The sequence below is a fragment of the Bradyrhizobium sp. Ghvi genome (assembly GCF_900115265.1).
Lineage (GTDB): Bacteria > Pseudomonadota > Alphaproteobacteria > Rhizobiales > Xanthobacteraceae > Bradyrhizobium.
In genome coordinates, this window is the sequence record NZ_FOVU01000005.1 from 172,537 (window position 1) to 230,207 (window position 57,671).

General features: G+C 63.4%; 46 protein-coding genes and 1 pseudogene (2 of these 47 only partly in view). 33 read left to right on the forward strand and 14 right to left on the reverse strand.

What is annotated here, in order from left to right; translation table 11 throughout:
* Both BM374_RS20170 and BM374_RS20175 read left to right on the forward strand, forming a co-directional pair.
* Window positions 1-84 carry the final stretch of a cupin domain-containing protein gene (locus BM374_RS20170; protein WP_092295375.1) on the forward strand. 273 nt of this gene lie to the left of the window's left edge, so only the last 84 of its 357 coding nucleotides appear in the window; its start codon lies off the left edge, out of view; its stop codon occupies window positions 82-84.
* A gap of 53 nt (window positions 85-137) precedes the next feature.
* Complete coding sequence (locus tag BM374_RS20175; protein WP_177248424.1) at window positions 138-1,595, forward strand: NAD-dependent succinate-semialdehyde dehydrogenase; 1,458 nt, start codon at window positions 138-140, stop codon at window positions 1,593-1,595.
* A gap of 117 nt (window positions 1,596-1,712) precedes the next feature.
* Here BM374_RS20175 and BM374_RS20180 read toward each other — a convergent pair whose 3' ends face one another.
* Window positions 1,713-2,402 carry a haloacid dehalogenase type II gene (locus BM374_RS20180; RefSeq protein ID WP_092295378.1) on the reverse strand — a complete coding sequence of 230 codons (690 nt, stop codon included), beginning with the start codon at window positions 2,400-2,402 and terminating at the stop codon, window positions 1,713-1,715.
* A 339-nt stretch (window positions 2,403-2,741) separates the two neighbouring features.
* On the opposite strand from BM374_RS20180, the pseudogene BM374_RS20185 reads away from it, so the two are divergent.
* Window positions 2,742-4,117: pseudogene (locus BM374_RS20185) on the forward strand (aspartate aminotransferase family protein).
* Window positions 4,118-4,147: 30 nt separating this feature from the next.
* Here the strand turns inward: BM374_RS20185 and BM374_RS20190 are convergent.
* On the reverse strand, window positions 4,148-4,624 hold the full coding sequence (locus tag BM374_RS20190; protein ID WP_092295381.1) for an Lrp/AsnC family transcriptional regulator: 477 nt from the start codon (window positions 4,622-4,624) through the stop codon (window positions 4,148-4,150).
* 113 nt (window positions 4,625-4,737) lie between these two features.
* On the reverse strand, window positions 4,738-6,063 hold the full coding sequence (locus BM374_RS20195; RefSeq protein WP_092295384.1) for an NAD(P)/FAD-dependent oxidoreductase: 1,326 nt from the start codon (window positions 6,061-6,063) through the stop codon (window positions 4,738-4,740).
* Between the two features lie 653 nt (window positions 6,064-6,716).
* Between BM374_RS20195 and BM374_RS20200 the strand changes: the two genes are divergently transcribed.
* The 9 genes from BM374_RS20200 (at window position 6,717) to BM374_RS20240 (ending at window position 18,644) form a co-directional block, all read left to right on the forward strand.
* Complete coding sequence (locus BM374_RS20200; RefSeq protein WP_092295387.1) at window positions 6,717-8,408, forward strand: ABC transporter ATP-binding protein; 1,692 nt, start codon at window positions 6,717-6,719, stop codon at window positions 8,406-8,408.
* A complete protein-coding gene (locus BM374_RS20205) occupies window positions 8,405-10,075 on the forward strand; it encodes a peptide ABC transporter substrate-binding protein (protein ID WP_092295390.1) in 1,671 nt (556 codons plus the stop codon). The genes BM374_RS20200 and BM374_RS20205 overlap by 4 nt, the downstream gene beginning before the upstream one ends.
* A 55-nt stretch (window positions 10,076-10,130) precedes the next feature.
* Window positions 10,131-11,081 (forward strand): ABC transporter permease, encoded by a 951-nt coding sequence (locus BM374_RS20210; protein ID WP_092295393.1) that lies wholly within the window; start codon window positions 10,131-10,133, stop codon window positions 11,079-11,081.
* Between the two features lie 38 nt (window positions 11,082-11,119).
* Window positions 11,120-11,998 (forward strand): ABC transporter permease, encoded by an 879-nt coding sequence (locus tag BM374_RS20215; RefSeq protein ID WP_092295396.1) that lies wholly within the window; start codon window positions 11,120-11,122, stop codon window positions 11,996-11,998.
* Between the two features lie 48 nt (window positions 11,999-12,046).
* Window positions 12,047-13,357 (forward strand): NAD(P)/FAD-dependent oxidoreductase, encoded by a 1,311-nt coding sequence (locus BM374_RS20220; protein WP_092295399.1) that lies wholly within the window; start codon window positions 12,047-12,049, stop codon window positions 13,355-13,357.
* Window positions 13,358-13,421: 64 nt separating this feature from the next.
* Window positions 13,422-14,417 carry a GNAT family N-acetyltransferase gene (locus BM374_RS20225; RefSeq protein WP_244552650.1) on the forward strand — a complete coding sequence of 332 codons (996 nt, stop codon included), beginning with the start codon at window positions 13,422-13,424 and terminating at the stop codon, window positions 14,415-14,417.
* Window positions 14,418-14,428: 11 nt separating this feature from the next.
* Complete coding sequence (locus BM374_RS20230; protein WP_092295404.1) at window positions 14,429-15,613, forward strand: alanine racemase; 1,185 nt, start codon at window positions 14,429-14,431, stop codon at window positions 15,611-15,613.
* A gap of 22 nt (window positions 15,614-15,635) precedes the next feature.
* Entirely contained in the window at window positions 15,636-17,135 is a 1,500-nt protein-coding gene (locus BM374_RS20235; RefSeq protein WP_092295407.1) for an aldehyde dehydrogenase family protein, read from the forward strand.
* A 186-nt stretch (window positions 17,136-17,321) separates the two neighbouring features.
* The gene (locus BM374_RS20240; protein WP_092295410.1) at window positions 17,322-18,644 is read left to right on the forward strand and encodes an NAD(P)/FAD-dependent oxidoreductase; all 1,323 of its coding nucleotides are present in this window, start codon (window positions 17,322-17,324) and stop codon (window positions 18,642-18,644) included.
* 245 nt (window positions 18,645-18,889) lie between these two features.
* Here BM374_RS20240 and BM374_RS20245 read toward each other — a convergent pair whose 3' ends face one another.
* Window positions 18,890-19,846, reverse strand: coding sequence for a LysR family transcriptional regulator (locus BM374_RS20245; RefSeq protein WP_092295413.1), 957 nt, complete (start codon window positions 19,844-19,846; stop codon window positions 18,890-18,892).
* A gap of 211 nt (window positions 19,847-20,057) precedes the next feature.
* On the opposite strand from BM374_RS20245, the gene BM374_RS20250 reads away from it, so the two are divergent.
* The 6 genes from BM374_RS20250 (at window position 20,058) to BM374_RS20275 (ending at window position 25,993) form a co-directional block, all read left to right on the forward strand.
* Entirely contained in the window at window positions 20,058-21,137 is a 1,080-nt protein-coding gene (locus tag BM374_RS20250) for an ABC transporter ATP-binding protein (protein ID WP_092295416.1), read from the forward strand.
* A 30-nt stretch (window positions 21,138-21,167) separates the two neighbouring features.
* The gene (locus tag BM374_RS20255) at window positions 21,168-21,881 is read left to right on the forward strand and encodes an HAD family hydrolase (RefSeq protein ID WP_092295419.1); all 714 of its coding nucleotides are present in this window, start codon (window positions 21,168-21,170) and stop codon (window positions 21,879-21,881) included.
* Window positions 21,882-21,896: 15 nt separating this feature from the next.
* The gene (locus BM374_RS20260) at window positions 21,897-23,204 is read left to right on the forward strand and encodes an NAD(P)/FAD-dependent oxidoreductase (protein WP_502689453.1); all 1,308 of its coding nucleotides are present in this window, start codon (window positions 21,897-21,899) and stop codon (window positions 23,202-23,204) included.
* Window positions 23,205-23,226: 22 nt separating this feature from the next.
* Window positions 23,227-24,273 (forward strand): ABC transporter substrate-binding protein, encoded by a 1,047-nt coding sequence (locus tag BM374_RS20265; RefSeq protein ID WP_177248425.1) that lies wholly within the window; start codon window positions 23,227-23,229, stop codon window positions 24,271-24,273.
* Window positions 24,274-24,383: 110 nt separating this feature from the next.
* Complete coding sequence (locus tag BM374_RS20270; RefSeq protein WP_177248474.1) at window positions 24,384-25,196, forward strand: ABC transporter permease; 813 nt, start codon at window positions 24,384-24,386, stop codon at window positions 25,194-25,196.
* Window positions 25,193-25,993 carry an ABC transporter permease gene (locus BM374_RS20275; protein ID WP_092295433.1) on the forward strand — a complete coding sequence of 267 codons (801 nt, stop codon included), beginning with the start codon at window positions 25,193-25,195 and terminating at the stop codon, window positions 25,991-25,993. Before BM374_RS20270 ends, BM374_RS20275 begins: the two co-directional genes overlap by 4 nt.
* A 32-nt stretch (window positions 25,994-26,025) precedes the next feature.
* On the opposite strand, the gene edd is transcribed toward BM374_RS20275, so the two are convergent.
* The 4 genes from edd to BM374_RS20295 all read right to left on the reverse strand — a co-directional run bounded on the left by edd (window position 26,026) and on the right by BM374_RS20295 (window position 31,773).
* Entirely contained in the window at window positions 26,026-27,870 is a 1,845-nt protein-coding gene (gene edd / locus BM374_RS20280; protein ID WP_092295436.1) for a phosphogluconate dehydratase, read from the reverse strand.
* 49 nt (window positions 27,871-27,919) lie between these two features.
* The gene (zwf, locus tag BM374_RS20285) at window positions 27,920-29,398 is read right to left on the reverse strand and encodes a glucose-6-phosphate dehydrogenase (protein WP_092295439.1); all 1,479 of its coding nucleotides are present in this window, start codon (window positions 29,396-29,398) and stop codon (window positions 27,920-27,922) included.
* A gap of 58 nt (window positions 29,399-29,456) precedes the next feature.
* Entirely contained in the window at window positions 29,457-30,413 is a 957-nt protein-coding gene (locus BM374_RS20290; RefSeq protein ID WP_092295442.1) for a carbohydrate kinase family protein, read from the reverse strand.
* 118 nt (window positions 30,414-30,531) lie between these two features.
* Window positions 30,532-31,773 (reverse strand): ROK family transcriptional regulator, encoded by a 1,242-nt coding sequence (locus tag BM374_RS20295; RefSeq protein WP_092295445.1) that lies wholly within the window; start codon window positions 31,771-31,773, stop codon window positions 30,532-30,534.
* Window positions 31,774-31,985: 212 nt separating this feature from the next.
* Here BM374_RS20295 and BM374_RS20300 point away from each other — a divergent pair, with 212 nt between their 5' ends.
* The 4 genes from BM374_RS20300 (at window position 31,986) to BM374_RS20315 (ending at window position 37,385) form a co-directional block, all read left to right on the forward strand.
* On the forward strand, window positions 31,986-33,005 hold the full coding sequence (locus BM374_RS20300) for a sugar ABC transporter substrate-binding protein (RefSeq protein WP_092295448.1): 1,020 nt from the start codon (window positions 31,986-31,988) through the stop codon (window positions 33,003-33,005).
* Between the two features lie 122 nt (window positions 33,006-33,127).
* Entirely contained in the window at window positions 33,128-34,210 is a 1,083-nt protein-coding gene (locus tag BM374_RS20305; RefSeq protein ID WP_092295451.1) for an ABC transporter permease, read from the forward strand.
* Window positions 34,207-35,004 (forward strand): ATP-binding cassette domain-containing protein, encoded by a 798-nt coding sequence (locus BM374_RS20310; RefSeq protein WP_092295454.1) that lies wholly within the window; start codon window positions 34,207-34,209, stop codon window positions 35,002-35,004. The genes BM374_RS20305 and BM374_RS20310 overlap by 4 nt, the downstream gene beginning before the upstream one ends.
* 221 nt (window positions 35,005-35,225) lie before the next feature.
* A complete protein-coding gene (locus BM374_RS20315; protein ID WP_092296903.1) occupies window positions 35,226-37,385 on the forward strand; it encodes an exonuclease domain-containing protein in 2,160 nt (719 codons plus the stop codon).
* Between the two features lie 21 nt (window positions 37,386-37,406).
* Here BM374_RS20315 and dinB read toward each other — a convergent pair whose 3' ends face one another.
* Window positions 37,407-38,507, reverse strand: a complete 1,101-nt coding sequence (gene dinB / locus BM374_RS20320) for a DNA polymerase IV (protein WP_092295457.1) — start codon at window positions 38,505-38,507, stop codon at window positions 37,407-37,409.
* 37 nt (window positions 38,508-38,544) lie between these two features.
* Entirely contained in the window at window positions 38,545-39,339 is a 795-nt protein-coding gene (locus BM374_RS20325) for an IclR family transcriptional regulator domain-containing protein (protein ID WP_092295460.1), read from the reverse strand.
* 143 nt (window positions 39,340-39,482) lie between these two features.
* Here BM374_RS20325 and BM374_RS20330 point away from each other — a divergent pair, with 143 nt between their 5' ends.
* The 3 genes from BM374_RS20330 to BM374_RS20340 all read left to right on the forward strand — a co-directional run bounded on the left by BM374_RS20330 (window position 39,483) and on the right by BM374_RS20340 (window position 41,373).
* A complete protein-coding gene (locus tag BM374_RS20330; protein ID WP_092295463.1) occupies window positions 39,483-40,391 on the forward strand; it encodes a DMT family transporter in 909 nt (302 codons plus the stop codon).
* Window positions 40,392-40,423: 32 nt separating this feature from the next.
* Window positions 40,424-40,852, forward strand: coding sequence for a hypothetical protein (locus BM374_RS20335; RefSeq protein ID WP_143270224.1), 429 nt, complete (start codon window positions 40,424-40,426; stop codon window positions 40,850-40,852).
* 62 nt (window positions 40,853-40,914) lie between these two features.
* On the forward strand, window positions 40,915-41,373 hold the full coding sequence (locus BM374_RS20340) for a pyridoxamine 5'-phosphate oxidase family protein (protein ID WP_092295468.1): 459 nt from the start codon (window positions 40,915-40,917) through the stop codon (window positions 41,371-41,373).
* 327 nt (window positions 41,374-41,700) lie between these two features.
* Here BM374_RS20340 and BM374_RS20345 read toward each other — a convergent pair whose 3' ends face one another.
* The gene (locus tag BM374_RS20345) at window positions 41,701-42,228 is read right to left on the reverse strand and encodes a hypothetical protein (RefSeq protein WP_092295471.1); all 528 of its coding nucleotides are present in this window, start codon (window positions 42,226-42,228) and stop codon (window positions 41,701-41,703) included.
* Window positions 42,229-42,368: 140 nt separating this feature from the next.
* On the opposite strand from BM374_RS20345, the gene BM374_RS20350 reads away from it, so the two are divergent.
* From BM374_RS20350 to BM374_RS20360, 3 genes are read left to right on the forward strand one after another with little or no spacing between them, the layout of a single operon-like run.
* Window positions 42,369-43,634: an NHLP bacteriocin system secretion protein gene (locus BM374_RS20350; protein WP_092295474.1), complete on the forward strand. Its 1,266-nt coding sequence runs from the start codon at window positions 42,369-42,371 to the stop codon at window positions 43,632-43,634.
* The gene (locus tag BM374_RS20355; protein WP_092295477.1) at window positions 43,627-45,786 is read left to right on the forward strand and encodes an NHLP family bacteriocin export ABC transporter peptidase/permease/ATPase subunit; all 2,160 of its coding nucleotides are present in this window, start codon (window positions 43,627-43,629) and stop codon (window positions 45,784-45,786) included. The genes BM374_RS20350 and BM374_RS20355 overlap by 8 nt, the downstream gene beginning before the upstream one ends.
* The gene (locus BM374_RS20360) at window positions 45,783-48,665 is read left to right on the forward strand and encodes an NHLP bacteriocin export ABC transporter permease/ATPase subunit (protein ID WP_092295480.1); all 2,883 of its coding nucleotides are present in this window, start codon (window positions 45,783-45,785) and stop codon (window positions 48,663-48,665) included. Before BM374_RS20355 ends, BM374_RS20360 begins: the two co-directional genes overlap by 4 nt.
* A 90-nt stretch (window positions 48,666-48,755) precedes the next feature.
* Here the strand turns inward: BM374_RS20360 and BM374_RS20365 are convergent, their stop codons facing one another.
* Together BM374_RS20365 and BM374_RS20370 are read right to left on the reverse strand one after the other, a co-directional pair.
* The gene (locus BM374_RS20365) at window positions 48,756-48,992 is read right to left on the reverse strand and encodes a hypothetical protein (protein WP_092295483.1); all 237 of its coding nucleotides are present in this window, start codon (window positions 48,990-48,992) and stop codon (window positions 48,756-48,758) included.
* Window positions 48,993-49,120: 128 nt separating this feature from the next.
* Entirely contained in the window at window positions 49,121-50,008 is an 888-nt protein-coding gene (locus BM374_RS20370; RefSeq protein ID WP_092295486.1) for a VOC family protein, read from the reverse strand.
* 171 nt (window positions 50,009-50,179) lie between these two features.
* On the opposite strand from BM374_RS20370, the gene BM374_RS20375 reads away from it, so the two are divergent.
* Both BM374_RS20375 and BM374_RS20380 read left to right on the forward strand, forming a co-directional pair.
* Window positions 50,180-51,367 (forward strand): CaiB/BaiF CoA transferase family protein, encoded by a 1,188-nt coding sequence (locus BM374_RS20375; protein WP_092295489.1) that lies wholly within the window; start codon window positions 50,180-50,182, stop codon window positions 51,365-51,367.
* 401 nt (window positions 51,368-51,768) lie between these two features.
* Window positions 51,769-54,876 carry a DEAD/DEAH box helicase gene (locus tag BM374_RS20380; RefSeq protein ID WP_177248475.1) on the forward strand — a complete coding sequence of 1,036 codons (3,108 nt, stop codon included), beginning with the start codon at window positions 51,769-51,771 and terminating at the stop codon, window positions 54,874-54,876.
* Window positions 54,877-55,212: 336 nt separating this feature from the next.
* Here BM374_RS20380 and BM374_RS20385 read toward each other — a convergent pair whose 3' ends face one another.
* Window positions 55,213-55,617 (reverse strand): response regulator, encoded by a 405-nt coding sequence (locus BM374_RS20385; protein ID WP_092295492.1) that lies wholly within the window; start codon window positions 55,615-55,617, stop codon window positions 55,213-55,215.
* Window positions 55,618-55,702: 85 nt separating this feature from the next.
* On the opposite strand from BM374_RS20385, the gene BM374_RS20390 reads away from it, so the two are divergent.
* The 3 genes from BM374_RS20390 to BM374_RS20400 form a co-directional block, all read left to right on the forward strand.
* Window positions 55,703-56,710, forward strand: coding sequence for a chemotaxis protein CheB (locus BM374_RS20390; RefSeq protein ID WP_092295495.1), 1,008 nt, complete (start codon window positions 55,703-55,705; stop codon window positions 56,708-56,710).
* A gap of 10 nt (window positions 56,711-56,720) precedes the next feature.
* Window positions 56,721-57,002, forward strand: a complete 282-nt coding sequence (locus tag BM374_RS20395) for a hypothetical protein (RefSeq protein WP_092295498.1) — start codon at window positions 56,721-56,723, stop codon at window positions 57,000-57,002.
* A 169-nt stretch (window positions 57,003-57,171) separates the two neighbouring features.
* Window positions 57,172-57,671 carry the start of a CheR family methyltransferase gene (locus BM374_RS20400; RefSeq protein WP_092295501.1) on the forward strand. It continues 2,668 nt past the right edge of the window, so the window shows 500 of its 3,168 coding nt (coding positions 1-500); the start codon lies at window positions 57,172-57,174; the stop codon falls past the right edge of the window.

A 57,671-nucleotide genomic window follows, 5' to 3' on the forward strand; every position in this document is an offset into this window, starting at 1 on the left:
AGCTTTGTGATGAAGCCTGGCTTTGTCGGGATCTGGCGCACGATCGAGACGGTGCGAAAGATCTACGTCTGTCATTACGACTGAGACGAGCTGAGGGTTGCACTGAGCGCACGAGGACAAGGACAAGGAGGAATCCCATGATTGCGTTGAAGGACAAGGATCTGTTTCGCCAGCAGGCGCTGATCTGCGGCAACTGGCGCGATGCGAGCACGAAAGCCACCGTTGATGTCATCGATCCTGCGAGCCAGAACGTGCTCGGCACCATTCCGGACATGGGACGAGACGAAACCAGGGCGGCGATCGCCGCCGCGGCGGCTGCGTTCAGGGATTGGAAGACGAAGGCCCATGCAGAACGCGCCTTGCTGCTGGAGCGCTGGTATGAACTGATGCGGCGCCACGAACAGGATCTGGCTCTTCTGCTGACGCTGGAGCAGGGCAAGCCGCTTGCTGAATCGCTCGGGGAGATCCGCTACGGGGCCTCCTTCGTCAAATGGTTCGCCGAGGAGGCGCGGCGGATCAATGGATCAACGATCCCTTCGCCCACGCTGGATCGCCGGATTCTGGTGCTGAAAGAGCCGGTCGGCGTCTGCGGCATCATCACGCCCTGGAATTTCCCGAACGCGATGATTACCCGCAAGGTGGCACCTGCGCTTGCCGCGGGCTGCACGGTCGTCATCAAGCCTTCTGAATTCACGCCGTTCTCGGCCCTCGCCATCGCTGTCCTGGCCGAGCGGGCGGGGATTCCGGCGGGCGTGATCAATATCGTGACCGGCATGCCGGCGGAGATCGGCCAGGAGCTGATGGCCAACGAAACCGTCCGCAAGATCTCCTTTACCGGATCGACGCGCGTCGGCGCGCTGCTGATGAAGGGCGCGGCCGACAACATCAAGCGGCTGAGCCTCGAGCTTGGCGGAAACGCGCCGTTCATCGTGTTTGACGATGCCGACATCGAGCGCGCTGTCGAAGGTGCGATTGTGTCAAAGTTCCGCAATGGCGGCCAGACCTGCGTCTGCTGCAACCGCATTCTCGTGCAATCGGGCGTCTACGATGCCTTTGCGGAGAAGCTCGCTCGCCGGGTCGCGAACATGAAGGTCGGCGCCGGCATCGAAGACGGGGTCGTAATCGGGCCGATGATCAATGGCGCGGCAATCGAGAAGATCAAGCGGCACGTTGCGGATGCCCTGGACAAGGGCGCGAAGATCGTCGCGGAGAGTAAAACGGTGCCGGAAGGCCGGCAATATGCCCGTCCGCTCGTGCTCGGTGGCGCGACGACCGAGATGCTGCTCGCTTCAGAAGAGACCTTCGGACCCGTCGCACCGCTCTTCCGCTTCGAGACGGAGGAGGAGGCGATAACGATCGCAAATGGTACGCCCTTCGGTCTCGCGGCGTATTTCTATACTGAAAGCCTGAAGCGTTCCTGGCGTGTTGCTGAAGCGCTGGAGTTCGGCATGGTCGGCCTGAACACCGGCCTGATCTCGACCGAGGTTGCGCCGTTCGGCGGCGTCAAACAGTCGGGCTTGGGACGCGAGGGATCTCAGCTCGGGATAGAAGAATATCTCGAGAGCAAGGCCCTCCATGTCGGCGGCCTGAACTGAGCGCCCATCGGATCTGTATCTGAAACAAGAAAAAGGGGCGGCTGAACCGCCCCTTTTTCTTGACCAGCGCAGATCTCCATCAATGAAGCGCTGCGAGAGATCCCGACAGAACTGCGCTCAGGCGTTTTTGCGAAGAGGCTGCAGGCCGACTGCGGCTGCCAGGCCGCCGATGTCTGAGACCTCGGTGTATTCATAGAAGGGATTCGCCGGCTCGTGACCGCGGTTCACCCATACCTTGCTCTTGATACCCAGATCGTAGGCGGTCATCAGATCGTAGCGGAACGAGGAGGAGACGTGGGTGATATCTTCCGGGCCGCAGCCCAGCTTGTCGAACATGTATTCGAAGCCTTTCATGTGCGGCTTGTAGGCGCCAGTCTCCTCGGCCGTGATGACCGTGTGGAAGGGAGCACCGAGCTTCTCCACGTTGGACATGATGAGGTTCTTCATGGAGTTGGACAAGATGACCAGCGGAATCTCCTTGGCAACCTTGGCCAGACCAGCCGGGACGTCGGCATGTGGACCCCACGTGTGGATCTCATCATTGACGCGCTGGGCATGCTCCGGCTCAAAGACCACACCATTGCGCTTGCAGGCGCGCTCCAGCGCGTTGTGAACCACCTCGAAGTACGGTTTCCAGGCGCCAAGAACCTCGTCCAGGCGATAGGCTGAAAAGTCCTTGATGAGCTTTGCCATCGCCTCGGCAGAAAGCTCCGAGCCATAGACACGGGTCGCGGCGCCCGCCATGTCGAAATTGGTCAGCGTGCCGTAGCAGTCGAAGGTGATGTATTTGGGTCTGAACGTCGCCATAGCTCCAATCCTTGCGATCTCGCACCGCTTTGCCGGTACGACACGCACCTTAGCGAGCAGCCGACGAGATAAAGCGCCGATGTCGCGGTGGTCGGGAGCAGATTGTGTCGTATCGCATCTGAGCCGTGGCAGAGAGTTGCGCGACGACGGCTCTCCTCGTTTAGCCTCGATGCCGTCGCCGCACCACGCCGCATAAGATGCCGCACTGGTGCCCAATCAAAGTCAAAACGCCTACCGTCCGCGTCCCGCCTGGAAGCAAGTGCTGTCTTCGGCAATTTATGTTTAGTCCGGACACAAGGGGCTGCTCGCACAAACATCGCGGCCGGTCTGGAGGACAATATGTTGAGCAACTCGCTGATTGAGCTCGATCGCGCGCATCTGATTCACCCGGTCTCATCGTATCGCAGCCACGAGGCGACGGGTGTCCGCGTGCTGAAGTCAGGCAAGGGCGCGACGCTGACCGATGCTGCGGGACGTCAATTGCTGGACGGCTTTGCGGGTCTGTGGTGTGTCAATGCCGGCTACGGACAGGACAGCATCGTTGAAGCGGCTTTGAGGCAGCTACGCGAACTGCCATATGCGACGGGCTATTTCGGGTTGGGCTCGGACCCGGCCATCCGGTTGGCCGCAAGGCTGGCCGAATTGGCGCCTGGCCATCTCAATCATGTGTATTTCACCTTGGGCGGCTCCGATGCCGTCGACAGCACGATCCGGTTCATCCGTTACTACTATCATGCCAAGGGTACGCCACAGAGGGATCAGTTCATTTCCGTCGGGTCTGGCTACCATGGATCGTCGACTGCAGGGGCCGGCTTGACTGCGTTGCCGGCCTTTCATGCGGGCTTCGGCGTACCATACAACTGGCAGCACAAGATCCCCTCGCACTATGCCTATCGCAATCCTGCTGGTCCCAATCCCCAGGCTATCATTGCGGCGTCGGTCGCTGCTCTGCGGGCCAAGATCGCCGAGCTCGGCGCCGAACGCGTCGCCGCCTTCTATGCCGAGCCGATACAGGGATCAGGGGGCGTCCTCGTTCCGCCGCGTCCTGGCTGAAGGCCATGCACGCTGTTTGCAAGGAGCACGATATCCTCTTCGTTGCCGACGAGGTCATCACCGGCTTCGGCCGTGTCGGTCCGCTCTTCGCCTGTGAAGAGGACGACGTTGTGCCTGACCTCATGACCACGGCCAAGGGGCTGACCTCGGGCTACGTGCCGATGGGGGCCGTTCTCATGTCCGACGGCGTCTACAACACGATTGCCGACCGCGCCGGCAAGGCGGCCGTCGGCCACGGCTACACCTATTCCGCTCATCCCGTCAGTGCAGCCGTCGGGCTCGCGTGCCTCGACCTTTACCAAAACGGTTTGCTGGAGAACGGCCGCAAGGCCGGGCACCGCCTGCTGCAAGGTCTTCGCGCGCTTGCCGATCATCCGCTCGTCGGCGACGTACGCGGTCGCGGCATGCTGGCTGCAATCGAGCTCGTGACTGACAAGGAGCTCAAGACGCCTCTGCCGGCGGAAGCCGACGCGGCGCGCCGCATCTTCGACCGCGCATGGGACAATGGTCTCGTGATCCGCGCCTTCGCGCAAGGCGTGCTGGGCTATGCGCCCCCGCTGTGCTGCACCGATGACGACATCGACGGCATTATTGAGCGGACAAAGACTACGCTGGACCAGACGCTCGAAGACAACGACGTCCGCGCGGCGATGAAGGGATGATCACCGCGCTGCCAGTCGGCGCCATTGTTCTCAGCTGTTGAAGATGCTTTCGAGCGGCAGATGGGATTTCACGATCGGGGACTTCAGCACGACGAAACTGAAGTACTTGTCGATACCGATATCCATCTCGACCAGGCGTTCCATGACGGCCTGATATTCGCTGATTCCCGCGGTGATGAACTTGACGAGATAATCGTATCCGCCCGAAACCAGGTGACATTCGACGACCGAATCGATCTTTTCGATCGTCGTGAGAAAGCGGGCGAAATCGATCTGCCGGTGGTTCTTCAGGGTGATCTCAGCGAAGACCGTCAGAGTTTGTCCCAGCTTGGCAACATCGATCTGGGCGGAATAGCCGGTGATGAAGCCCTCCGTCTGCAGCCTCTTGACGCGCATCAGGCACGGGCTCGGCGAAAGATTTATCAGCTCTGCGAGCTCGACGTTGGAAATCCGCCCGTTCTTCTGCAGTTCGCATAAAATCCTGATGTCGATCTTATCGAGCTTCATAACCATGCCATCAGATGGGGCCGACAACGGCGTCAAGGCTTCGAGTTTTCAGCGTCATATGCATCTTCATAACATCAACGAGCACCTTTTCCCAACGTGGGCAGACACCGGATCTAGAACTCGCTGACCTTGCCCCAGGCGCTTCCTTTCAGCCGCTCCGGCCTGTACGGGCGCGGATCGACGATTGGCGCACAACCGGTGATGATGTCGGCGATCATGTGCCCGGTGCCTGGCCCAATTCCGAAGCCGTGACCACTGAACCCCGCCGCAAGGATGAACCCTGGAATAGACTCAACTTCACCGATTGCGGGAATGCCGTCCGGCGTGCTGTCGATGTAGCCGGCCCAGGCGTTTGAGATGGTGAGGCCCCGGAGTTCCGGCAGCAACTCGCAGGCTCGTCGATGTGTCTGCCGGATCTGCCTCATGTCGGGACGAGGATTGAGCGTGCGGTTCAGCTCCATCGGGGTCACCTCGTCGAGCCTCCATTTCGCCAGGGATTCGTGGCCTTGCCGCATGCCCTCGAAGGCCCCAGGGCTGAGGCTTCGCCAGCGGCGGGCGAACATGGGGAGGAATTCGCGGCGGAACCTGACCTGCTGCGGGGTCGGATCTAGCCGCGCGCGCCCGCTGATGGCCAGCGTGTATCCACCATTGCCGCGTCGCGTGGCCGAAACGAGCCCTGCGTAAAGGGCGTCAGGCAGCCCGGCCGCGCCGGGGGCCAGGGCGAGAATCGAAGAGCGCACCGATGCCTGCGGGAAGCGAATTCCGAGCTGGTTGCAGAACGAAGATGCCCATGCGCCTCCTGCCATGACCGCCGTCTTGGTCCGGATCGTGCCCGCCTCGGTCACCACGCCGTTGACCCGGCCGGCACTGAGCTCGATGCCGCGCGCGGCGCAGAACTGGTGCACCGTGCCGCCCGCCGCCATGATCGCACGCGCGGCGATGGGCACGGCCTTTGAAGTATCGGCCGTCCCGTCTGTCGGCGAGAAGACGCCGCCCTTCCACTTGCGACCCGTCGCCTTGCCCTGACCGCTCGCCTCTTCCGAGTTCAACATATGCGTCGTGACGCCAACGGTCCTGGCGAAGTCGCGCCACTTGGCCCAGCCTGCCAGCTCATTCTCGTCGTTCGACAAATACAATAGGCCGCAGCGGCGAAAGCCCGTGTCTTCACCCGTTTCCTGGGCAACTCGCTCCCAGAGATCGAGGCTCTTGGTCGCAAGCGGCAGCTCGCGTGCGTCGCGGTTCTGCTGGCGGCACCATCCCCAGTTGCGGCTGGACTGCTCGGCGGCGACGCGGCCCTTCTCGAGCAACGCAACCCTGAGGCCGCGGCGCGCGAGATAGTAGCCTGTGAACACGCCGACGACGCCGCCGCCGACGATGACGACGTCCGCTTCACGAGGAAGGGATGGACTGGATTCAATGTGCAGGAGCGGCGCGCTCATCCGACAGGATCTCCGGTTGTCGCCATAGCGTAACCGAGAAATTGCGGCAGCCTCCGCGGACTTTCGTCGTGAGACCGAATATCCTGCGGTTTACTGCCTTAGAGGCAGGCCAAAATTGCAAAAATACCTTGCTTGCGTCGCAGCTTGCAGGCGGCGAGACTGATGCACGTACTCCTGCGATCCGTCGCGGGCCTTCCCTGGCAGGGGCCGCGGCAGGCTTGGCGGCGCAGATTGAAATGCCAAATCGGACTTCGTTTTCAGAAGTTCGTGCTGCCCGGATGCCGCCTTTCGGCGACTCCGCGGTGATCGAAATCATCAAGATCGGCAGAACGGATCGAAGGATCGAAGTTCATGGTGGCGACCCGCATGAGCCTTGTCCAGGTACAGATCTTGGCGGAAGCGATCGAGCTATGAGGTCGGCGCCATCCATGCCTTGCTTCGATCGAACTGACCTGTTCGGTCGGCGCCGCGCTCCGAAGAAGAGTTCTTGCCGCTTGCGCGGGGAGGCCTGAATCATGTCGCAGCCTCCGATGGGGGAATGGCACGTTGAGCGTCAAATCATTGACCTGTCGAAGAAGCGTGGCAAGGCAAAGAACCGAAGGCGCGGCCCGCAGCAGAATGGCCGAACGAAACTAAAAAGGGAGGATGTTCCGATGGCCTCTGGCAACCCGGCTGCAGCCCCCGCCGATGTCGCGCTCTCGGTGCGGGAGCTGAGCGTAAGTCTGCCGCAAGGAATGGAGCGGACCTACGCCATCGAGAACATCTCCTTTGATCTGAAGCGCGGACAAATTCTCTGCATCATCGGGGAATCTGGATCGGGCAAGTCGGTCACCGCCAATGCGATCATGGGGCTTCTGCCGAAGGTGATCAGGGTCACCTCGGGGGCGATCCACCTGAATGGGACGAACATCGTAGGCCTCGCGCCCGAGAAGCTCCGCAGCCTGCGCGGCCGGATCGTCTCGATGATCTTTCAGGATCCTCTCTCGGCGCTCAACCCGCTGATGACCGTGGGTGCGCAGATCGAGGAGGTGATGGCCGCGCACGACGTCGGCACGCCGGCCTCGCGTCGCAGCCGGGCCATAGACTTGTTGATTGAAGTGGGTCTGCCTGATCCGCAACTCATGTATCACCAATATCCCTTCCGGCTTTCGGGCGGGCAGCGGCAGCGGGTGATGATCGCCATGGCTCTGGCCCTCGAACCTGCGATCCTGATCGCGGACGAGCCGACCACCGCACTCGACGTGACGACCCAGGCGCAGATCCTGCAATTGATCCGCGACATTCAGCGCCGCAAGGGAATGAGCGTCATGTTCATCACCCATGATTTCGGCGTTGTGGCGGAGATTGCCGATTATGTGGTGGTCATGGAGAAGGGCCATTGCGTGGAACACGGCACCGCTGCGCAGGTCCTGAAGTCGCCCGGCCATCTCTACACGCGCCGCCTGATCGCGGCCGTGCCGCACCTGACCGGCAAGGACCGCGTTCCCTTGGAAGTGGCCGAGCGGGTGTCCATCCTCAAGGTCGAATCGCTCGCAAAGACCTATCGCAGCGGCAGCGCGCTGTTTGGCAAGCAGCGCATCGTCGCGGCGGTCAACGGCGTCACCTTCGAGCTCGCGTCCGGGCGCACGCTGGGCGTTGTCGGGGAAAGCGGCTCGGGCAAATCTTCGCTCGGCCGGCTCCTGATCAAGCTCATGGAGAGCGACGGCGGCTCGATTCTGTTCGAAGGCCGCGACATCGCCGGGCTTTCCGAAGCCGAGTTTCGGCCCTTGCGGCCGAAAATCCAGATGATCTTCCAGGATCCTTTTGCATCGCTCAATCCGCGCTCGACGGTCGGGCAAATCCTCACCGTCGGTCCGGTCGCGCATGGCATGACCTACGGTGAGGCTTGCGAGCGAGCGCGGGAGCTTTTGTCTCATGTCGGCCTGGATTCCGGAGCCTTTGGCCGCTATCCGCACGAGTTCTCCGGCGGCCAGCGCCAACGCATCGGCATCGCCCGGGCGCTGATGTTCAAGCCGAAATTGCTGATTGCCGACGAAGCGGTCTCTGCGCTCGACGTATCGATCCAGGCCCAGATCCTGAAGCTGCTGGACCAGATCCAGCGGGAGACCGGCGTCTCGATGATCTTCATCACGCACGACCTGCGCGTCGCAAGCCAGATCTGCGATGAAATCGCCGTCATGCATCGGGGACAGATCGTTGAACGCGGACCGCCGTCTCAGATCTTCCTCGATCCGAAATCCACCTACACGCGAGAACTGGTGGCAGCGATCCCGGGCGAGCAACCCGGAAGCATGCCCCAACACGTAGGCTACGGCGGACATTACTTCGGAGGAGAGACGTTATGATCAAGCGTTCTGCGACGACATCGAACTACTCGCGGCGGGATGCTCTGCGGATGGTGGCGATCGGCGGGGCTGCGGGCCTCATCGCGCCGAATCTATTGGGGAAGTCGGCCCTCGCGCGCACCTCGCCGGAAAAGCCGACCGGCCGCGTGGTCGTCGGGCTTGGACAGGAGCCGACCGTCTTCAATCCGCTGATGGTGCACATCGAAGTCGATGATGGCGTGCATTTCTCGGTTTTCGATGCGCTGTTCCGCATCGATCCTCAAGGCGTCATTCAGCCCAACCTTGCCGTGGAAGTGCCGGACCAGAAGAACGGCGGCATTACGGCGGACGGTCTCAACTGGCGTATTCGTCTGCGTGACGATGTGCGCTGGCACGACGGCACGCCGTTCAGCGCCGAGGACGTGAAGTTCACGCTCGAGCTGATCATGAATCCCAACTTCCGCAGCTGGCGCACGGCCGGTCATAGTCTCGTGCGCGACATCAAGGTGATCTCGCCCACGGAGATCTCGTGGCGCATGGAAGAGGCGTTTGCGCCCTATCTGTCGTTCCTGACCGAAACCTTCATCGTCCCCAAGCACATCCTCGCGAAGGAAGCCAATCCAAATACCGCCGCCTTCAATCAGGCGCCCGTCGGAACCGGTCCGTTCAAGTGGGGCGAGCGGGTCGCGGGCGATCATCTCGAGCTCGTGGCTAACGCTGACTATTTTGGAGAAGGCCCTCACATCGAGAAGCTGGTCTTCAAATACATTCCCGATCTCACCGTCCTCTACACCCAGTTCAAGAGCGGCGACATTGATCTCGTAGGTCAGCCTTACATCACGCCCGATCATTATGGGGAAGCCAAGACGCTGCCGAACCGCGTGGTGACGCTCGTCCCGAGGACCTCGTTCGAGTCCTTCTACCTGAACCTCGAGCGCCCGCAGTTCAAGGAGCTTGCCGTTCGCGAGGCGCTCTACGCGGCGATCGACAAGGAATCGATCATCCAGGGGCTCTACTACGGCGTGCCTTCCCCGACAGAGACGTTCATGCCGCGGCAGTCCTTCTTCTTCAATCCCAATCTGCCAATGCACCAATTTGACGTGAATCGCGCGGGCAAGATCCTTGATCAGGCCGGCTGGGCAAAGGGGGCGGACGGCATTCGTGCCAAGAACGGTGTTCGCCTGTCCTTTACCAATTCGACCACGTCGGGCGATCCCCTTCGCGAGCAGGTGCAGCAGTTCCTGCAGCAGACGTTTGCGCAGCTCGGCATCGAGATGAAGATATCGAATCTGCCCGCTGCCGTGATGTGGGGCGATTTTTGGGTGCAATCGCAGTTCGATTCCGTGATCGTCGGCAGCTCGTATCTGATTGGCGCCGATCCAGACGTCACCAATCGCCTGCACTCGCGCTCGATCGCTGCGAAGGGCGGCCGCGGCTCGAACAATGCTCAATATGCAAATCCGGAAGTCGATGCTCTGCTCGACAAGGGTGCGCGCACCTTTCATCCCGAAGCGCGGCGAGCGATCTATTTCCGCGTACAGGAACTCGTGCGCCGCGACCTGCCTTTCCTGCCGCTGTATCAGAGCAACTCGGTCGAAGGTCTCAAGAAGGGGATCAGCGGATTCGTGCCGAATGGCAATACCCGCACGGAGTCCTGGAACGCGCTTGCCTGGTATTGGGCGAGCTGATGTCCTGCCGGACGGACCGCGCCGGACGGCATTGTCACGCTAATGGAGGACGCGCATGTCCGCCTTCCTGCTGAATCGTCTCTTGCAGAGCATCGTGCTGCTGGTGATCGTCTCGATCATCGGTTTCACGGTCCTCAACCTGATGCCGGGCGGGCCCCTCGCGCAATTCGGTCTCGATCCCGGCATGACGCAGAAGGACGTCGAGCGCCTCGCAGCGCAGCTGGGCCTCAATCGGCCGCTGTGGATTCAGTATCTCGACTGGGCCTGGCGGCTGATCCAGGGCGATTGGGGGCACTCCTTCCGCGATGGCTCTGCGGTGCTGTCGGTGGTCGGTCATCATCTGCTGGCGACGCTGCTGCTGATGGGCACCTCCACCGCATTGGCGATCGCGGCCGGCACGTGGATCGGAATCCGCGGTGCCACCCACCGCTATTCTCTCTTCGACTACTGCGCGACGGTCGGCGCGATGGTGGCGCTGTCCGTTCCGACGTTCTGGTTCGGCCTGATCGGGATCTACATCTTCACCCTGAAGCTGGGCTGGGTGCCTGCAGGCAACATGTACACGATCGGCGACGGCTCGGTGCTGGACTATCTGCATCACCTGATCTTGCCGAGCCTGGTGCTGTCGCTCGTTCATGTCGCGATCTGGAGCCGTTACATGCGAACTGCAACGCTCGATGCGCTCAGCCAGGACTTCATCAAGACGGCCCGCGCCAAGGGCGTGAGCGAGCGCCGCATCTTGCTGAAACATGTCATCGGCAATGCGCTGTTGCCGATGATCACGCTGGCGGGGATGCAATTGCCCAGCATTCTCACCGGCGCGCTGGTCACGGAGACCGTGTTCACCTGGCCGGGCATGGGCCGGCTGTTTCTCGACAGCCTTGGCTACAGCGACTATCCGGTCGTGATGGGGCTGCTGATCTTCTCGGCCATCCTGGTCGTGTTGGGCAATCTGATCGCAGACATCGTGATCGCCACCGTCGATCCGCGCATTCGCCTGGCCTGAGCCTGCGGATTCACGCTAGACAAGAGGAGCCAGTAGACATGACCGCCATCGTCGCGCACTCAGCTCCGGCCCGCTGGTGGCACAGCCGTGCTGTTAATCGTTTCATGCGTCACCATCTGGCGCTCCTGGGAATCGCGATGATCACGCTGCTCGTGCTGGCGTGCGCCATCGGTCCCTATGCCTTGCCCTACGACTCGCTCCATATCGATCTGCGCGCCCGCTTTGCTCCGCCCCTGACAGGCCATCATTATCTGGGCACGGATCCCTTGGGGCGTGATCTCGCGGTGCGGCTGTTGATGGCCGGGCGGGTCTCGTTGGCGGTGGGATTCTCCGCGATGTTGCTGTCGACCTTGATCGGTACGCTCGTCGGCGTGACGGCCGGCTATCGCGGGGGCTGGGTCGGGGCGGCGCTGATGCGGACGGTGGATGGCTTCCTGTCCTATCCCTCGATCTTCCTCGTGCTGGCGTTGGCCGCAACGTTGCGGCCTAGCCCGGTGATGATCGCCGTGATCATCGCCGTCACGAGCTGGATGGAGACTGCGCGAATCGTCGAGGCCGAGGTCCGTTCGCTGCGCGAGCGCGAGTTCGTCCAGGCTGCGCGCATGGTCGGTCTCAGCAGGGCGCACATCATGTTCCGCGAGATACTGCCCAATGCCATGGGCCCGATCATCGTCGCCGCAAGCCTGGCGGTCGCCCGCGCAATCCTTCTGGAAGCCTATATCAGCTTTCTCGGCTACGGCATCCAGCCGCCGCTGCCGAGCTGGGGCAACATGCTCAATGGCGCCCAGCAATATCTGGCGAGCGCTCCGTGGCTCGCCATCATCCCCGGTGCCGCCATTACGATGGCGGTAACGAGCTTCAATTTCATCGGCGATGGCTTGCGAGATGCTCTCGACGTTCGAAACGATCACATCTGATCAGCTCGGGCTCGGCCGAGCACGACAGATATAAGAGAAGCAAACGCGATGCAGGCACCCAGAGTAGACGAGAAGACGACGCCGTATTGGTGGGAAGCCGCCCCGCTCAAGCCGCTGCCGCCGCAACCGCTGCCCAAAAAGCTCGACGTGCTGATTGTGGGTGCGGGCTACGCCGGACTTTCGGCTGGTCTGGTGCTCGCACGCGAGGGACGCTCGGTGGCGGCCTTCGATGCGATGGATCCGGGTGAGGGGGCTTCGACGCGCAACGGCGGAATCACCAGCGGAACGATACGTCCGGATTACGCGGCCCTTACGCGCCGGTTCGGCGAAGCGAAGGCGCTGGCGATCGAGGCGGAAGGCAAGACCGCGCGCGAGTTCCTGTACGATTTCATCAGGACGGAAGGGATCGCCTGCGACTTCCAGCGGGTGGGGCAGTTCAAGGGCGCCTTCGGCTATGAGCAATACGAGGCCATGGTGCGCACTGCGGAGAGGCTCGCAAAGAAACTTGGGATCGAGGCCTACGCAGTTCCCTATGCCGAGCAGCGCAAGTACATCGGCACCGATGTCTATCGCGGCGGTACGGTTCGGATGGACATCGGCGGACTGCATCCGGCGAAATTCCACGCCGAACTGCTGCGGGTCGCGCTCGCTTCCGGATTGACAGTCCACGCGCGGACGCCCGTGACCTCGATCGACAGAGATGGCTCCGATTTCCGCGTCGTCACCGCGGCCGGTCCGGTGCAGGCGCGTCAGGTGCTGGTGTGTACCAACGGTTACACAGAGGGCGCCGTGCCCTTCCTGCGCCGTCGGCTGGTCCCGGTTCGCAGCCGGATCATTGCGACGGAGGAGCTTGCGCCCGAAGTCATGGCGCGGCTGATGCCGAAACGCATGATGATCACGGAGAACCGGGAGGTCGGCTTCTACTATCGCCCCTCGCCTGATGGCAAACGCATCTTGCTCGGCGGTCGCGACAGCTCTCGGGTCGGCGACCCCGTCGCTCCGAAGCTGCTTCTGCGCAAGGGCCTGGTGAACCTGTTTCCCGAGCTGGAGGCCATTCGCCTCTCGCACAGCTGGTTCGGCAATGTGGCCATGAACCGCGACATGATTCCGCGCATCTTCGAGAAGGAAGGTGTCGTCTATGCCAGCGGCTTCTGCGGGTCGGGCGTGGTCTGGGCGCCATGGGTCGGTATGCATGCGGCCCACAAGCTCATGGGTCACGAGGAGCGGGCGCGCACCGCGTTCGACTTCAGGCCTCCGGCCTTCATCCCGTTCTATCGCGGCAATCCGTGGTTCATGCCTGCCTTCATTCAAGGCTACCGGATGCGCGACCGGATCGCGATGTGGCGCGCCAGCCGCTGACGGCAGATTGGTCGTCCCGTCGCATCATCAACGAAATACTCTGCTGAACATCGCGCTTGCCTGATTGCGAAATGCTGCCGGACCGGAGGTACGCTGCAGACGATGCGAGGATCATCGTCCAAATGGTCCTCGTCTCGGAGCTGCCGGCGATCGGGCTGGCAATCCGAGCAAAAGGCGCCGACGCATCATGACAACCACAGCTTATCAGGCCCTGGGCCGCAACGATGAAGATGCGGTCCTCCTCCCTTTCGCCAGATCGCATCTGGAAGGCGCCCTGAAGCTCTCGCGGGAGATGTCCTGGCCCTATCGGCTCGAAGATTGGGATGTCGCGCTGCAGCTGGGAAAAGGCTTTGTTCTGGAGCGCGGCGGGACGGTGATCGGGACCGCGGCATGGTGGCCATATGGTGAGACCCATGCTTCCGCTGGTATGATCATCGTCGCGAAGACCGCTCAGGGCCGTGGCTATGGTGCCCGGCTCATGGATGCGTTGCTGACGTCCGCGCGTCCAAGAAGCATTGCGTTGAATTCGACCGCCGAAGGCCAGGCGCTTTACCAGCGGCGCGGCTTCGTCCCCGTCGGGGTGATCCATCAGCATCAGGGAATTCCCGGCGAACGACACAAGACGTCCCGGTCGGACCTCGTGAGGTCGATGACAGTAACCGATTTTGAGGCGATCATGCGTCTCGATCGCGATGCTACGGGCTTGGAGAGGCGACGAATGCTCGAAAAGCTGCTCCACAGCGGTGATGGGTATGTCCTGCAGCGCGACGGCATGGCACGCGGCTACGCTATCTGCCGGCTTTTCGGCCGCGGTCATGTCATCGGTCCTGTGGTCGCCGAAACTGCGACCGATGCACGGGCGCTGATCGAGGCTGCGCTCGCGCGGCTCGGCAAAGCTTTTGTCCGCATTGACACCTCCGCCACATCGCAAATCGGGGAGTGGCTGGAACGCATTGGCCTCGAGCAGGTCGGGGATGCCACCACCATGATCCTGGGCACGCCGGCACCATCGAGCGGGCCGGCGCGCGTCTTTGCGATTCCCAATCAGTCGTTCGGCTAGGAGATATCGACGTGCTACGCGAGGAGATAAGCGGAACGGACCACCAGAACGCCGACACGGCTGTCACGCTCGGCAGGCTGGCAACGCCGGCTCTCCTGCTCGATAAGTATCGGCTGGATCGCAATCTCGCTCGCCTGTCTTCGCGCATGGCGGAGCGGGGCATCGTGTTGCGTCCCCACATGAAGACCGCGAAATCGATCGATGTGGCTCGGCGCGTCTATCCGTCCGAACCGGGGCCTATCACCGTCTCCACGCTGGCGGAAGCCGAGTACTTCGCGCGGCACGGTTTTCGCGACATGACTTATGCGGTGGGTCTTGCACCTCACACCGCCGAAAGAGCGATGCGTCTGCGCAAAGCAGGCGTCGACCTCAAGGTGCTGCTCGATTCGCCGGAGCAGGCAAGAATGCTCGGCGCCGTCGGTCTTGCCGCTGGTGTGACCCCGACCGCGTTCATCGAGATCGACTGCGATGGTCACCGCGGCGGGCTGACAACGAGCGATCCAAAGCTCATTGCAGTCGCCGCCGCGCTGAGCGAGGCCGGCGTCAAGCTCGCCGGGATCCTCACCCATGCCGGTGAATCCTACAGCCTCTTCACGCCCGAGTCTCTCGTCGCTGCCGCGGAGAACGAGAGGGCGGTGGCGATCGCCGCGGCGGGAGCGTTGCGGGGGGCGGGGCACGAATGCCCCATCGTGAGCGTTGGCTCGACCCCGACGGCCCATTTCGCCGAAGACCTGACCGGCGTGACGGAAATGCGGGCCGGCGTCTACATGTTCTTCGACCTCGTCATGCACGGTGTTGGTGTGTGCACGACGGACGACATTGCAATCTCGGTGCTCACGACCGTGATCGGCACGAAGCCCGAGAAGGGCTGGATCTTGGTCGATGCGGGGTGGATGGCGCTGTCGCGCGACCGCGGCACCGCCGCGCAGCGGGTTGACCAGGGGTATGGTCTGGTCTGCGACGTGGCCGGCAAGGTCTATCCGGACCTGATCGTCTCCCAGGCGAGCCAGGAGCACGGCATCCTCGCCATCAGGCCCGGCTCGGCTCACGCTATGCCCAATCTTCCGATCGGTGCGAAGGTCAGGATTTTCCCCAATCACGCCTGTGCGACGGCGTCGCAACACGAGTTGTACAACGTCGTCTCCGCCGACAGCGATGCGATCGAAGCGCGATGGCCCCGGATGCACGGCTGGTAGGCCGCCGAAAGGATCGCTTCCCATGGCCTCGCCCCTTCGATACCTGACGGAAGCCGGCTTCCTCGGAAAATTCTACATCGACGGAGAATGGCGGAAGCCGATCGGATCAGTCGCGGCAGCAACGGCCGTCGTCAATCCGGCGACGGAGCAGCCGATCGCTGACGTCGCGCTTGGCGATGACCATGACGTTGATTGCGCCATCGCAGCCGCCAGACGAGCCTTTGCCGGCTGGTCCATGACACCGCCTGCCGAGCGTGCGGCGCTGCTCGATAGGATTCACGCCTTGGTCCTTGAGCGTCTGGAGTTGTTCGCGCAGGCGCTTACGTGTGAGATGGGAGCAGCGATTACCTACGCGCGCCGCGCTCAGGTGCCGTTGGCCGCCGAACATATCCGCGTTGCCCGCGACAATCTCGCGAATTATCCGTTCGTCACCCGGCGCGGCAGCACCGCGATCATGCGCGAGGCGATCGGGGTCTGCGGTCTCATCACCCCATGGAACTGGCCCCTCTACCAGATCACCGCCAAGGTCGGTCCGGCGCTCGCAGCCGGCTGCACGATGGTGTTGAAGCCGAGCGAATTGTCACCGCTGAGTGCCTTGCTGTTTGCCGAGGTGATGGACGATGCCGGTTGCCCGCCCGGCGTGTTCAATCTCGTCAATGGGACAGGTCCGATCGTTGGCGCCGCTCTGGCGTCCCATCCGCAGGTGGACATGATCTCGATCACCGGCTCGACGCGCGCCGGCGTTCTCGTCGCGCAAGCGGCAGCGCCCACGATCAAGCGCGTCGCCCAAGAGCTCGGCGGCAAGTCGCCGAACCTCATCTTGCCGGACGCCGATCTCAGCCGTGCTGTTCCGCTCGGTGTCGGCGCCGCCTTCCGCAATCTGGGCCAATCCTGTAGCGCACCGACGCGCATGCTCGTGTCGCGCTCACAGCTCGCGGAGGTCGAGGGATTGGCGGCGGCCGCCGCATCGGAATTGGTGGTCGGCGATCCCCTGGCGGAAAACACGACCCATGGCCCGATCGCCAACCGGCCGCAGTTCGAGCGCGTGCAGACCATGATCGGCGTCGGCCTGGAAGAAGGCGCAAAGCTCGTCATTGGCGGGCCTGGACGGGCCGAGAACCTTCAGATTGGCTTCTATGCGCGACCGACCATCTTCTCGAACGTCCATCGCGATATGAGCATCGCGCAGGAGGAAATCTTCGGGCCGGTGCTGTCGATCATCGCGTACGACACCGTGGACGAAGCGATCGAGATCGCCAACGACACCCTCTATGGGCTGGGCGCCCATGTGCAGGGCACTGATATGGAGACGGTACGGGCAGTCGCCGCGCGAATCCAGTCGGGTCAAGTCCATCTTAATTATCCTGACTGGGACCCCAATGCTCCCTTCGGCGGATACAAGCGCTCCGGCAACGGTCGCGAGTACGGCGTTGAGGGCATGGAAGAGTATCTGGAGACGAAGGCAGTTATTGGATTCTCCCCGATAGCTCGATATCGGGTCCGAAAAAGCATCGCGCTTTAAATGAAACTCTTGCCTTGCAACGATACTCGGTCAGGCTTGAGCAGTTTCGTTCAATCAAGCGGCCAAAATACCGAATATCTTGCGACGTCCTGGATGATTTCAGCACATTCTATCGAGCGCGCGATGCGATGAAAGGCTGATCGGAACGTTGCTTCCGTATCCTCGGCAGCAGAGGTTCGTTGAAACATGTCCCCCCACGTCGAGCGCATTCACAGCGATGAGCGTCTTCCGGTCGAGGCGGACGTCGTCGTCGTCGGCGGCGGCATCCTCGGCTCTACGGCCGCCTATTACCTGGCGAAGCGCGGCCTCTCTGTGGCGCTGCTCGAGAAGGGCCACGTCGCCTGTGAACAATCGAGCCGAAACTGGGGTTGGTGCCGTCAGCAGAACCGCGATCGGCGCGAACTGCCGCTCTCGGTGCTCTCCATGCGGCTGTGGGACGAGCTCACGCGCGATATCAATCGAGACCTCGGATTTCGACGCTGCGGTCTCGTGTATGCGACCCACGACGAGGCCGTGCTCGCCGGTTGGGAAAAGTGGCGCAAGGTCGCCAGGGAGTACGGCGTCGACACCCGCGTGCTGAGCCGGGCGGAGGTGGCCGAGCGCGTCCCCGAAGCGCGAGCGAAATGGGTTGGCGGGACTTATTCGGAGCGGGACGGCAAGGCCGAACCTGCTCTGGCCGCGCCGGCTATCGCCGATGCGGCCAGAGTGCTGGGCGCCACAATCCATCAGGGATGCGCGGCGCGGGCGCTCGACCTGGCCAATGGCAAGATTGCGGGCGTGCACACGGAGAAGGGCTACATCAGAACCAGCGCAGTGCTGTGCGCCGCCGGCGCTTGGTCCTCGCGCTTCCTTCGGCCGCTCGGGATCAGTTTCCCCCAAGCTAGCATCCGGCAGACTGCACTGCGTTCCACGCCGACAATCAACATAGGAGAGGCGGTCTCCACACCCTACTGCACGATCACGCGCCGACTGGACGGCAGCTATACGCTTGCGATCAGCGGCAAGGCGAACCTCGAAATCACGCCCCAGGCTATCCGGTATAGCCGGGAGTTCATGCCGCAGTTCTTGCGTCGCCTGAAGAACGTCAGGCTCGGCGTCGACCGGTCGTTCGTTTCGGGGCCTGATTCAATTTCAGCGCTTCTGACCAACGATGATCGAATCTTCGAACAGAATCGCGTGCTGGATCCTCCGCCATTGAAATGGCTGATGAGCCAAGTGATGGAGAGTGTCCGGAAGACCTTCCCCCAACTCGGCGAGATTAAGATCGACAGCGCCTGGGGCGGCTTCGTCGATTGCACGCCGGACGCAGTGCCTGTGGTATCGCGGGTGGACGCGGTGGAGGGCCTCGTCCTGGCGGCGGGCTGCTCCGGTCATGGCTTCGGTCTGGGCCCGGGGCTCGGCTATCTGGCCGCAGAGCTTGTCGTCAACGATACGCCTTGCGTCGACCCCACACCGTTCCGGCTGTCGCGTCTGGTCGACGGCTCCAAGCTGGACATCGCCGCCATCTGAAGATCGAGCCGGAAGTCGGGCCTGATGCGCACCAAGTGAACCAATGTGTCAGCAGACGACTGGGCGAGGACCCCCAGTGCTTCCGCGCTGTCATGTCCGCCGGCGCATCAGCGCAAAGCGGCAGGAGGATCGAGCTCGACAGGTTCTATGAGGAAACCTTAAGCTGCTCACGCGCTGGGAATTTGATCCCGATTTGAACGGGCTCGCAGGCGATTTTTGGTGCGCTTCGCGATCAACGATCAATTCTAGGACGCAGCGCTTAATCCGTAGCAAGCGGACATTAATCCAAGTTGCGGATACAGCCGGTCGATCGCGGCTACCTCTTGTCGCATCTGTGCGACGATCCAATCTCGAATTTCGGCGGCGATGGGCCGCATAGGCCGGTGACGGGGCGGCAGGAACTCGCAGAGGCGGCGCGTCGTGGCTAGTGTATCGGAGGCCGGCACCAGTGCGCCTGTCAGAAGCCAATGCGAGGTCACAGTCAGCCAGCCAAGAGCAATTCCCTGACCAAGCAGCGCGGCCTGCACCACCACGGCATAATCGGTGAAGCTCAGCCCCTTGGCTGCGCCGCGGCGTCCGGTCAGCAGCGATGCGTAATCGGCGGACCAGTCGCCCGGCGTCTCGGCGAGGCGAATGATGGTGTTGCCCTCGGCGGGATCGGTCTCGCCGAGATAGGCAGGGCTGCACATCGGCAGCATGACCTCCTTCATCACCAGCGTGCCGCCGGAGGATGGCTCGTCACGATCGCGGAAGCGCATGCCGAGATCGACATTCTCTACCGGTCCCCGTAATGCGCCGGAGATGAGTTGGAAGCGCAAATCGACCTGCGGAAACTGCTTCTGCAGCTTGTCGATGCGCGGCATCAGCCAATGTGTAGTGAAGGCGGAGGAGACCGACAGCGTCACCGTCTCAGTGCCCTTGCGGCGCCGCTCGATCTCGACGAGGCCGGTCTCGATGCTGCGGAAGCCTTCGAGCACGCGGCGATACAAGAGCTCGCCTTCCTCGGTGAGCACGGCGCGGCCCGCTTTGCGGTCGAACAGCCGTACGCCGAGATGCTCCTCCAATTGTCCGAGCATGCGGCTCACCGCGGGCTGCGTCACGTTCAATTCGGCGGCCGCGGCCGTGAAGCTGCCATTGCGCGCCGCTGCGTCGAAGACGAACAGGGCGTTGCTGGAGGGCAGCATGCGGCGCAGCTCGGGCATAACGTCATGTTATGAGGCGCGTGAGAATTTGGCAATTGCCTGATTTTGCCAAGTCTGGTGTCATCGACACGACAGCCTAAAGATAGGAATTTCCGGAGAAGTTTGGTTGCGGTGCACGCTGCAACCACCAGTGCTCCGAAATCCTGTCTATAAAGCAGGCTTATGGCGTGCAGTGAGGCACAGCATTGCTAGGGATTGACGGGGTCGATCGTTGGACAAACGAGCGGAAAGCGTCGAGATCAGGTCGGCCAGCAAGGCCTACGGTGCCGTTCGCGCCCTCGACAACGTGTCCCTCAATGTCGGCGCCGGCGAATTCGTCTCGCTGCTCGGCCCCTCCGGCTCTGGCAAGACCACGCTGCTCGGTATTTTGGGCGGCTTCATCCTCCCGACCTCTGGCACCATCCTGTTCGGCGCCCGAGACGTCACGTACATGCCGCCGCACAAGCGCGAAATCGGCGTGGTCTTCCAGAACTACGCGCTGTTCCCGCATATGAGCGTCGGCGAGAACGTCGCCTTCCCCTTACGTGCACGGCGTCTGCCGAAGGCGATCTGGCCCGACAAGGTGCGCGCGGCGTTGTCGATGGTGGGCCTCTCCGGCTACGAGGCACGCGGCATCGCGCAACTCTCTGGCGGCCAACGTCAGCGCGTGGCGCTGGCGCGCGCCATGATCTTCGAGCCGCGGCTGATCCTGATGGACGAGCCGCTGTCTGCCCTCGACAAGCAGTTGCGCGAGACAATGCAGATCGAGCTGCGGGCGCTGCACCGGCGCATCGGCGCCACCATCATCTATGTCACTCATGATCAGCGCGAGGCGCTGACCATGAGCGACCGCGTCGCCGTGATGAAGGACGGGAGGCTGATCCAGATCGACGAGCCGGCGCGCCTGCACGATTATCCCGCCGACTCTTTCGTCGCCAGCTTCATCGGTGAGGCAACGATGCTGCCGGTACGCCGCGTCGATGCCACAAGCGTCGCGCTCGGCAACGCACTGTTGCGCAGTGCCCGCGCCGTTCCCAACGGCGACGCCCTGATGCTCGCCGTACACAGCGGAAAGCTGCTGATAGACGACGGCGCGCAGGATGCCGCCTGCAACCGGTTGACCGGGACCGTCACCGATATCGTCTATCAGGGCGAAAGCCTGCGCATCTTCCTGGCGCTCGAAGGCGGCATCGCGCTCAGCCTGCGCCAGCCCAGCTATCACCAGGCCTATGGCCGCATTCCGCCCCTCGGCGGCAGCCTCACCGTCACCCTCCACCCCGAAGACACCATCGTCGTGCCCCGGGTGGACTGAAGCCTTGTTGCAACCTGAGAGAAGAAGCCCATGTCGACCCAAGCTGCGTTCAGCAATTTCAAGGTTCTCACCTTCGACGTCGTCGGCACCTTGATCGACTTCGAGACCGGCGTGCTCGAAGCCGTGCGCAAAATCGGAGGCAAGAAGGCGGCCGATCTCAGTGACGAGCAGATATTCGAACCCTACAAGCGTGGCCGCGACAAGCACTACGAGCGCTCCAGCGAGGCGATGTTCCACGTCTATCGTCATCTCGCCACCGAGCTCGGCCTGCCGGCTGACGATGCGTCCTGCGACGTGTTCCAGCTTTCGGTGCTGCGCTGGGGTCCGTTCGCGGATTCGGTCGAGGCGCTGAAACGTCTGCGGACGAAATTCCGCCTGGTGGCGATGACCAATGCCGACCGCGTCGCGCTGTCCTGCTACGCGCATGCGCTGGGCAATCCCTTCGACGACACGGTCTGCGCCGACGACACCGGCGTCGCCAAGCCGAACCCGGAATTCTTCGCCTATAACAAGGGACGCCAGTCGGCTTTCGGCTACAAACAGTCCGACATTCTGCACGTGGCGCAGAGCCAGTATCACGACATCGCGATTGCGCGGAAGCTCGGCTACAAAGTGTGCTGGATCGAGCGTCGCCAGGGCATTCCCGGTTTCGGCGGCACGCCGGCGGTTGAGACGCTGACCAAGCCCGACTTCCACTTCCCGACGCTGAAGGCGCTCGCCGACGCCGCCATCGGACCGGCGTAAGGAATGAGCACGGGCATGACACGGGACTGGCGCGCATTGCCACCGGCCAACTCGCTGTGGGAAGCCACAGCGGAGCCGGCGCGCGCCTTTCCGGTGATGTCTGGCGAGCAACAGGCGGACGTGGTGATCATCGGCGCAGGCTATACGGGCCTCTCCGCCGCGCACCACATCGCCAAGAGCGGGCTTAGCCCCGTCGTGCTCGAGGCTAACAGGCCCGGCTGGGGCGCCAGCGGCCGCAATGGCGGTGTGATCACCGCAAAGTTTCGCCTGTCGTTCCGCGAGATCGACGCCGTGCACGGTCGCGCAGTGGCCAAGCGCATGTACGAGATCGCACATGAATCGACCGACATGGTCGAGGAGCTGGTCTCGGAATACGGCATCGCCAGCGCCAACCTGACCCGCACTGGCCAGGTCAAGGCCGCGCACAACGAGACCACGTTGAAGGCTGCCATCGACGAAGCCAACTGGATGGCGCGCGAGATGGGTTCGGCCGAGACCCGTATCCTCGACAAGCACGGCGTGCGCGACGAGACCGGCTCCGACATTTTCGTGGGCGGCGTGCTCAATCCCGGCTCGGGCGGCATCCATCCGCTGAATTACCTGCGCGGTCTCGCGGATGGCGTGGCGCGCCGCGGCGTTCCCATCTTCCAGGAATCGCCGGTCATGAGACTCAGGCGCGCTGGCGACGGCGTCGTCGCGGAGACGCCGCAAGGCGCGGTACGCGCCAAACAGGTGATCATCGCCACCAACAGCTATTCCGATTTGACCGGTGCGACCGCGCAGATGCAGCGCACGCTGATTCCGTTCCGCAGCGCTCTCATTGCGACCGAAAAGCTGCCACGCAATCTCGCGGGAAAATTGATGCCGACCGGCCGCACCTACACCGAGACCAAGCGCATGATGCGCTGGTTCCGTATGGTCAACAATCGCGTGATCTTTGGTGGCCGCGGCGCCTTCGGCAAGCAGGATTCGCAAGCGGCGTTCGACGCGCTACGCAAGGCAATGGTCGGTATCTTTCCGGATCTCGCCGAAGTCCCGCTGGAATACAAATGGTCGGGCCTCGTCGCCATGACCTTGGACTCGGTACCGCATATCGGCCGGATCGACGATCGCACGCTCGTCTCGCTGGGGTACAACGGCGCTGGCGTCGCGATGTCGAGCCTGATGGGCCGCTATCTCGCCGCCTTCGTGCGCGGCGAGAGGCCGGATGTCGGGCTGCTCGACGTCAGCCGCATGAAACCCATTCCGTTCTATCCGCTGCGCGAGCCCGCCGTGCGCATGGTCGCCGGCTGGTACCAGTTTCTCGATGCGATCGGCCGGTGAGATTACTTTGGAGGAGGCGAGGATGACGACGAAGCAGACTATTGGATTGGGATGCGCGCTGCTGGGCGCAATCGGATTGACCGGTGCGGCAAACGCGGCCGAGCAGATCACCTTCGTCTCGCAGGGCGGCGCCTATCAAGAGGCGCAGACGGTGGCGATCCTTGATCCCTCCGCGAAGAAGCTCGGCATCACCATCAACCAGGATTCGATTCCCGATGCGTGGCCCGCGATCAAGACCCAGGTCGGCAGCGGCAAGCCGATCTGGGACGTCGTCGACACGCCCACCGGCTATTGCATGCGCGGCGGTGAGCAGGGTCTGATCGAGAAGCTGGACTTCTCGAAAATCCCGAATGCGGCGGCGATGCCGGAGGCTTATCGCAGCCCCTATTCGGTCTCCTACGAATTCTATTCCAGCGTGCTGGCCTTCAGCCAGAAGACCTTCCCGAAGGGCGCGCCGAACAGCTGGGCCGATTTCTGGGACGTGAAGAAATTCCCCGGCCGCCGCGCGCTGCGTAACCATCCGATCGCGACTCTCGAGGCCGCGCTGATGGCCGACGGCGTCGCGCCCGACAAGCTCTACCCGCTCGATGTCGATCGCGCTTTTAAGAAGCTCGAGGAGATCAAGCCGAGCATTACAGTTTGGTGGACGTCCGGCGCGCAGTCGGCGCAGCTCCTCAACGACGGCGAGGTCGACATGGAGATGGCCTGGAACGGCCGCGTCAGCGCGGTCGCCAAGGAAGGCGCCAAGGTCGCCTTCACCTACAACCAGGGCATTCTGCAGAGCACCTCACTCTGCATCCTCAAGGGCGCGCCGAACCTCGACACAGCGGTGAAATTCCTCAACGAGGCGGTCGATCCCGTACACCAGGCCAATCTGCCGCTCAATATCGACTACGGCCCGGGTAATCCGAAGGCGTTCGAGACCGGTATCATCAAGCCCGAGCGCGCGGCACAATTGCCGAGCGAGCCGGCGAATGCGTCGAAGCAAGCGCTGATGTCCTACGCCTGGTGGTCCTCGCCCGCGGGCGAAGCCGCCGAAAAGCGCTGGGCAGCGTTCATGCAGAAGTGAGCCAGCCGGTTCGGCGGCGGCCGAACCGGACCACTCAAACAGCCGAGGCAGCGTTGACGAGATCAGTGCCAGATCCCTCCCAAAAGCATCAGCGCCGCGAACACGGCCTGATGCTCGCGCTGGTGTCGCCGGCGCTGCTGGTGATCCTGGCTCTGATCGTGCTGCCGGTCGGCTGGCTGGCCTGGCAGTCGATCTACCATGACGGCTTCACGCTGGAGAATTATCGCCGGGTGTTCACCGAGGACATCTACTGGCGCAGCTTCGCACTGACCTTCGAGATCAGCCTTGGGGTGACGGTGATCGCGCTGCTGCTCGGCTATCCCGTCGCGTACCTCGCCAATTCGGTGCCGAAGGGCTGGAGCATCCTGATCCTCTCGCTGGTGGTGCTGCCGTTCTGGACGTCGGTGCTGGTGCGCGCCTACGCCTGGTTGGCGCTGCTCCAGCGCACCGGTGTGATCAATCAATTCCTGCGCTATCTCGATGTGATCTCCGAGCCGCTGGCCATGGTGCACAACACCTTCGGCACTGTCGTCGCGACAGTACACATCCTGCTGCCGTTCATGGTGCTGCCGCTCTATGCCACCATGCAGAAGATCCCTGGCGATCTCATGCAGGCTGGCGCCAGCCTGGGTGCGAGCCCGTCGCTTACCTTCTTTCGCGTGTTCCTGCCGCTGTCGCTGCCCGGGGTGCTCGCAGGCTGCACCATGGTGTTCGTGCTCTGCCTCGGCTTCTACATCACGCCCGAGCTGTTAGGTGGCGGCCGCACCGTGATGGTGTCGATGCTGGTCAGCCGCAATGTCGAGCTCTATAACCAGTTCGGCGCTGCGAGCGCGGTCGCGGTGGTGCTGCTCGTCGGCGTGCTCGCGATCTTCGCCGTCGTCAGCCGCTTCATCTCGCTCGATCGCGTGTTGGGGCAGAAATGACACGGATCTCACCCGCTCGAATCGCCCTCTATGTGATCAGCGCGCTGGTGCTGGTCTATCTGATCCTGCCGGTGCTGATCATCGCGCCGATCTCGTTCTCCAGCGCACGTTTCCTGACGTTCCCGCCGCCATCGTTCTCGATGCGCTGGTATCAGCAGTATTTTTCGAATCCGGCCTGGATGCAGGCGACACGGGTGACGCTGACGGTCGCGTTCCTGACCGTGGTGGTCGCGACCCCGTTCGGGGTGGCCGCTGCCTATGCCATCAGCCAATCAAAACTGCGCATCATGCGGATCATCCACATGGTGCTGCTGCTGCCGCTGGTGGTGCCCATCATCATCACCGCGGTCGGCATCTTCTTCGTCTTCGCCAAGATCGGGCTGGTCGCGACTCTGCCTGGCCTCGTGCTGGCGAATGTGATGCTGGGTTTGCCCTACGTCGTCATATCTGCGCTGGCGGGTCTGCAAAGCTTCGATCCCGCGCAGGAGATGGTGGCGCGCAGCCTGGGCATGAACCGCCTGCGCAGCTTCTTCGCTGTGACGCTGCCGCAGATCAAGTCGAGCGTGGTTGCGGGAGGCATCTTCGCCTTCATCTCCGCGATGGACGAGACCATCGTCGCCCTATTCATTTCCGGCGGCCAGTATCAGCCGCTGACAAAGCGCATGTTCACCGCGCTGCGCGACGAGATCGATCCCACGATCGCAGCAATCTCGACGCTGATGACGGCGGCTTCCTTCGTGCTGGTGCTGCTCGCAACGGGAAGACGCCGCAGGAATGCTAATGTATCGCGAATATGAGAGAGCCGGTCGCTGGGCGCGTCAGGGCTGATTCATGGCGAAATGCCTGAAGCTACAAAAACGCTTGCGCCGCAATCTGCGGAGCTGACCCGCTCGCGGAAGACGCCAAAGAGTTCGCGGCCGATCCCGACATGCGCCGCGCAGAGATCGGCTTGCGCGCAGGTTCGTGCGGCCCATTCGCTCGGGGGGACGAGCACGTCAAGCCGACCGGTTTCGGCGTCGAGTCGAATGACGTCGCCATCGCGAATCCGCGCAATCGCGCCGCCATCCGCCGCTTCAGGAGTGACATGAATGGCTGCGGGAACCTTGCCTGAGGCGCCCGAAAGCCGCCCATCTGTGACGAGCGCGACTCTCGATCCGCGGTCCTGAAGCACGCCAAGGAGCGGCATCAGCTTGTGAAGCTCCGGCATTCCGTTTGCCTTCGGGCCCTGGAATCGGACCACCGCGACCACATCGCCCGAGAGCTCACCTGCGGCGAAGGTCCGCTGCAGATCGTCCTGAGAATGGAATACGCGAGCCGGCGCTTCGATGACGTGGCGCTGCGGTGCGACCGCAGATGTCTTGACGACCGCGCGTCCGAGATTGCCGGTCAGAAGCTGAAGGCCGCCGGTGGTTTGGAACGGGTCAGCGGTTTTGCGAAGCACGGCAGAATCGCCTGATTCGGCCGGTCCGTCGCGCCAATTCAGCCTGCCCTCGGCATCGAGCAGCGGCTCCTGCAGGTACGCATCGAGACCGTCGCCACAGACGGTCAGGACGTTGCGGTGCAAGAGCCCGGCAGCAAGCAATTCCCGGATCAGGAAGCTCATTCCGCCGGCGGCATGAAAATGGTTCACGTCTGCGGAGCCGTTCGGATAAACGCGCGCGATCAGCGGCGTCACCTGCGCGAGGTCGGCGAAATCGTCCCAGGTCAGCGTGAGGCCAGCCGCCGCAGCCATGGCGACCAGGTGCAGCGTCAGATTGGTCGAACCGCCGGTGGCATGCAGGCCGATGATGCCGTTGACGAAGGCGCGCTCGTCGAGCACCCGACCAACCGGGATGTATTGATTGCCGAGCGAGGTGATGTCCAAGGCGCGCTCGGTCGCTGCACAGGTGAGCGCATCGCGCAAAGGCGTGTTCGGATTCACGAAGGATGCGCCCGGCAGCTGCAGGCCCATGATCTCCATCAGCATCTGGTTGGTATTGGCGGTCCCGTAAAAGGTACAGGTCCCCGCGCCGTGATAGGCTTGCGCCTCGGCTTCCAGCAAAGCGTCGCGACCGACCTTTCCCTCCGCGAAAGCCTGCCGGATTTTCGCCTTTGCGTCGTTGGCCAGACCCGAGGTCATCGGGCCGGATGGAATGAAGACCGCGGGCAAGTGCCCGAACGACAACGCGCCGATCACGAGACCCGGCACGATCTTGTCGCAAATGCCGAGAAACACCGCGGCGTCGAACGTTTGATGTGACAGCGCGACCGCGGTGGACAAGGCGATGACCTCCCGCGAGAACAGCGACAGCTCCATTCCCGCTTCGCCCTGGGTGATGCCGTCGCACATTGCGGGAACGCCGCCTGCGACCTGGGCAACACCACCGGCTGCGCGCGCGCTCCGTCGGATGAGCTCAGGGAAACGCTCGTAGGGCTGATGCGCCGAGAGCATATCGTTGTAGGCCGTGACAATTCCCAGACTGGGAACGTGGCCGTCCTGCATCAGAGTCTTGTCGTGTGCGCCGCAAGCCGCGAAGGCGTGGGCCTGGTTGGCGCATCCCAGCCGTCGCCGCACCGGCGTGACGGCCGTCTCCGCAATGCGGTCCAGGTAGCGTGTCCGGCGCTCGTGGCTCCGCCGAGCGATGCGGTCCGTCACTTCGGCGACCCGCGCATTGACCCTTGCATCGATCGTCATACCAGACTCCTGTTTGCGGGTTGAGCATCGGTCGTGCGCTGCTCCGCGGTCACGGACCGTCCTCCATCCATGTTCGGCCGTCGCGCTCGATAAGCGCGACGGCGGCGGAGGGGCCCCAGCTGCCGGCAACATAGGGGCGCGGGAGGTCATTGATTTGGCTCCACGCCTGACGGATCGGATCGATCCAGCGCCATGCCGCTTCCACCTCGTCCCGTCGCATGAACAAGGTCGCATCTCCGCGGACGACATCCATCAACAGCCGCTCGTATGCGTCAGGCACGGAGACGTCGAATGCTTCGGCAAAGCTCATGTCGAGAGGAACATATTGCAACCGCATGCCGCCCGGGCCGGGCTCCTTGATCATCAGCCAGAGCTTGATTCCCTCGTCGGGCTGCAGACGGATCACCAGCCGTGTCTGCAGCGCTTTTCCCGAATTCGAATTGAAGATCGAATGCGGGACTTTCCTGAAGGTCACGACGATCTCGGAGCTGCGCTGTTGCAGTCGCTTTCCGGTGCGCAGGTAGAAGGGAACGCCGGTCCAGCGCCAATTCGCAACCGCCGCCTTGAGCGCGACGAAAGTCTCGGTCGAGCTTTGGCGATCGTCGATCTCTTCCGCATAACCGGGGACGGCGATGCCGTTGCAAGCGCCGGGGCGATATTGACCCGGGACGGTCAGGGATACGGCGTTCGTTTCGTCGATCCGCTCGAGCGATTTCAGGATCTTGAGCTTTTCATCGCGTACGGCGTCGGCTTCGAGCGAGTGTGGCGGCTCCATCGCCACAAGGCAGAGCAGCTGCAAGAGATGGTTCTGAACCATGTCGCGCAGCGCGCCTGACTTGTCGTAGTAGGTGCCGCGTTCCTCCACGCCGATGGACTCGGCGACCGTAATCTGCACATGGTCGATGTGGGCGGCATTCCACAGCGGTTCGAACAGCGCATTGGCGAACCGCAGCGCCATCAAATTCTGCACCGTTTCCTTGCCGAGATAGTGATCGATCCGGTAGACGCGTTCCTCCGGAAAAATCATCCCGATGGTTTGATTGAGCCGGATTGCTGATTCGAGATCCTTGCCGATTGGCTTCTCGATGACGATGCGGGAATCGCCTTTTGAAAGACCGTAGCGGCCCAGCCTTTCGCAGATCGGCCCGAATAGATGCGGTGCCGTCGCCAGATAGTGGACCTGGATGCGGTCCGCACAGGCCGATAGAGCGGTGGCGAGTTCGGTCCAGCCGCTCTCGCCTTCCGCATCGGCAGCCATGTAGGATATGCGGGCCAGGAAGCGGTCGAGTTCGGGGCCCGTCGTTTCCGATGCCGGCACGTGTTTCACGATCGCCGCACGCACCATCGCGAGGAAGTCATCCCGCGACATTGCACCGCGCGCGACGCCGAGAATGGCGGCTTCATCCGGCAGCTGGCCGGCAAAATCGCGGCGGAAAAGTGCGGGCAACAGCTTGCGACGCGCGAGATCACCGGTCACGCCGAAAACGGTCAGGACGAAGGGAGCCACCGGGATTACGCGGCTTGTCATACTTGCCGCCTTTTCGATTCGAGCCCCTCCGACGTGCCGTGTTCCGTCCGTCACTCTGTCAAGCATGGCATGGCTCCGTACTCACATCGATGTCGGCTGCGGTCGGCAGGTCGGCTCCTTCGCGGGATACCGTGATGGCCGCAGCAGCCGTTGCGTAAGCCAGTAACTCGCGGATTGCCGGCGGATCGAGCGCTGCGATCGCCTCGGGACGGAGACGGCCGGTTTTCGCTAGCCGGGCAAGCAGCGCGGCGTGGAATGTGTCGCCGGCGCCCACGGTGTCGCGCACGACCGCGCAACGACCGGGCACCGAGACGCTGCCCGTGGTCGAGAAGGCGGTTGCTCCCTTTGCTCCCTCGGTCACGACGACCAGGTGCGCGCCGCACGCGAGCCAGTAGGCGGCTGCGTCTGCAATCGAGGCACGACCACCCCACGCAAGGCGGATATCCTCGTCGCTCGCCTTGATCATCGTTGCGGTCCGGTAGAAGCGTTCCGCGGCGACGGCCCAGCTCTTCATATCGCCGGCGACCGTCGGCCGCACGTTCGGGTCGACGCTGATGACGCGGCGTCCATGCTCGCGCTCGGCGAGCGCGGCAAAGGTGGTGCCGACCGGCTCGACAGCCATGGAATAGGAGCCAAAGGTCAGAGCCTGAATATCGTCCGGCAGCTCGCGGGGCAGGTCGGCAAGCCGAAGCGAGCGATCTGCCGCGCCTTCGCCGTGGAAAGTGTAGTTCGGCTGGCCGTCATCGGTCGTTGCCACGATCGAAATCGGGGACGGCCGATCGGTGCGCACGATGAAACGACCATCCACGCCTTCGCGAGCGAGCCTGTCCACGAGGAATGCGCCGAAGTGATCGCGCGAGATGCCGCTCAGGAAGGCCGTTTGAACATCCAGCCGAGCGAGGCCAACAGCAACATTGAAGGGAGAGCCGCCGGCAACGGCGTGGGTCGACATATCGGACCCGCCGCGCGCCCTCACAAATAGATCGATCAGGGCTTCGCCACAGACAAGAATCACGATTCCTCACCCTGGTTCATCACAATAAGCCTCGAAGCGGTTCGGCACCTGCGGGAAGACGGATCCGCGCCAGGCACGCTCTTGCGTTCGGAGCGGAGAGCCGTGTCGTCGATCATGCTCAATCCTTGAAGAGCACGTCGTGGTCGCGAGCGAACGCCGCGAGCAATGGCAGGGCCGCGCCGCCGATTGCCCGAGCATCACGGCCGATCGAGCCTTCCACCACCACAGCGTCGGTGAGACCCTGCCGGTCCATGTGGGCCCAACATTCGTTCGTGCGCTCGACGAGGCGACGGCGCACTTCGATCGGAAAGGCCCCGTCGATGACGACGGCTTCAAAGTCGATCACGGCGAGCAAGGCGGTGATTGCCTGCGCCAGCGCCTCGGCCGCATCCGAAACCCACGCTTCCAGTGGTTCCTCGAAGCTCGACCAATCGTTGGGCGACAGCCAGATATCCGTGCCGGGTCGACCGGCGGCGATCAGACGGCGCTCCAGCTGATAGATGGAAGCGGTGCGGATCAGCTGCTGAAGGCTCGTCTCACCGTTTTCCTCACGTCGCATGATCGGGATCGAGCCGAGTGCGCCGGCATTGCCGCTGCGGCCGGGGAAGAGGCTGCCATTCAGAACGATGCCGCCGCCGATGAAGGCGCCGATATAGAAATAGGCGAAATCCCGATACGCGGCGCCGGCACCGAAGGTGAGTTCGGCTGCGCATGCTGACGTCGCGTCGTTGCAGACGCGCACCGGCCAAGGGGCGAAACGGCGCGACAGTTCAGCGGCAACATTGAATTCACGCCATTTCCCGAGCGCGCCAGGTGGTGTCTGCAGATCAGCTTCCCAGTTCCATAGCTCGAATGGCATTGCGACGCCGATGCCGCTGATCCGGCCATGCCGGGCTTCTGGTAATTCGGCGAGAAGACCAGGCATCTCGCGTTCGACAAATGCCATGATCTCTTCGGGTGCCGGGAAGGAATAGATCATGCGTCGTCTGGCCCGGATGCCGGCGGCGAAGTCCATCAACACTAGATCGGAACTGCGACGGCCGATCATGAGGCCCAGTCCAAAAGCGCCGTCCGGGTTGAGCGAGTAGGGGACAGAGGGTTGGCCGATGCGGCCTCGCTGCGGTTCGCCCGCAAGGAGCAGCCCATCGGCTTCCAGCCGATTGATGATCACGGTCGTGGTTTGAGTCGAAAGGCCGGTGAGGCGGGCAATCTCGACCTTGGCAAGACTACGGTGGCGCCGAATGAGGGACAGGACCAGGCGCTCGTTATACAGCCTCACGCCCGTCTGGGTGGTGCCTCGGCTGTCGCCCGCCAAGGCCACCGGGAGGTTGGCTCCCGCAACCGCTGCTGTTTCGTCCATCCTCGGCTCCGCAAACTCGGGTCTGCTGTCGCGACAGGTTATCGGTCTGTTCCCCGGCAGCCGATCACTACAATGGACGCGTTGAGCTCCTGGTGTCAATTAATAAGTCGGGATGATTTATTTATTGACAAGGCCGTTGGGCCCTCTCTAGGATGTCCCACACGCGGTCGAAACCGCACGGGCCAACAAGAACGTCCAATCGGAGGGAATAAATGCGTCAATCACTCGGACTCATCGCGGCGTTCGCGCTGGCTTTGGGCAGCACCAGCAGTTTCGCTGCCGACAAGCCCATCGTGGGTCTCATCACCAAGACCAACACCAATCCGTTCTTCGTGAAGATGAAGGCCGGCGCCGACGAGGCGGCGAAGGCGAACGACATCGAGCTGCGCTCGTTTGCCGGAAAGGTCGACGGCGACAACGAGGGCCAGGTGGCGGCCATCGAGAATCTGATCGCCGCTGGTGCCAAGGGCATCCTGATCACGCCGAACGACTCCCGTGCCATTGTTCCGGCTGTCGAGAAGGCGCGGGCGGCTGGCATTTTGGTCATTGCGCTCGACACCCCACTCGATCCGCCGAACGCGGCGGATGCGACGTTTGCGACCGACAATTTCCTGGCGGGTCAGATGATCGGCCAATGGGCTGCCAAGATGCTGGGTGCCAAGGCGGCGTCGGCGAAGATTGCGCTCCTCGACCTCAACGTGAACCAGATCTCGGTCGATGTTGCTCGCGATCAGGGCTTTCTGAAAGGTTTTGGAATTGATCTCGGCAACCCCGCCAAGATCGGCGATGAGAAGGATGCGCGCATCGTCGGTCATGATGTCACGCTCGGCAGCGAGGAGGGCGGCCGCAAGGCGATGGAGAACTTGCTGCAGAAGGATCCCGGTATTTCGCTCGTCTACACCATCAACGAGCCGGCAGCGGCGGGAGCCTATGAGGCCTTGCGCTCGGTCGGCCGCGACAAGGACGTGCTGATCGTTTCCGTCGACGGTGGTTGCCCCGGCGTGCGCAATGTGAAGGACGGCGTCATCGGTGCCACATCCATGCAGTTCCCGCTGCTTATGGCGGCGAAAGGCGTCGAGGCGGTGAAGGCCTTCGCGACCGAGGGCAGCAAGCCGAAGGCGTCACCGGGCCTGGACTTCGTCAACACCGGCGTCGAACTCGTGACCGACAAGCCGGCTGCGGACCTGCCGTCGATTGACAGCGCCGCCGCCTTGAAAAAGTGCTGGGGCTGATCGCGCCCTCCACTTGGAGCCTCTGAAGGACTGGCGCCCGCAATCCGGGCTCCAGATAAAGGTCGAGGGCGCTCGCCCGAAATTGAATCGGGCAGTGCTCCGCATGCAACGAGGAAACGGCCATGACCGATATCGGCACTAGCCGCCCGGCTGCCCAGGCCTTCGAGCTCGTGCTCGACAAGGGCGAGAGCCGCGTGGTGGAATTTGAAGTCCGTGCAAGATCGCCGCTGCAGAAGCTTCAGCACTTTCTGCACGCCAATCCGACGGCGGTGCCGGCGATTGTGCTCCTGCTCGGCGTTGCGGCGTTCGGCTTCACCGTCGGCCCGCGCTTTCTCTCGATGTTCAACCTGTCGCTGATTATCCAGCAGGTCACCATCATCGGCGTGATTGGGGCGGCACAGACGTTGATCGTGATCACCGCCGGCATCGATTTGTCGGTCGGAGCCATCATGGTGCTGTGCTCCGTCATCATGGGCAAGCTCGCGGTGACCATGGGACTGCCGGCACCAATCGCGCTCCTTGTCGGCGTCGGCGCGGGTGCCGGCTGCGGCGTGCTCAACGGTACGCTCGTGACCCGGCTCAAGCTGCCGCCTTTCATCGTCACGCTCGGGACGTGGTCGATCTTTTTCGCGCTCAATCTTTGGTATTCGGCGTCCGAGACCCTTCGTTCGCAGGAGGTCGCGAAGATTGCCCCGCTGCTGCAGGCACTGGGAACTCCGGTGAACGTTCTCGGCGCGCGCTTCACCTACGGCTCGTTCTTCATGCTCGGTCTGGTGGCATTGATCTGGTTCGTGCTGAATCGCACGGCCTTCGGGCGCCATCTCTATGCGGTGGGCGACGATCCTGATGCGGCGCGTCTTGCCGGCATCCGGACCGACCGCATCCTCTTCAGCGTGTATGTGATCGCCGGCGTGATTTGCGCGCTTGGTGCGTGGGCGCTGATCGGGCGCATTGGCTCGATCAGCCCGCAGGCCGGCCAGACGGCCAATCTGGATAGCATCACAGCGGTGGTCGTCGGCGGCGCCAGCCTGTTCGGCGGGCGTGGTTCGATCATCGGCACGCTGATCGGCGCTCTGATCGTCGGCGTCTTTCGCAACGGGCTCGCATTGTCCGATGTCGATGTGCTCTGGCAGGAATTCGCCGTCGGCTGGCTGATCATCATCGCCGTGGCGCTTGATCAATGGATTCGCAAGGTGTCAGCATGAACGCAGGACCGAACGTTCCCGGGACAGTACCGCTCCTTCAGGCACGCGGCCTCAACAAGCGCTATGGCCGCGTGACGGCGCTCGATCACGCAGACTTCGATCTCTACCAAGGCGAAATCCTGGCCGTGATCGGAGACAATGGTGCCGGCAAGTCATCGCTGATCCGCGCGCTCTCGGGCGCGCTCGTTCCAGACGCCGGCGAGATCAAGCTCGCCGGCAAGCCGGTGGCGTTCCGTTCGCCGCTCGACGCTCAGGCGGCCGGCATCGAGACTGTCTACCAGACGCTGGCTTTATCGCCGAGCCTGTCGATCGCCGACAACATGTTTCTCGGCCGCGAATTGCGCCGTCCCGGTGCGCTCGGCACGTTCTGCCGCATGCTCGATCGCAAGGCGATGCAGCGCATCGCCCGCGAGAAGCTCACCGAGCTCGGTCTCATGACCGTGCAGAGCATCAACCAGCGTGTCGAGACGCTGTCGGGCGGTCAGCGCCAGGGCGTGGCGGTGGCAAGAGCCGCGGCCTTCGGCTCGCGCGTCGTCATCATGGACGAGCCGACTGCGGCGCTCGGCGTCAAGGAATCGCGTCGCGTGCTGGACTTGATCCTCGATGTGCGGGCGCGAGGCGTTTCGGTGGTCCTGATCAGCCACAACATGCCGCACGTATTCGAGATAGCCGATCGCATCCATATCCATCGCCTCGGCAGGCGGCTCACGGTGATCGATCCCAAGGCCTACACGATGTCGGATGCGGTTGCCTTCATGACCGGCGCAAGGGCACCGATAGACGTCGCAGCGTGACGGGACTCGAAGACGCCGTCTTCCCTGGCTGCGAAGCTATTGAAATTGCTAGTAGACGGAGCTTTGTCCGCATCTTTCCAAATGCGCCTTGACACTGCCGGGCGAAAAGAACAGAAGTCGAACATGCACGCCCACGAATCAAGGGTGGCCGGCGCCTCCGCCGTCCGCGCAAGTTTGACCAAAGCTGGATTTCAGTGCGCCGCGCCGAGGGCGAAGCGTCGATGAGCCTGCCGGTCCTGCCGCTCTACTACTATCACGACCACTTCACGGAGATGTTGAGCTTCGTTGGCGAGACGTACGGTCCGGTGTTGGCTGAAAGGCACCACGCCTTCGTCGCTCGCTTCTCGTCGCTGTCGAAAGACGCCCAGTGCCTGTTCATCCGGATGGTCAATCGGAACGGCACCGTGTTCAATCCCACGACGTTCAAATACACGGAGATCGCGGATCCCGTCGGCGCGCTGGGGGAGCTTGCTGCCGCCGGTCATGTTCGAGGCCTGGTCGAACAGGATTACGCTGCCTTCGTGGCGTGCCTCGCCAAGCCGGTGCTGTTCGAAGGCGCGAAGGCTGCCGGCATGAGCGAGGTCAGGGCATCGTGGCCGAAGGGCAAACTGGCGGAGTATTGTCTCGCTCATTTGTCGTTTGGCACGGCATTCCGGCACTGTGGTGGCGAGGCGTTCGTCGCGCTCGGCGACACCGAGCCGCTGGAGTTTCTGCTCTACCTCTACTTTGGCAAGACAGAGCACAACCTCAAGAACTTCGCGCTGCGCGACCTCGGCATCCTGCGCACCAACGACCAGGCGGATTTCAGCGCCCGGTTTGCCGACGCGGATGAAGCGAGGGCCTGCTTCCACTACGCCCGCCTGCTGCGCCACCTCGAGACCAAATCGGACGAGGTCTACCGCAATTCCGTTGCTGGCATTCTCGGCGGCCCCGTCTGTCCGACGGACTACGCCGGCGATCTGAGGAGCCGCGCGGCGCACAAGGCGGGTCTGCATTTTGAAAAGAAGGGCGAGGCCGGGCTCGCCGTCCAGCTCTATCGCGCCGGCGCCTCCGCCGAATGCCGCGAGCGCCTCGCGCGCCTGCTTTATGCGGAAGGCGACAGGGATGCCGCCGAGGACCTGCTGCGCCGTATGATCGACGATCCCGCAAGCGACGACGAATTCGTCTTTGCAAGCGATTTCTATGCCCGCAAGTTCGATGGGCGCCGGACCGGGCTATGCACCGAGCTGCTGCGCGCAGGGCGGACACTCAGGGTCGACGATATCTGGCGCGGCTATCCGGAAGCAGGGATCGCAGGCGTCCTGCGCCGGCAGGGCCTTGAGGTCTTCCACGCGGAAAACACGCTCTGGCATTGCCTGTTCGGATTGCTGTTCTGGGACGAGCTGTTCGAATCCGGGCAGCTGCACAGCGGCTTCGATTGGATGCCGCATTGCCTGAAGGACAGAACTTTTGCGCTGATGTTCTCTCCCCAGATCGAGACGAAGCTGGAGGCCGTTGCGTCGAACGCCGCGCTGCCCCAGATCCTGCGCATCGTCGCCGGGAAATGGGGAAAGCCGAACGGCGTGTTCGCCTGGGACCATGTCGATATGGATGCCCTCCGGGCCCTGCTTGCAGGCGCGAATGCGACCGGCCTCGCCACGATGCTTCGCCTGATGTGCGAAGACTATCGCGCCATGCGCGATGGCTTTCCCGATCTCATGCTCGTCGCCAATGGCGCCGTCTCGTTCATGGAAGTGAAGGCCGAGGGCGACGTCATCAGGCGCAACCAGCTGACGCGGCTTCGCCAGCTCGGTAATTCAGGCATTCACGCGGAGATCGGCCGTGCCGACTTCCGTTTCGATCCGCACCAGGATTTTGTCGTGGTGGACATCGAGACCACCGGCGGCTGGACCGGGGGCGATCGCATCACCGAGATCGGCGCCGTCAAGATCCGCAATCATGAGGTCGTGGCGGAGTGGCATTCGCTGCTCAATCCGCAGCGGTCGATCCCGGCCAAGATCGTCGCGTTGACCGGCATCACCAACGACATGGTGCGGTGCGCGCCTCTGTTCGCGGAAATCGCTGACAGCTTCATGCAGTTCATGGACGACGGCGTTTTCGTCGCCCACAATGTCAACTTCGATTATGGCTTCATTTCCGCCGAATACGAACGCCTCGAACGGCGCTTCCGCTTTCCAAAATTCTGCACCTGTGCGGGCATGCGTCGGCACTACCCCGGCCACAAATCTTACGGACTCGGCAAGCTCACCCGTGCCTACAATATCGAGCTGAAAGACCACCATCGCGCGCTCTGCGACGCCCGCGCGGCCGCGCATCTTCTCAATCTGATCAATGCAAAGCGCGACGAGGGACGAGACGGGTCTGAAGACATTGCTGCTTGATCGAACTGCGCGCAGCGCCCGTCAAATTCCCAGCGTCAATTGTGGCTCCGCATCGTCTCCGGCCTGGAGGGAAGACAGCGCGACGCCGAGCAGCCTGACGGCCTTGGGTAACGGCATCTCGACTTCGAGCAAGCCGCAGGCGAGGCGCTCCAGTTCGTCTCGGCCCGCGACCGGCGCGAGCAGGGAGCGGCTGCGCGTGATGATCTCGAAGTCGGCGAACTTGATCTTCAAGGTGACGGTGCGGCCCCGGCTGCCCGTGGTCTCGCAATGGCGCCAGACCTTGTCGACGAGAGGCCTGAGCCTGGCTACGAGCGCGTCGAATTCGGCGAGATCGCTCGAGAACGTGGTCTCTGCGCCGATGGACTTGCGGATCCGGTTGGCCCGCACCGGCCGGTCGTCGACGCCGCGCGAGATCCAGTAGTAATAGGCGCCCGACTTGCCGAAGTTGGCGTTCATGAATTCGAGCGTCTGGTTACGGATGTCGAGACCGGTGAACAGGCCGAGCGCGTTCATCTTCGCACTGGTCGCCGGTCCGATGCCGTGGAACTTGCCGACGGGCAGCGTCTCCACGAAGGCGGGTCCCATCTCCGGGGAGATCACGAACTGCCCGTTGGGCTTGCGGTGATCGGAGGCGAGCTTGGCCAGGAATTTGTTGTAGGAAATGCCCGCCGATGCATTGAGGCCGGTCTCGGCCTTGATCTTCTCGCGGATCAGCCGCGCAATGTCGCGGGCGAGCTCGATGCCCTGCAGGTTTTCGGTTACGTCGAGATAGGCCTCGTCGAGGGACAACGGCTCGATGATGTCCGTGTGCTCGGCAAAGATCTCACGGATCTGACGGCTGATCGCCTTGTAGACCTCGAAGCGCGGCTTGACGAAGATCAGGTCCGGACATTGCCGCTTCGCGGTGACCGACGGCATGGCGGAGCGAACACCGAATTTGCGCGCTTCATAGCTCGCCGCCGCGACCACGCCGCGCTCGGCCGAGCCGCCGACCGCGACGGGCTTGCCGCGCAGCTCCGGATTGTCGCGCTGTTCCACGGATGCGTAGAAGGCATCCATATCGATATGGATGATCTTGCGAACGCGTGTCGCCTCGCCTTCCACGGTGTCCGAGTCGCCCATGCGCGGATGATACAATCGGGCCGCGGAAATCGCGAGGTCACATGCGAACGCGAAGGACGCTGTTGGCCTTGTCCGCGGCGCGTTGCAGGACCGGGAGGAAACGACGCTGGAGATCGTCGATCGAGGCCCGGCTGGTCGGCGCCACCACTTTCATCGCGGCAACGATTTGCCCGTTCCGGCCCAACAGCGGGACGGCGATCGAGCGCACGCCCTCTTCGAATTCCTGGTCGCCCAAGGCCCAGCCGCGTTGACGCGCAAGCGCGATCGCCTTCTTCAACCGCGTCGGGTCCGTGATGGTGTTGGGACTTCGCTTCGCCAGCTTCGCCTTGCCAAGCAGTTCATCGAGCGCCGCGGCGTCGAGGGCTCCCAGCACGACATGCCCCAGAGAGGAGGCGTGCGCCGGGATGCGCGATCCGATGCTGAGGGTGGCATTGACCACCCGCCGGGCCTGGACACGCGCCACATAGATGACGTCAGGCCAATCCAGCACGCCGACGGTGCAAGATTCGTTCAGCTCCTTCACGACCTCCTCGACGAAGGGCTCCAGCGTCTCCCACATGCTTTGCGAGGACAGATAGGCAAAGCCGAGATCCAGCACCTTCGGGCGGAGGGTGTATGATTTCCCGTCGAAGCTGGCATAGCCGAGATCGGTCAGGGTAAGGAGGAAGCGCTGGACGGTGCCGCGGCTCAAGCCGGTTTGCCGCGCCGCCTCGCTGACCGTCAGCGAGGGATGATCACGATCAAAGGCCCGGATCACCTCGAGGCCGCGCTGCAGACCCTGGATGAAATAGCCCGGCTGTTTGTTCTGGCCCGTGCGCTTGACCGTCTTCATGCCCCGATGTCCTTCGTCCAATAATCGGACAAATTGTCCAATTCTTCAAGCTCGTCCGATTATCGGACATTTGTCCGAAATGTTGACGGGTGCGAGGCCGCCCGCTACCCTAGGGCGCACGAGAGATCACGGACATTCATCCCGTGTCGAAACCATCAAGCTCCGACTATTGGCGTGGCTCGCTCTACGGGCTTGCGACCGTCTGCATCTGGGTTTCCTGGATCGTGGCCGCGCGGCTTGGGCTGCGGACGAGCCTCACGCCCTGGGACATCACCGCCATTCGTTGTGGTGTCTCGGGACTGATCCTGCTGCCGTATCTGCTGAAAGTTGGCGTCCCTCTACGTCAGCTGCGGGGATCGGGGCTGGCGGCGATTGCAGTCGGCGGCGGGGCCCCGATGGTGCTGGTTGCCTATGGTGGTCTGCAGTTCGCTCCGGCCGCCCACGCTGCATCGCTCTTTACCGCACTGATCCCTCTGCTTGTCGCGATCCTCGCCGCGATCGTCCTTGGCGAGACGTTCACGCTTGCAAGGCAGGTCGGGCTCGCCCTGATCGTGACGGGAGCGCTCCTCATCGTCGGCGGCGCGGGCGGCACCATCGGGTCCCGGCAGAACATCGGCCATGCCATGTTCATCGGTGCGGCCACATTGTGGGCCTGCTACACGGTCGCGATGCGGAGGGCGAGACTGGATGGGCTCCACGCGGCCGCGATCGCGGCGGTCGGATCACTGCTGGTCTACGTGCCGGTGTACACCGTCATGTCCGGGGCCGGTCTGTTCAACGCGCCCTGGGGCGATGTCGCGCTGCAAGTCCTTGTCCAGGGAATTCTCACGCCCATCGTGTCGTACTGGCTTTATGGACGCGCGGTCGCCATGCTTGGCGCATCGAACGGCTCGGCGTTCGCAGCCTTAAGTCCAGCCATGACGGCACTCGTGTCGATCCCGCTGCTCGGCGAGTGGCCGGCAGCGGGCGACTGGATCGCAACCATTCTGATCTCAGGTGGCGTGTACGTTGCAAGTGGAGGCTTGGTCGCGGTTCGGCCCGCCGGATCGTGAGCGGCTGGGGTGCAGTCATGGCAGGTGCGACGATGGCCGACGCTGCGAACATCGTGTCGGCAGAAGACGGGATTGAGGCGTTGGCCCAGCTCGTGGCCAGCCGCTGGCTGGAACGCAGGTCTCTTCCCCTCATCGACGAGAGACTGTCGATGGAGACGGCGCTGCGCGTCAGAGACAAATTTCTCGGTCTGATTCAGCCGCTGCTTGGGGCGCCCCTGGGATACAAGGTGGCGGCGATCACACCACCTGCGCAAAGAGATCTCGGCATCAGGGAACCGCTGGGCGGCATCTATCTCGCAGGCATGTTCAGTTTCGCGAACATTGCTCCGATTCCCGTCAGCTACGGCAACCGACCGATCGTCGAGGCGAAATTGGGCCTGGCGATCGCCTCGGGCTCGGCGCCCTGTCGCGGGTGCGGCCCACGCCAGGCCTGCGGCTGGACACGCGCTGGGAGGGGCTGACGGAATCGCCGGCAATGGTCAGAGCGCGCTTCGAATAGCATCGTCGGATTTGGGAGAGGGGCATGACGAAGAGATTTGCGAGGGCTGAACACGTCGTCCTGTGCTGGCTGGCAACCGTCGATGCCGCGCACAGACCCAACGTGACACCAAAGGAAATTTTCGCCGAAATCGGCGATGGCGCGCTTGTCATTGCCGATATCGCGTCGGCGCGCAGCGTCCAGAACATCAGGGTCAATCCAGCAGTCTGCGTCAGCCTGATCGATATTTTCCTGCAGCGCGGACGCAAGCTGGAGGGCACGGCCGGGATCATCGCGCCGGATCATCCTGATTTCGCCAGGCTGACCGCGCCGTTGCTCGCGATGAGCGGAAGCAAGTTTGCCATCCGCCATGTGATTTCCGTCCGCGTCGAGCGCGTATCGCCGATCCTTGCCCCGAGCTACCGCTTCTATCCCGAGCGCAGCGAGGAGGAGCTGCAGCGTGATGCCTACCGAGCCTATGGCGTCCAGCCGGCCGGAGCCTGACGACAGACCAGGGCCAATATCCGTCGAACCCGCTTTTTCCCGGCCTGCGGGGCGGGAAGTCGATTGAGGTCGCAAACTTGTAGCGGGTTCCGGCGCATGTCGCTGTGTGATTGGCCTCACAGCACCGATGCTCCCCTGATGTTATGTGTATCACCACTGATCGAGAGGGGCAGCTCCTTCTAAGGCGAACAGGAGATGGTGATGACCAGGTCCGAGAGCTCCGAGAACTCGGAGGCGACAATGTGCGCCGATGTCATTCGTTCGGATGACCTCATTGGATCGGCCACCCGGTAACCTTGTCCGACATTCCAACTGCCCACACCACCCTCAAAGTCGAGACCGAATAGAACTCAAAATTCCGGTCGTCGCGTCGACGACTTGCAGAGCCTGTTGAGCCTTGGCCAAGGCGAGGGGCGACCTCGCGCATTGATCGGGCAGCTGGGCGATCTTCTTGCGCTGGCTGGTCAGGATATTGGTCGACTGCTCGACGGCGAATTTCACCACGTCGCGGGTCGGGTCATTCTCACTGACATTGGTGAGATCTTTCTCGATCGTGATCAGATATTCGAAACTGGACAGCTCTTGAGAAATCTCGACGAGATTCTGAATTGTGGATTTCACGCAATCGGCATCGACGGCGGAGATGTCGGGCCGCTTCGAGGTCTGTACGAGATCGCCCATCAGGCCCGCGAACATCGGCCTGAGATCTTCGACCCTCTTCAGGTCGGCCTGGCTCAGGACGCCGGCCAGACACGCATTCGTGGCGAGCAGCAGCGCAAGCCCGGGCCATGTCAGCCGAGCAGTCAGAGCGCGGGCAGTTGCGACGGGCGTGATGCGATCGGCTTGCCAATTCATCTGATGGGCCCGATGTCCTCTGCCTCGACAAATGCAGTTCTCGTAGTAAGCTTAGCCCCGCTGACAATTTCGCTCAATCCTATTCTCGGCGTCGTGTGCGTGGATGATGGCGCTGCAATATTTTCGCGGAGGGGCGCAGCGTGACCGATGGCACTGACAGAATCTTCCGCGCCAGCGCGCTGCAGCGCGCGGCCTCGCCGGAGGAGCTTGATCATCTCGTTGCGATCACCAGGCCGGCCGACTGGATCCTGACGGCGATCGTGACGATCGCAATGCTCGCAGCGCTCGTGTGGGGCATTTACGGCCGGATCCCGTCGCGCGTCTCCGGCCAGGGAATCCTGGTCGGCAGCGGTCGCGTGGTCGATGCGGTTTCTTCTGCCGAAGGCAGGCTGGCTTCGCTCAGCGTCTCTGTCGGCGATCATGTCGAGCGCGGGCAGGTGATCGCCCAGATCTCGCAGACCGAGATCGAACAGAAATACCGCAACGCCGTCGAAACCTACAAGGAACGTCAGCGCGAGCACGACGACATGGCCGCAAAAGTCGCCGCCGAGCTCGCGATCAAGGCCTCCAATTTCGAGAAGCTCGAAGCAGCCTTCAACAAGGTCATCGAAGCGACCGATCAGCGAGTCCGGGCCCTTGCCGTCGACGTGCAGAATCTCGAACAGCTGATGGTCAAGGGCCTGACGACGCGAAAGACGCTGGAGGATCGCCGCCTCGAATTGACCGAGGCGCAGCAGCGCCGGACGGATTCGCAGAACGAGATCCTCAAGCTTCACGCGCAGAAGACGGATCTGGAAACCCAGCGCGAGCGCGAATTGCAGCAGGCCGAATTCGCTTCCAACAATGCGCGCCGTGAGATGCAGGCGCTGGCCGGTACTTTGGGACGCAATTCGCAAGTGCTCAGTCCGATTGCAGGCCGCGTGCTGGAGATCAAGACATCTTCCGGATCGGTGCTCGGCGTGGGCACGCCGGTGGTGCTCATCGAAGACGAGGGCGCGCGGCTGGAGGCGGTGGTCTACATCCCCGCCGAACAGGGCAAGAGCGTCAAGCCGGGTTATCAGGTGCGAGTCGCGCCCAGCACGGTGAAGCGCGAGGAGTTCGGAACGATGATCGGCGTGGTCTCGAGCGTCTCGGAATTTCCGGTGACGCCGCAGGGCATGACCGCCGTGCTTCATAACGACCAGCTCGTGAAAGTGTTTTCGCACGACGGTGCGCCGTACGCCGTTACGGTGTCGCTGGAACAGGATCCGTCGACCGCAAGCGGCTATCGCTGGGCTGTGGGTCAGGGACCGCTGGTGCATCTCACCAGCGGCACGCTGGCGCAAGCCGAGATCACTACGCGAAGCCGCCGCCCGATCGACCTCGTTGTCCCCTTGCTGCGTAAGTGGACGGGGATCGATGGATAGTCGTGCCCCGCCGACTGCAGGCGTCAAGCGCACGCCGACAATCCTGCAAATGGAAGCAGCCGAATGCGGCGCCGCGTGCCTTGCCATGGTGCTGGCGCATTACGGGGCGTGGGTGCCGCTCGAGCGCCTCCGCGTCGAATGCGGCGTCTCCCGCGACGGCAGCAAGGCCAGCAACGTCGTCAGGGCGGCAAAGCGTTTCGGGCTGTCGGCGAAAGGATTTCGGCTCGATCTTGCCGCGCTCGGCTCGGCGCCGACGCCTTGCATCATTCATTGGAACTTCAATCATTTCGTCGTCCTGGAAGGCATCAAGGGCAAGTCCGCCTCCATCAACGACCCCGCCTTCGGACGCCGGCAGATCGGCATCGACGAACTCGACAGGTGCTTCACCGGCGTCGTCCTCACCATGGAGCCGGGGCCGGGCTTTGCGCCATCAGGCGCCAAGCCGGCCGGATTGCGGCTGCTGCTGCGGGAGTTGCGCGGGTCGAAAGCCGCGGTCGGGCTGCTCATCCTGCTCAGCTTCGTCATGGTCGTGCCCGGTCTCGTCGCCGCGAGCTTCTCCAAGATCTTCATCGACGACATTCTCATTCAGCATCTGAACGGGTGGCTGCGTCCGCTGCTGATCGGGATGGCCGCCACCGCGCTGATCCGCACCATCCTGGCGCTGCTGCAGCAATCCCTGCTGCTACGGCTCCAGACGAAGCTCTCGGTGGTGATGATCAGCCGCTTCCTCTGGCGCGTGATGGCCTTGCCGATCGAGTTCTTCACCCAGCGCCACGCCGGCGACATCGCGGCGCGGGTCGGGGCCAATGATCAGATTGCGCGACTGCTGGCGGGCGGCATCGCCGCGAATGCGCTCAGCCTCACCTCGGTGGTGTTCTTCGCCTTCGCGATGATCGTCTATGATCATTGGTTGGCCGCGGTGTGCATCAGCCTGTCGCTGCTCAACGTTCTCACCTTGCGGCTGTCGATGCGGCGCAGGGAGGATCTCAGCCGCGGGCTCTCGCTGGAACGCGGCAAGCTGCTAGGGGCCGTCGTCAGCATCGTCAGGTCGATCGAGACCATCAAGGCGAGCGGGCTGGAGGACGAGGCGTTCGGACAATGGGCCGGCGTCCAGGCCAAGGTCCTGAACGCCGAACGCGATCTGGCGTCGTCGTCGATCATCCTCGACATGATCCCGACCCTGATCGCCGGCCTGACCATGACCGCGATCCTGGTCCTCGGCGGTCTCAGGGTGATCGAAGGCTCGCTCACCCTAGGCAGCCTCGTTGCCTTCCAGGCACTGATGGCGAGCTTTTCCGAGCCGGTGGCGACGCTCGTCAATCAGGCCGGCAGCTTCCAGCTGATCAAGGGCGCGCTCGACCGCCTCGAAGACGTCTACAATTATCCGCTCGGCGATCCCGCGCGCCCATCGGACAAGGCCTTTCCTGCGAGGCTCGCTGGACGCATCGAATTCAAGGACGTGCAGTTCGGCTATTCGCTGCTCGAGCCGCCGCTGATCTCGGATCTTTCGATCACCGTGACCCCGGGCTCGCGCGTGGCGTTGGTCGGCGCCTCCGGCAGCGGCAAGTCCACCCTGGGTCGTCTGGTCTGCGGGCTGTATAAACCCTGGGCGGGAGAGGTTCTGGTCGACGGGACGCGGCTCGCGGACATCCCGCCCGACATTCTCGCCAACTCCATTGCCTATGTCGATCAGGACATCTTCCTGTTCGAGGGAACGGTCCGTGACAATCTCACGCTCTGGGACCGGACCATTCCGGACATCGATCTCACCCGCGCGCTCAAGGACGGCGAGATCCAGGACGACATCGCGATTCGCGCCGGCAACTACGATTCCTATGTCAACGAAGGCGGCACCAATTTCAGCGGCGGCCAGCGCCAGCGCATCGAGATCGCCCGTGCGCTGGTCGGCCATCCCTCCATCGTCGTGCTCGATGAGGCGACCGCGGCGCTCGATCCCGTCACGGAGAAGGCCATCGACGATAATCTGCGCCGTTGCGGCTGCACCTGCATCATTATCGCCCATCGCCTCAGCACGATCAGGGACTGCGACGAGATCATCGTCCTGCGGCAGGGCAAGGTCGCCGAGCGCGGCACGCACGAAACACTTCTTGCCCTGAACGGCGAATATGCCCGGCTGGTGTCGCAGGAATGACGGTCGCCATCGACAATATCGTGTCAGGTGCGAGCCTCGTGGGGGCGGGGGAGGTGACTCTCGACGGCCGCCGGCCCGTTCTGCTCGACCACCACGGTTATGTGTTCGAAATCGTCAGCGGCCATGCGGACGTCTTTGCCATCGAGGTCAGGGATGGCCAATCCGGCAGCCGCCATCATCTATTCCGCGTCGAAAGCGGAGATGTCATTCCCGATTTGCCTGGCTTCCCAGCGTCGTCCCCGGACGGTCTGCGCTTCATCGCGGTCGGCGCGCAGGACACCCGGGCGTCCGTCGTGGCCAGGACCGATCTGGTGCCGGAACAGGCGGTGCGCTGGATCGAGCGGCTGGCCCGCTTCATCGCAGGGCCGGCGCCGTCGTGGCAGATGGCCGAACTGCCGGAGGGCGAGGTGGCGCTAGCCGCCGGCGAGTCGCGTCGCGGTCCGATGCGTGGTCTGCTTTGGCTCAATGTGGCGCGTGGTTCGCTGAGGCTTGTCGGGACCGGCGTGCCCTATGCCGCCGGGAGTCCGCCGCTGCCTCTGACGTCCGGTTTGTGGATCGAGGCGGGCACCGACGGATGCGCCGCGAGCGCTGCCGCCCGAGCGCCGGCGGCCGATCTGATCTGGCCGGCGCTCGATCAGTTCCACCTGTGGTTCGGTGAGTGCATCCAGAACATCCTGATCCGCGACACGCAGAACGAGAGCGCGCGGCTGGAGAGCCGGACCGGGCTCGTCGCGTCGCAGGCGGTCGAAGCCTTCGACCGGCTTTCCGGCATCATCGTGCGGCGCTTCGATCATGATGCGGTCGACGCCTCCTGGTCTGACAGGCTGGCCGGCGCCTGCCAGATCGTCGGCAGCGCGATGCGGGCGCCGATTGCGATCTCCGGCCGTGTCGATGGCAGCGCGCAGGATTTTGCTGGCCTCGCACAAATCGCGCAGGCGGCGCGCCTGCGGCTGCGCCAAGTCCTGCTGCGATCGAACTGGTGGAGACTGGATGCGGGACCGCTTGTCGGCTGGTACGGTGAGACACGCGCCCCGGTCGCGCTCGTCTACGAGCCACGCCGCGGCTATCTGATGATCGACCCGCTCACGAAGGTACGCCGGCCGGTTGATCGCAGCATAGCAGCGCAAATGGCGCCGGAGGCGGCCACGTTCTATCCGCCGCTGCCCTCACGCGCGCTGAAATTCACCGACCTTCTGCGATTCGCGCTGCGCCATGCCCGCGGCAGCGGGCTGCGCATCGCACTGTCGGTCGTCATGATCGGCCTGTTGTCGCTGGTGACGCCGTTCGTCACCAACCTTTTGATCAGCTCGATCATTCCGCGATCGGAGCTCGACCAGCTCGCCTTCTGCGCACTCGCGCTTGTGCTCGCCGGCCTGTCGGTGGCCGGCGTCCAGGTCATGCAGGGCTTTGTCATGCTGCGGATGGAGGCCACGATCGACTGGCGGCTCCAGGCGGCGATGATCGACCGCCTGCTGCGGCTGCCGACCGCCATCTTCCGCGAGTACACGGCCGGCGAACTGGTCGACCGCGCCATGGGCATCGATGCGGCGCGGCGGGCTCTGACCGGTCACGCCTTGCGCGGCATGATCGCCGGCCTGTTCTGCCTGTTCAGCCTCGGCCTGATGCTCTACTACAATCTCAAGCTGGCACTGGTCGCGATCGCGCTGACATTCCTCAGGGCGGTCGCCATCATCGGCACCAATCTGGTGCGGCTGCATTTCGAGAGCAAGCACTTCAATCAGCAGGGCAAGGTCAGCGGATTTGTCCTCCAGCTCCTGACCGGCGTCGGCAAACTGCGCGTCTCGGCAGCGACGTCGCGCGCGCTCGCGATCTGGTCGAAGCAGTTTGCGACCCAGAAGCAGTATTTCGTTTCGTCTCAGCTGGCCGGCAACGGCCTCGGCGCGTTCGAGACCGCGTTTCCCACCATCGCGACGCTGATCATCTACGCCTACGCGTCCTATTCGAGCAGCGGCCTGCTCACCGACATCGGTACCTTCTTCGCGTTCTTCTCCGCTTTCGGCCAGTCGATGGGATCAGTCGGCTCCTGGGCCGCCGGCGTCAGCGAAGCGCTGATCGCCATCCCGCCGCTGCTTCGGCTGCGGCCCCTGATCGCGAGCCCCACCGAAATCCCCGATGACCGGAAGTCACCGGGAGAATTATCCGGATCGGTCGAGCTCGCGCGCGTCTCGTTCCGCTATCTCCAGAACGGGCCTCTGGTGCTCGACAATGTCAGCCTGAAGATCATGCCGGGCGAGTATGTCGCGGTGGTGGGGCCGTCCGGCAGCGGGAAGTCGTCCCTGTTCCGGCTGCTGCTCGGGTTCGAGCGGCCGGAATCTGGCGCGGTGTTCTACGACGGAAAGTCGATCGAGACGCTGGATGCGAGCGCGCTGCGGCGCCAGCTCGGCGTCGTCCTGCAGAACGCCAGGCTCGCCAACGGCAACATCTACGAGAACATCTGCGGCGGAATCCGGCTGCCGCTCGAGCAGGCCTGGGAGGCGGCGCGTCTTGCCGGCATCGCTGACGACATCAAGGCGATGCCGATGGGCATGCTCACGCAGGTGGCCGAGGGTGTCAGCACGCTCTCGGGCGGACAGCGCCAGCGCATCATGATCGCACGGGCCATCGCGCGGCGGCCGCGCATCCTGTTGTTCGACGAGGCGACGAGCTCGCTGGACAATCGATCCCAGGCCATCGTCAGCGATGCGCTGGAGAACCTGAACGTAACCCGCATCGTGATCGCGCATCGGCTCAGCACCGTGCAGCGGGCCGACCGGATCATCGTGCTGGTCGACGGCAAGATCGTGGAAACCGGGACGTTCGCCGAGCTGAATGCCGCCTCCGGCATGTTCGCCTCGTTCGCGCGGCGTCAGATGCTCTGACCGGCTCGCCGGGTTTCGCGCAAAACAAAAACTCCCGGACGTCCTTGTCCGGGAGTTTCTCGAGGTAGCCAGCTCTGTTCGATCGGGCCCTCAGTTCAACTTCATGTTGGAACCACCACCGCCACCACCACCGGCCCCGGTGACGATCCCGCCGACCAGAATGACGCCGGCGGCAATGCCTGCCACGACCGGGTTGGTGAAGAACGACTTCAGCCCGTGCTCGATGCTGTGCACGAGGCTGCCGAACCAGCCGCCGCCGGCGACGTTGTCGAGCTCCTCCATCGAGAGTTCGCAATTGATGCTGGCGTCGTTGAACTCATGAGTCATGTTGTCTCTCCTTTTTTTGATGCCGCGGGATGATCCCCGCAACTGTGGACAGCATGCCGCATGGTTCACGCGAGCGCCGTGACCGGTATCACGTTGCGCTCGCTGTCGCGAATTTCGTCGCGAAAGTCCTATCCGTCGTATTGATCCGGCCCCATCGCCCACGAGGCCTGATCGTGGCCGAACGCGTAGTTGCGATTGTTGACCACGGGATTGCGATTGACCATCGGCCGCATGAACATCGGATGAGTCGCGCTGCGCACCTCGTGCTCCACGGTGAAGACAGGCCTGCCGCTGTCGAGATCGACGATGTCGCAGAAGCGGTATTGGTATTGGTTGTCCTCGCGCGAGATCAGCTCGCGCGCCAGCAGCTTGCGGTAAGGACCGGAGAAATCGGTGATGTACATCTGCACATGGTGGCCGTCGTAAGCGGGCTGCGGCCGATCGGTCTCGCGGAACAAGAGATACTGGTCACGGCCGGTCTTCACCGCCGCAACCTTGCCGTCGCCGTTGCGCAGGGCCGCCGGCATGCCCATGATCTCAGGATAGAACGCGCAGATCGCCTGTGCCGATCCGGCGGGCACCTCAAACTCGACATAGGGGATGCCGAGCGTGATGCGGCCGAAGCGCGCCGCGTCGGGCTCGTAAATGCGCAGGCGGTTGCCCCACGGGCACGTCGCCTCGACATAGTCGTTGCGCTCGGCGTAGGCGAAGGCGGTGCCTTCGAGCTTTCCCGCTACCGAGGCCAATCGTGCCAGCAGCGCCTCGCGTCCCTCGACGACGAGGCCGGTATGGCCGCGCAGCACCTGCGGCTTGCCGCTCGGGAGATGAAACTGGCTGCGGCCGACGTTGATCCACATGTTGGTGTCGGACACCATCAGATAGGGGTCGCGGGTAAGTCCGAGGCCAGTGACATAGAACAGCGTGGCAAGGCGCTGGTCCGGAACCTGGATGTTGACGTGCTCGAAGTGGATGGCGTTGCCGAGATCTTCTGCGGATCGATCGAATTGTTGCGGCATGGATGAGCCTCTGGCTGGAGGGGCGGATGGGTTCATACTAGAGCAGAATGTCCGCCAGCCGAACTGGCCGGCCGATCACATCTTGCAAGGCACTGCATAGCATGCGCTGCCACCTTGCCGCGGCACTCATTCCCTGTAATCTGCGCGGAAATGCTGGAGGGAATGAGGTCGATGGGGGGAGTTCTGCAAGGCGTGCGCGTCCTCGATTTCGGGCGCTATATCGCAGGGCCCTATTGCGCGACATTGCTGGCCGAGTTCGGTGCCGAGGTCATCAGGGTCGAAAAGCGCGACGGCAGCGAGGATCGCTTCGTGGCGCCGGTCGGCGAAGGCGGTGAGGGCGCGCTGTTCCTGCAGATCAACCGCAACAAGAAGTGCATCACGCTCGATCCGATGACGGCGGAGGGGCAGGAGGTGACGCGCCGGTTGGTCAAGACCGCGGACGTCGTCGTCGCCAATTTGCCGCCGCAGACCTTGCGCGCGATGAAGCTCGATTACGATTCCCTGAAGGTCATCAAGCCCGACATCATCCTGACCACGGCGACCGCATTCGGCGGGCCGGGGCCCTGGTCCGACCGCGTCGGCTTCGACGGCGTCGGGCAGGTGATGTCGGGCTCGGTCTACATGACCGGTGCGGGCGACCCGCCTTACCGCGCGGCGGTGAACTGGGTCGATTTCGGCACGGCGCTGCACTGCGCGTTCGGCACGCTTGCCGCGCTGATCGAGCGCGGCAAATCCGGCCGCGGGCAGATCGTCGAGGGCGCGCTGCTCGCGACCGCGCTGTCCTTCACCAATGCCACGCTGATCGAGCAGGCGGTCATCAATGTCAATCGTGTCCCGACTGGCAATCTCGGCCAGACAGCCGCGCCCGCCGATATCTACCGCACCAGGGACGGCTGGGTGCTGTGCCAGGTCACCGGACATCCGCTGTTCAAGCGCTGGGCGAGGCTGATGGGCGAAGAGGAGCTTTGGCTGAATGATCCGCGCTTTGCCGACGACATCAGCCGCGGCAATAACGGCGCCGTCATCAGCGAGCGAATGGCGCGCTGGTGCGCCGAGCGCACCACGCAAGAGGCTGTGGATACTCTCGGCAAAGCGATGATTCCGACTGGGCCCGTCTTGAGCCCGCAGCAGGCGCTGGATCATCCACACATTCGAGCCGCAGGCTTTCTCCACGAGGTCGACTATCCCGGCTTGCCGAAGCAGGCACCAATTGCCCGCGTCGCGATCCGGCTGTCGGAAACGCCGGGGGAGATTGCGGCACGACCGCCGACACTCGGCGAGCATACTGATTCCGTGCTGGCGGAACTTGGCTACGACAAGGCTGCGATTGCAGCACTTCGGCAGGGCGGTATCATTTAGTCGCTGCATCGAGACAAGAGTGGAAATGGGCCAGCACGTCTGCTAGACGACTGGCGGCCTGTCCTCGCGCTTGTGCGTTGGCCGACGACCTTTGCGTCGTCTGAGGTTTATGGGAGGCGCATGTTCGTGCGCCTTGTCCCATTGCATGTCCGCGACCGAATCAACACGAGCCCGGCTGCGCGTGCATCGACGATTGCTTACGACGAGAATGGATCAACGTGCGTCATTCCAAGAAAGTGCGGCCAGCAAAGAACTCGCCGACCAAGAGTTCGCCCAACAAGCGCTCGCTCGCCAAGAGTCCAGCAAAGCGCTCCACAAGCAGGCGCACACCAGCCAAGACTTCGCCGAAGCCGAGCAAGAATCCGCAGCGCGCAGCGATCTCGTCGTCGTCGCCGCTCGGCATGATGGCGCTGCATCTGCTGGCGCAGTGGAAGGACTCTGGCCGTAGCGGCGTCGTCTTCCTCGCCGAGAACGAGAACAGGGCCGAACGGCTCGGCAGCGTCATTCATGCGCTGGACCCGTCCTGCGAAGTCCTGGTGTTTCCCCGGCTGAACACCTTGCCGTTCGATCAATTGGAGCCGTCGCGCGAAATCGCAGGCCGCAGAGCCCAGGTGCTGCGGCGTCTTGCGAAATCCAAACAGCCGATTTTTCTCATCTCCACCGCGGAAGCCGTGATGGAGCGCTTGCCGCCGCCGGCGAGCTTGCTGCGCCTGAACACGAGCCTGAAGGTCGGCGGCTCGTTTTCGGAAGCCGAGCTTCGCCTCCGGCTGGAAGAGCTGGGTTATGACCTCGACGACGAACCGGACTATCCGGGCGGCGCCCTGTTTCACGGCCAGACCTTCGAGATCTTTCCCGCAGGCGCCCTGGGGCCGTTCCGGGTGGAGCATTCGGCGCGCACGATCAAGCGGATCGTGGCGTTCGATCCGCAAGAGCACGAGATCATCTTCGAGACCAAGGAACTTCTCGTCGATCCCATGTCTGAACGAATAGCGATGTCAGGCGCGCGGGCGAGGCGCGTGACGCTGTTCGACTATTGCGGGAAAGCCAGGTGGATCGCCGATGCCGGCGCTCCCGTGCACGCCGATGCCTGGCTGAGCACGATCGAAGAGGCCGCCGGCCGCGCGGACCGGGAGCGCGAATATCTAGGGCGGAGCGACTGGAAGCAGGCGATCCGAGGCATGAAAGTGCTGCCGCGCAGCGCTCCGTTCCAGCCAACGCCGGAATTCTCCAAGCTGTCGTCCGCTAGGAAAGCCCTGCGCGCCTTCGTCGAGGACGTCAGGCGCGCGGGCTCGCGCCTGATCTTCGTCGCGGCGCAGGAGGACGATCTGCGCGTGATGGAGCGAATGAGCGGCGTCAGGGTGGAGCGCGTCGCGGATTGGGACGAGGTCGAGAGCGCGCGCCAGCGCGACGTGGCGCTGCTGGCCGATCTCGACGCCGGCTTCGTCATTCTAGGCAAGAAGTCTGCCGTTGTCCTCACCGCGAGCGACGTGCTCGGCAGCCGCGCGCATCATCCGCAGCCGATGGCGCGAAGCTGGGGTGCGGCCTTCGATCACGCCGACGTGCCGGAGCAGGGCACGGTGGTCGTGCATCTCCAGCGCGGCATCTGTGTGCTCGACGGCCTGCAGACTATCAACACCGGCGGCGGTGCGATGCGTGAGATGGTCAGGCTATCCTTCGCCGGCGACAACGCGGTCCTGGTGCCGCCGCCCGATCTGGCGCAGATGTGGCCCTACTCGACGGAGCGCGGCAAGCTCGCGCTCGACAAGGCCGATGGCAGCACATGGTGGGCCCGCCGCGGCGAAGCCGAACAGGAGATCCAGGCGGCCGGCAGGGTGCTTGCCAAGCACATCAGCCAGCGCAAGCGGCGCAAGGCGGCCAAGCTGGTCCCGCCGGGCGCGCCTTACGAAAAATTCGTCGCGCGCTTCCCCTATTTCACGACGGTCGATCAGGCCAAGGCCATCAACGACGTGCTGGATGATCTCGCATCCGGCCATCCGATGGACCGGGTGATCTGCGGCGACGTCGGCTTCGGCAAGACCGAGGTGGCGCTGCGCGCGGCGGCGGCCGTGGTGCTGTCGGGCAAGCAGGTCGCGATCGCGGTGCCGACGACCGTGCTGGCGAGGCAGCACGTCGCGACCTTCCGCAAGCGGTTTGCGCCCGTCGATATCGAGGTCGGCAGCCTGTCGCGCGCCACCTCTGGCGCCGAAGTGCGGGAGACCAAGGAGGGCTTGCGCAGCGGCCGGATCAAGGTCGTGGTCGGCACGCAGGCGCTGACCTCGAAGGACGTGAAGTTTAGCGATCTCGGCCTCGTCATCATCGACGAGGAGCAGCACTTTGGCGCCGCCGAGAAGGCAAAGCTCTCCGGGCTTGCCAAGAATGCACATACGCTCTGGATGAGCGCCACGCCGATCCCGCGCACGCTCGCCGCGGGCCTTGCCGGCTTCAGGGATCTGAGCGTCATCGCCTCGCCGCCCGTTCATCGCCTGCCGGTCGCAACCAAGATCGCGCCCTTGTCGGATGCCGCGATCGCCTCGGCGCTGCTGCGTGAGCAGCGGCGGCACGGACAGAGCTTTCTGATCTGCCCGCGCATCCAGGATCTGGAGCCCATGCTGGCGCGCGTGCAGGCGGTGGCGCCCGATCTGAAGATCGTCTCTCTGCACGGCAAATTGCCGGCCGACGAGATCGACGACCGCATGATGACCTTCGTCGAGGGCAAGGCCGACGTTCTGCTCGCCACCAACATCGTCGAGAGCGGTCTCGACATCCCGCGCGCCAACACCATCGTGGTGTGCTGGCCGGAAAACTTTGGCCTCGCCCAATTGCATCAGTTGCGCGGGCGTGTCGGTCGCGGCGGCATCCGCGCCTTCGCCTATCTCCTGACCGAGTCGGCCTCGGGTCAATCCGAGAAGCGGCTCGCGGTGCTGGAGGAATTCAGCCGGCCGGGTGCGGGCTTTGCCATCAGTGAGCGCGACCTCGATCTCCGCGGCGCGGGCGATCTGTTCTCCGAGCAGCAGTCCGGTCACGTTCAGGTGTTCGGCCCCGTGCTCTACAGCCACCTGTTGAAAATGGCATCGGAGAAGGTCGATGACGGCAGGTCCGTGGTGTGGGTGCCCGACCTCAACCTGCCGGTCGCCGACATGCTCCCCGCGAGCTACGTGCAATCCGCCCCGGTGCGGCTGGAGCTCTATGCCCGTGCCGCGCGCTGCGCCAACGAGGACGAGCTCGAGGATCTCGAGGAGGAAACCTCGCGCCGTTTCGGACCATTGCCGCAGGCCGCCCGCGATTTCTTTGCGGCGGCGCGATTGAGGCTGGATTGCAAGCGCAGAGGTATCATCCGCCTGGATGTCGGCCCAAGCGCGGTGGCTGCGACGTTCCTGCCGGGACGATTGCGGAAATCCAAAGGGAAGTCGCTGCAACGTGACGGCGATCGCGTCGTCTATCACGCACCGATGCGCGATGCTCCGTTCGACCGGGTCGAGGAGCTTCTGGAGCTTCTGGACGAAGCGTGATCGCGTCAACGCAATCAGGCGCTAAAGCTCAACGGATTCACATAGCCTAATGCGGAAAACACCTGGACAAGCCACAATCGTTCCGGGAACGGGGCTACGACGGCAATGGATCGCGTCGAAAAGGTATTCGTCGGGACAGCGATCACGGGCTTTCTCATTATGCTCGGGGCGATCATATGGATGATGTTGAGCTAGCGGGCCGGGCAGCCTCGGCCCTTCGCATCGCCCTGCCATTTCTTGCAATCTTCGTTTGCATTGCGGTCGCTGCGTGGCTGACCTGGAGCAGGTTGCTCTAGGCAGGCCAGGATCTACCGCGACGCAGGCAGTCGCCGCGCGTCACAGCTGGCGCGGACCGATCAGTCCGCCGAGCCCGCGGATCATGGCCGCGATGTCGATCGGCTTTTCCCAAAGCAGGACGTCCTGGAATTCAGGTGCAATGCTGACCGGATCATACCCCGTCGTGAACACGAACGGCACATGGCGCGTCCTGAGCTCTTGCGCGATCGGAAACACCATCTCGTTGCGGAGGTTCACGTCGAGCACGGCACCGTCGAGGACCGAGCCGTCATGGAGGATGCGTAGCGCGTCCTCGATTTCACCGACAGGTCCGGCGACATCGGCGCCCACAGATCGCAACGCACGGCTGATGTCGTCAGCGAGAAAATATTCATCCTCGACGACGAGAACCCGGCGTCCGGACAATGATGCGCGCTCACGTGACAGCGTTGCCGATATCATCATGCTTCCTCCAGCGCCCGAAAGACATAGGAACCATACGGCGAAGGGCCGCCTTGGTGCAAACGAAGCATGCGATGGTGGGTTCCCGATGAGCAACCGCGACATCATTGTGATCGGTGGCTCCGCCGGCGCCACTGCCCCGTTGAAGCAGATATTGGCGGCACTTCCGCTCGACTTGCCGGCGGCCATATTCATCGTACTGCACATACCGGCCCAGGGCATCGGCATCCTGTCGACGGTTGCCGCCGCCGCCGGAAGGCTGCCGGTGCATCAGGCCGTCGATGGAATGGCCTTCGAGCGCGGCCACGTCTATCTGGCGGCTCCCGATCATCATCTTCTGCTCTCAGGAAATCATATCCAGCTTGGGCGTGGTCCGCGCGAGAACATGGTCCGCCCAGCCATCGATGCCCTATTCCGGTCGGCTGCGTTACATCACGGGCCCCGCGTCATCGGGATCGTCCTGAGCGGCCTGTTGTCCGATGGCGCCGCCGGGCTCCACACCGTCAAGCGCTGCGGCGGAGTGGCTCTGGTCCAGGATCCCGCCGACGCGATTTCGCCGGAAATGCCGCAGCGCGCCCTGGAAGCGACCATCGCCGATCTCTGCGTCCCCGCCGCAAAACTCGGTGACGTCCTGTCCGATCTCGCGCGGGAGGTGCCGGGTGCTCCCCTTCCGGTGGCTCCCGACATCCGCCTCGAGGTCGAAATCGCAGCCGGCGAAAGGATCGGCGCCGCAAGCCTCGCCAGGATCGCCGATCCCGCGGCGCTGACTTGTCCCAGCTGCGGCGGCGTGCTGTCCGCGGTGAAGGGTGGCCAGCCCATGCGGTTTCGCTGTCAGGTCGGGCATGCCTATACCGCCGACGCCCTCGCCAAGGAGCAGGAAGGGCAAGTCGATGAGGCCCTGCGGGTGGCGCTGCGCATCATCGAGGAACGCGCCGAGCTGGTGCAGCGCATGGCGGACGATGGAAGGCGGAGCGGCCGGCCTGCGGTCGCCGAAATGTACGACCTGCGCGCCGCCGAATATCGCGAATATGCCGACATGATCCGGCGTGTAGTGCTACAATCTTTCGATCCGGCGATCCGCCCGCGAGAGACGTAAGGCGTTAGCGATGGCGAGCTCCCTAGCCCAGCGGATTGAACAGCTCCACGCCGAGCAGCGCCTCCTTGTGAAGGCGGATGCCGACATCGACGAGGGCTGGCTCCGGATCCGTAACCAGGAGGATCGGGTGCGCGAGCTCCAGGCCGGCGGACATGACACGCGGCAAGCCGAACGATTGGTCGAACTGCTCAAGCAGACGCTTCTGGAATGGGAGCGGCATCGCAGCCTGATCGTCGAGCGGGTCAACTACCTCCAGCGCGAGGTCGATTCCGTCCCGCCCGCGGCCGGCTAACCCGCCGTTTTTCCGGGGAATCCGGTCAGCCTTTCCGTCTGTCTCATGAACCTGTCTCCAGGCGGAACGCGGAGCTATTTCCGCCATTTAGCTGTTGGGATAGCCTGGTTTTCTGCTATCTGCAGACGGCTGGGTTCCTTGATGCCCGACAACGAGAGTAACGGCAATTATGGATGAAGTCGGCAAAGCGCCGGGTGCTGGGGAGCGTCAGATCAAGGCCCCGTTGGTCATTGGCGTAGGTGCCTCGGCCGGCGCGATCGACAGCATCGAGCGCTTCTTCGGCAAGCTGGCGCTCGGCGACGACCAGGCGGTCGTGCTCGTGCTTCAGAATCGTGAGGCGCTCTCCGACGAGCGGCTGAAGGCGATCATCCAGCGTGCGGAGGGAGCCGGACTCTCCGAGGTCACCGACGGGATGACGCTCGACGGTGGAACGATCTACCTGAGCCCTATGGCCATGATCACCACCATCCAGGGCGGTCGCCTCGCGGTCCGGAAGGCGGAGCAGGGGCCCGGCGAGCGGGCGACGATCGACAGCTTCCTGGTGTCGCTGGCGGAAGAGCGCGCCGAGCAATCGATCGGCGTGCTGCTGAGCGGGACCGACGGCGATGGCACGTTGGGTGCAGCCACCTTGAAGGATCATGGCGGTCTCGCAATCGCTGAAAAGCTTGG

What these genes read in the sequence shown, in the direction of transcription:
- BM374_RS20175 (WP_177248424.1), top strand. Translation starts at nt 138, where the DNA reads ATGATTGCGTTGAAGGACAAGGATCTGTTTCGCCAGCAGGCGCTGATC.
- BM374_RS20180 (WP_092295378.1), bottom strand. Translation starts at nt 2,402, where the DNA reads ATGGCGACGTTCAGACCCAAATACATCACCTTCGACTGCTACGGCACG.
- BM374_RS20190 (WP_092295381.1), bottom strand. Translation starts at nt 4,624, where the DNA reads ATGAAGCTCGATAAGATCGACATCAGGATTTTATGCGAACTGCAGAAG.
- BM374_RS20195 (WP_092295384.1), bottom strand. Translation starts at nt 6,063, where the DNA reads ATGAGCGCGCCGCTCCTGCACATTGAATCCAGTCCATCCCTTCCTCGT.
- BM374_RS20200 (WP_092295387.1), top strand. Translation starts at nt 6,717, where the DNA reads ATGGCCTCTGGCAACCCGGCTGCAGCCCCCGCCGATGTCGCGCTCTCG.
- BM374_RS20205 (WP_092295390.1), top strand. Translation starts at nt 8,405, where the DNA reads ATGATCAAGCGTTCTGCGACGACATCGAACTACTCGCGGCGGGATGCT.
- BM374_RS20210 (WP_092295393.1), top strand. Translation starts at nt 10,131, where the DNA reads ATGTCCGCCTTCCTGCTGAATCGTCTCTTGCAGAGCATCGTGCTGCTG.
- BM374_RS20215 (WP_092295396.1), top strand. Translation starts at nt 11,120, where the DNA reads ATGACCGCCATCGTCGCGCACTCAGCTCCGGCCCGCTGGTGGCACAGC.
- BM374_RS20220 (WP_092295399.1), top strand. Translation starts at nt 12,047, where the DNA reads ATGCAGGCACCCAGAGTAGACGAGAAGACGACGCCGTATTGGTGGGAA.
- BM374_RS20235 (WP_092295407.1), top strand. Translation starts at nt 15,636, where the DNA reads ATGGCCTCGCCCCTTCGATACCTGACGGAAGCCGGCTTCCTCGGAAAA.
- BM374_RS20240 (WP_092295410.1), top strand. Translation starts at nt 17,322, where the DNA reads ATGTCCCCCCACGTCGAGCGCATTCACAGCGATGAGCGTCTTCCGGTC.
- BM374_RS20245 (WP_092295413.1), bottom strand. Translation starts at nt 19,846, where the DNA reads ATGCCCGAGCTGCGCCGCATGCTGCCCTCCAGCAACGCCCTGTTCGTC.
- BM374_RS20255 (WP_092295419.1), top strand. Translation starts at nt 21,168, where the DNA reads ATGTCGACCCAAGCTGCGTTCAGCAATTTCAAGGTTCTCACCTTCGAC.
- BM374_RS20260 (WP_502689453.1), top strand. Translation starts at nt 21,897, where the DNA reads ATGACACGGGACTGGCGCGCATTGCCACCGGCCAACTCGCTGTGGGAA.
- BM374_RS20265 (WP_177248425.1), top strand. Translation starts at nt 23,227, where the DNA reads ATGACGACGAAGCAGACTATTGGATTGGGATGCGCGCTGCTGGGCGCA.
- BM374_RS20270 (WP_177248474.1), top strand. Translation starts at nt 24,384, where the DNA reads ATGCTCGCGCTGGTGTCGCCGGCGCTGCTGGTGATCCTGGCTCTGATC.
- BM374_RS20275 (WP_092295433.1), top strand. Translation starts at nt 25,193, where the DNA reads ATGACACGGATCTCACCCGCTCGAATCGCCCTCTATGTGATCAGCGCG.
- edd (WP_092295436.1), bottom strand. Translation starts at nt 27,870, where the DNA reads ATGACGATCGATGCAAGGGTCAATGCGCGGGTCGCCGAAGTGACGGAC.
- zwf (WP_092295439.1), bottom strand. Translation starts at nt 29,398, where the DNA reads ATGACAAGCCGCGTAATCCCGGTGGCTCCCTTCGTCCTGACCGTTTTC.
- BM374_RS20295 (WP_092295445.1), bottom strand. Translation starts at nt 31,773, where the DNA reads ATGGACGAAACAGCAGCGGTTGCGGGAGCCAACCTCCCGGTGGCCTTG.
- BM374_RS20300 (WP_092295448.1), top strand. Translation starts at nt 31,986, where the DNA reads ATGCGTCAATCACTCGGACTCATCGCGGCGTTCGCGCTGGCTTTGGGC.
- BM374_RS20305 (WP_092295451.1), top strand. Translation starts at nt 33,128, where the DNA reads ATGACCGATATCGGCACTAGCCGCCCGGCTGCCCAGGCCTTCGAGCTC.
- BM374_RS20310 (WP_092295454.1), top strand. Translation starts at nt 34,207, where the DNA reads ATGAACGCAGGACCGAACGTTCCCGGGACAGTACCGCTCCTTCAGGCA.
- BM374_RS20315 (WP_092296903.1), top strand. Translation starts at nt 35,226, where the DNA reads ATGAGCCTGCCGGTCCTGCCGCTCTACTACTATCACGACCACTTCACG.
- dinB (WP_092295457.1), bottom strand. Translation starts at nt 38,507, where the DNA reads ATGGGCGACTCGGACACCGTGGAAGGCGAGGCGACACGCGTTCGCAAG.
- BM374_RS20325 (WP_092295460.1), bottom strand. Translation starts at nt 39,339, where the DNA reads ATGAAGACGGTCAAGCGCACGGGCCAGAACAAACAGCCGGGCTATTTC.
- BM374_RS20335 (WP_143270224.1), top strand. Translation starts at nt 40,424, where the DNA reads ATGGCCGACGCTGCGAACATCGTGTCGGCAGAAGACGGGATTGAGGCG.
- BM374_RS20340 (WP_092295468.1), top strand. Translation starts at nt 40,915, where the DNA reads ATGACGAAGAGATTTGCGAGGGCTGAACACGTCGTCCTGTGCTGGCTG.
- BM374_RS20345 (WP_092295471.1), bottom strand. Translation starts at nt 42,228, where the DNA reads ATGAATTGGCAAGCCGATCGCATCACGCCCGTCGCAACTGCCCGCGCT.
- BM374_RS20355 (WP_092295477.1), top strand. Translation starts at nt 43,627, where the DNA reads ATGGATAGTCGTGCCCCGCCGACTGCAGGCGTCAAGCGCACGCCGACA.
- BM374_RS20360 (WP_092295480.1), top strand. Translation starts at nt 45,783, where the DNA reads ATGACGGTCGCCATCGACAATATCGTGTCAGGTGCGAGCCTCGTGGGG.
- BM374_RS20365 (WP_092295483.1), bottom strand. Translation starts at nt 48,992, where the DNA reads ATGACTCATGAGTTCAACGACGCCAGCATCAATTGCGAACTCTCGATG.
- BM374_RS20370 (WP_092295486.1), bottom strand. Translation starts at nt 50,008, where the DNA reads ATGCCGCAACAATTCGATCGATCCGCAGAAGATCTCGGCAACGCCATC.
- BM374_RS20375 (WP_092295489.1), top strand. Translation starts at nt 50,180, where the DNA reads ATGGGGGGAGTTCTGCAAGGCGTGCGCGTCCTCGATTTCGGGCGCTAT.
- BM374_RS20380 (WP_177248475.1), top strand. Translation starts at nt 51,769, where the DNA reads ATGATGGCGCTGCATCTGCTGGCGCAGTGGAAGGACTCTGGCCGTAGC.
- BM374_RS20385 (WP_092295492.1), bottom strand. Translation starts at nt 55,617, where the DNA reads ATGATGATATCGGCAACGCTGTCACGTGAGCGCGCATCATTGTCCGGA.
- BM374_RS20390 (WP_092295495.1), top strand. Translation starts at nt 55,703, where the DNA reads ATGAGCAACCGCGACATCATTGTGATCGGTGGCTCCGCCGGCGCCACT.
- BM374_RS20395 (WP_092295498.1), top strand. Translation starts at nt 56,721, where the DNA reads ATGGCGAGCTCCCTAGCCCAGCGGATTGAACAGCTCCACGCCGAGCAG.